We start from the raw sequence: 57,671 nt of genomic DNA on the forward strand, positions 1-57,671 counted from the left end.
AACCGTAGTTTGGCTGCTCTTCCTGGTAAAACGCGCACACCTGCCTCTCTAGCAGGTCGAGTAGGCAGGCGAAATTGATATGGTCGGTATGCCAGACGGCAAGTGGGTTGGTCATGGCGACCTCCAGGGAGACTGGTCGAGTGGACCGTTGAGTCCGGATCCTATCGGACTTGCGAGATCCTATTGACACCATAGTCTCCCTTCACCATGTGGGGCTGATACAGATCAATAAGACTCCAGATGGAATGACGACGCGCAGCGAACTGTCGAGCTTGTCATTTGAACCTTCACGCATTAGGCGTGGCATTTTTCACGAAGCAGGTGCCTGTAGACCCTGCCCACGCTGGTCCACTCGATCGCATCGACCAAAGCATTCGTTTAGGTACTGCCTACCCTCGAGATTGCTCCGCAGCAGACGACGCCACGCAAGTTCTCCTGGATCTCGGCGGGTCCGGCCGACTGTCCCGGCGGCTGCCGATCGAGGCGACCGCGCCAAAGCGGGGGGCGGGTGGATGAGGCTATAATTTCACGATCATGAAGTTATGTCTTACTAAGGCGCCTTTGGAAGGTGCAAAGCATGGGCCGCAAAGTCAGTTCATGCTTCAATATCGGCTGGGCCGATGCGACAGGCATTTCATTGGAACTGGTGTACTTGCAGCGCCGTAGCGCCTCGGTCGGCACCCACAGTCGCCCGCGCTGTTCTGCCAAAATCAGGTCATCGCGATTCTGCTGGCAGGTTAAATGATGACCAACGGACAACGCGGAGGCGGTGCAAAGCGCTTCGGAACCGGGCGGATCGTGTTGTGGCGCGGCGGCAGTGTCTGGCTCGGCCATGCGGAGGAGAAAACCGGGTCCCATGCGCATCACGCCATCCAGGTGACGCTCGCGCTATCCGGTGGGGCGATGCGTATCCAGACTCCCGGGAAAGACTGGGCTGCCTATACGGCGGCGATCATTTGCGCCCACCAACCGCACGCCTTCGAGGCTCGGTGCGAACTTGTTGCGCTCATTTTCATCCCGCACTTTCAAGCGTATGTTCGGCGTGCTGGCCGGCGGGATCAGCGTCCAGCGCGTCTAGGCGAACTTAGCCGTTTCGTTCAAGCCGCCCGTCTTCAGTGGTCGCACACTGGCGTCTCGTTTCCAACAGAAAGGAGCATTGCCATGAATACCACGACCCAATCCCCCTGCGATTGCGCTGCTTGCCCCGGCGCCGGCTGCGACTGCGGTTGCCAGACAACCGCTGAGCAAAATCCGTGCGCCTGCGGAACTGGATGCACCTGCGGGCCGCATTGCCAGTGCGGAACTGGATGCGCCTGCGCTCCCGCGAAGGCCGAATAGTGCTCGAAGCGCCTCTGTAAAGTCCTCATTCCCAAACCGACGCCATGAGACGGGCCCATGCGGGGCATGGGCCGCCCTGCGGCATCTTCAGCATTCCCGATTGGGCGAACGAAAATCTGCTATCAAGGATCGACACGCCTCGAAAGCCTGCTCTCATACTCTCATTCATTGGCATTCTTTCCCTGGTTGCGTGCATGCCGCCGGCGTCGCGAGCGCGATCGCATGCACGCGATTCACATACCGTCACCTGAGGACGAGGCATCGCGCCAGTTGATGCGCGAGCGAGGGCAACTGCAGGAGGAAGTCCTGCAGCACCCCGACCGGATGCGCAAGTTCCTGGCCACGCTCGGCTGCTGGGATGCGGTTGATCACCGGGCCTTCGCCGACCGGCTCGAGCGCGAGGAGGTGCGCTGTCACGACGGTGCGCCGTTACCGCGCGAGTTGCGTGAGCGGTTACTGCGCGAGTGCGAACGGCTGGCACTCGTCGAACAGCAACTTGCCGCGCTGGAGAAGACGCGACAGACAAACGTACCAGCACCCGCGCGCCAGCGTTGCGATGCGCTGGCGCGCCTGAAGGGGATTGGCGAAGTGGGCGCTTCGCGCCTTGCCCTCGAGCTGTTCTGGCGGGAGTTCAACAACCGCCGCGAAATCGGTGCGTGCGTCGGCCTGGTGCCCCAGCCGTACGACAGCGGCGAGAGTCGGGTATCAGCAAACAAGGCAACCGATGGGTACGCACGCAGCTTATCGAGACCGCCTGGCAGTGGCTGCGCTATCAGCCCGGAAGTGTGCTGACGTAGTGGTTCAACCAGCGCTCCCAAGGTACGGGCCCCAATCGTCGGGCACGGCGGATCGCCATCGTCGCGGTGGCGCGGCGACTGGTAATTGCGCTATGGCGCTACCTGAAGGATGGCGTAATTCCTGATGGTGCACAGATGAAACCGGCTTGAGCCCATATTGCAGGCGATAGTAGATAGTGAAGGCGCGACAATCGGATCACTTACTGTTGCCGTGGTTGAAGTGGACATGCCCGTCCGCCCCCATGCGTCGCTACTACCCGACCAGGTGCACTGGGTCGACCAGGAGTCCGGCGAGATCATGAGCAAACGTCTTAAGCGAGCAGTCTTTCTGGAGCATTTTGCCAATCGCGAACCTTGCCTAATCGGCATGGAAGCCTGCGGCGGCTCGCAGCACTGGGCGCGGCGCCTTGTCGCAATGGGGCACCAAGTGAAGCTGATGCCCGCCAAATTCGTCAAGGCCTTCAACATTGGCAACAAGAACGACCCGGCCGATGCGCGTGCAATCTGGCTAGCGGTGCAGCAGCCCGGAAAGTCGGTGGCAGTGAAAACTGAAGGGCAGCAGGCCGTGCTGGCACTGCACAGGATGCGGCAACAACTGGTCAAGTTCCGCACGATGCAGATCAACAATCTGCGCGGTCTGCTGACTGAGTATGGCGAAGTGATGGGCCTGGGCCGCACTGCGCTGGACAAGGCGATGCCGGTTGTGCTGGCACGGGTCGCCGAACGCCTGCCGGCCGTGCTGATCGACACGCTGCGAGAGCGGTGGAACGGTCTGGGGAAGCTCGACGAGCAGATCGCCGGGATCGAGCGACGGCTGCGACAATGGATGCGAGAGGATAAGGCTGTCAAGGCGATTATCGACATCCCGGGCATCGGCGTGCTGACAGCGACCGCAGCGGTGGCGACGATGGGAGACCCCAAGTCATTCAGATCGGGGCGCGAGTTTGCAGCCTGGCTCGGTTTGGTACCCAGATAAACGGGTTCCGGCGGCAGGGTGCTCTTGCTGGGGATCAGCAAGAGAGGGGATACGTATCTGCGCACGCTGTAGATTCACGGCGCTCGCGGTGTGTTGTACAACGCGAAGGATCCCGGGCAATGGGTCGAGCGCATCGGAAAACGACGACCACCGAACGTTGTACTCGTAGCCTTGGCTAACAATATGGCTCGTATAATCTGGGCGATCCTTTCCCATGATCGGCACTACGAGAAGGATTTCGTAAGCGTGAAACCCACATGAACGGCGTGCGCCGAGCAGAACACAATAACCGTCTGCATCGCGAGGGACATGTTGAAGCGGTTGCGTTGGCGATTGAGTGTGATGACTAATCAGGTCGGACCGTGACTTGCTAAACCTGTATATGACAAAGAGCTTCGAGCTCTTACGGGAAATGAGGTGCGAGTCAGCGAATTTCATCGGGGCCAGGCGCGTAGGAGCGCCAACGCACAGGCCGTATGTATATAAGCAATCCATCTCCTGCGCGCCGTAGAGCAAGTCATTTGGCAAAGAGGGGGGGCCATGTATAAAGCTGCAACCCAACCTAGTCAGGTCAGAGCGCACAAAGGCCCTCGCAAACGGGAGACAGAGTCATATCAGCTTGGTCTCCGAGTCAAACTTCGGACTAGCGAAACACGAAAACCGGGATCCGGCAATGCGTCAGGACTTTCTGGGTTTCACTGCCGATCAGTAGCCCCTGCAGGCCGGCTCGGCCATGCGACGCCATGACAATGAGGTCACAGTTACGTTCCTCCACGGTCCGGATGATCGCCTCATAGGGGTGATTGTGGGTAACGCTGATCGTCTCGCATGCCACCTCCGCTTCATGTGCCGCTTGTGCGACCACCGCCAGGTATCGCTCCGCATGCATTTCGGCAAGTTGTGCGTAGCGCTCCTGGCTATCCTCCAGCATGTCGATCCGATGTGTGAAGACATGGAATTCCGGGATGACATGCAATCCAGTGATCCTCGCCTCAAATGCCTTGGCGAGTGTCACCGCCATGCGCACAGCAGCGTCGGAGAGTGCCGATCCATCGGTGGGCACCAAGATATGCTGAAACATGTTGACCTCCTCATGGCCGGCCGGGCCATCCGCCTTGCCCCCTGGCACGCGTTACGAACTTAATGGTATGACAAGCGTTCCTGCTCTGACGTGACGCGCTCCTCGATTCTCTGATCAGGGGAACAGGGGGACTCGTGGCGGTGTAGCTCCCTTGTCAGCCTTGGTGCTTCGACAATTTGGTGTCTCCGCCTGGGCGGCAAGATTTCGCCTTCAGCCTAGCACTGCAGCAACCGTCAACAAAGGGCCGGCGGCGACAGCGGTACGCTGAGCGAGAAATTCTACGGCGTTGATCGCAATGGGAGGATTGCTCACCTGCGACAGCGGGATGTTGCAGCGCCGCATGCCATCGGTGTACAGATATTCCGATGACCTCCTGAACCAGGATCTGATCCCAGACCGCATGTACAGCGCGCGGTACGCCAGGAAGACGGGCAAGCGAGCCCTCGTCAGCGACAAGAGGCTTTCGTGGCATAAGCGCGACGATACTTCCGTCGCTTTGATTCCACGGTCCTCTTGCCCCCTTCCGAGCTGCTTCGTCGTGGCTTGCTGTTTGTCATGCCGGGCTGTCAACCCAAGCCTATATTTGACACAGTGCCAATCGTGCTGCGCGACGCACCGCGATGATTTTGCTAACAGGAGCGCAAGATGAACGACATCCGATCCGATTTCTCCATGCGCAAGGACGCATTGGCCCGCGACGTCGATACGCTGATGGCCGACGTGCAGGCGCTCCTTCATGAAGTCAAAGCCGAAACCGGCGTAGGGACCAGCCTTGAGCGCCACGCACTTAAAGCCCGGCAGCGCGCGCTGCAGGACCGCCTCGTTGCACTGCGCGATGAGGGCCGCGCCAAAGTCTCCGAGTGGGCGACAACGACCGATCGCTACGTTCATGAGCATCCGTGGCAAAGCATGGGTACCGTGGCCGCCATCGCGGCAACCACAGGCGCTATCGTCGCGCTGGCTGCCAGCCACCGTTAGGCATTCGTGACTGCGGCGCCGGCATGGCAGTGACACGTGGTAGTCCCGCATGGGACACGTGGTGTTTGCCATGCCGGCAAATGGCTGCAGCCCCTTGCCGGAAGCAATTCAGGGACGGCCGACATTTGGCGGTCTGGCTCGGCCAGGTGCCTCGCCAGTGCTCTTCGGGAGGCAAGCCTCGTCTGCACGGCATTAGCCGGCGCGGCGACACTGTGGTTAAACCAGCATCCTGACGCCTGTTTTTCGTGCCGGCCGCCGTGTCCGGCGAGCCGTGAATTCGATAAGGCCAGGATGCGCGGATCTCATCGAGGCTGCGGGCGTGCTTCGGCAAGCGCCCATTGGGCAAGCCGGATACATGCATGCAGATCGTTTCGACATCACGAGCAAGAAGCCTGCAAAAGGCGTCGGATCCATACATGCCAGGGGCACCGGCGGGGCACTCGCTTCATTGCCGCGGCGGTGAGCGGGGCGGTCTGGTTCATCCGGAAGGCGTGGCGCAACACGACAAGGTAGAGGGCGCCCAGACTCAGGCCGAGATTGACATCATCACACTGCTCTCCAAACAGTGCTCGATGTGCCCACCGTCAACTGGGTTGACCGCCGAGGAGCAGAGCTTCCTGAGTATGCGGACCGCGTCCGCATCGCAGGGCAAGCCTGCAAGCGGGCCTGACTCGGTGACGGTGGAGACCTTACGCGGCACGTCAGCCCTGCCCGGCGGCCGATTCCCACAAGCTGTTCGCTACCCTTTCTATGCATTCCATGGCGCATCGCGCCATTGGCGAAGGTGTGCGCCCCGTCAGCGAGACGATCCCGGGGCGTACGATCAGTTCCGGAGCATCTTTGACCTCAAGTCTGACCAGAGTGCCGGCATCGACGTCCGCCACGACGAGGGCACGGGTACATGCCAGTACCGTTTCCGTGCTGAGCGCCACCGTGCGCAGGATGGCGAAGTTGTCGCATTCCAGCGCCGGCACGGCGGCGCTGGGTGACTGGCCCAAGGCTGCGGCCAGGGCGGCCTGCATCATGGCCGGGGGCGTCGCCGATGCCAGCCCGAATTGCCAGACTTGCGCGAAAGCACAGCGATTGCCAGCCAGCGGATGACCTGCGCGAGCGTAGAACTCGACCTGCTGCGGGGGCAGCAGCCGGATAGTCAGTGCGGCTTCCCTGGGAAGGTCATTGGTGTCTGAAACAAAGAACTCGATGCTTTCCGCGCGCAGCCGTTCCAGCAACTGCTTCCAGTTGCTTTCAACCACCCGCAAGCCGACCTTGGGGTGGCGCTGGCGCAGCTCGGGCAGCACCCGCGGCATCAGCGTGACCGCCGGAAACGGCCCGACCCCGAAGGCCGTGTCGCCGAGCTCGACATCCCGGTAAAGATCGATATCGCGCTGCAGGCAGCGGGCATCGAACAGCAGCTTGCGCGCGCCCTCGATCACAAACTGCCCGGCGGGTGTCGGGCGCACATCCGCATCGCCCCGCTCAAATAAACGCAAGCCCAGTTCCGCCTCAACGGCCTGGATGCTGCGGCTGAACGCAGGCTGGCTGAGATGCACGCGCGCGGCGGCGCGCGCGAAATGCAATTCATCGGCGAGGGCGAGAACGTGGGTGAGACGGCGGAGATCCATACTGGACGCATTGCGTCAGACACATTGATCGGATGCTGATTATGCATTGGACGAATCGGTGCGGCAATCCTAAAGTCAGCGCATCAAATCCCGGCAACGAACGGGACGGCCCGGATGAAGGGAAACGGAGACAACATGAAAGTGCTGGACAAGTTCTACATCAACGGCGCGTGGGTAGCCCCGTGCGCCGGTGCAACCTACGCCGACATCACCGATCCGGCGACCGAGATGGTAATCGGCAAGCTGACCATGGGCAACGCGGAGGACGCCGGGCGTGCCGTGCAGGCCGCCACGGCAGCGCTGCCGGCGTGGTCCGGCACCACGCGCGAGGCCCGTATCGGGCTGCTTGAACGCGTGATGGCGTGCTACCAGGCGCGCCTCGGCGAACTGGCGCAAGCGGTGCGACAGGAGATGGGTGCCCCGTCGACCCTCTGCAACACGCTGCAGGCGCCCATCGGACTCGGCCAGATCCAGGCCACCACCGAAGCTCTGCGTCACTTTGAATTCGAAAGCGAGCGCGGCCGCAGCTGGATCCGGCGCGAGCCGGTCGGCGTGGCGGCGCTGATCACGCCATGGAACTGGCCACTGAACCAGATCGCGGCAAAGGTGGCACCCGCGCTCGCGGCGGGCTGCACGATGGTGCTCAAGCCGTCAGAGATCGCGCCGCTGGATGCCGTGCTGTTCGCTGAAATCCTGCACGAGGCCGGCGTGCCCGCAGGCGTGTTCAACATGGTATTCGGAGACGGCCGGGTGGTCGGGGCCGCGCTGTCGTCGCATCGCGATGTGGACATGATTTCCATCACTGGCTCGACCCGCGCCGGGGTGGAAGTGGCCATCAACGCCGCGCCGACCGTCAAGCGTGTCGCGCAGGAACTGGGCGGCAAATCTGCGCTGGTCATTCTCGATGACGCCGACCTGCACGCCGCCGTCGCGAGCGGCGTGGCACAGGGCATGATGAACGCGGGCCAGACATGCATCGCGCCCACGCGCATCCTGGTTCCGCGCCACTGCTACGAAGACGCGGTGTCCATTGCCGCGGCAGCGGCCAACGCCATCCGCGTGGGCGATCCCGCCGATCCGGAAACCGCCATGGGCCCGATCTCCAACCGCGCTCAGTACGAGAAGGTGCAGCGCATGATCCGCGTCGGCCTGGAGGAGGGCGCGCGGCTGGCTGCGGGCGGACCAGGGCGTCCGGAGGGACTCGAACGCGGATTCTATGCCAGGCCGACCATCTTCGCCGACGTCCGCAACGACATGGCAGTCGCACGCGAAGAGATCTTCGGGCCAGTGCTGGTGATGATCCCCTACGACGGCGAGGAAGCGGCGATCGCCATCGCCAACGATACCGATTACGGCCTGGCCGCCTACGTGGCGGGCACGGACCCGGAGCGCACACGCCGCGTGGCGGCGCGGCTGCGCGCGGGCGCCGTCCTCCTTAACGGCGCCATGCTGGACATCGCCGCGCCATTCGGCGGATGCAAGACCTCCGGCAACGGGCGGGAATGCGGGCCGGAAGGACTGGCTGAGTTCCTCGAGATCAAGACGGTGACGTCGCTCTGATCGGGCACGCAGCCCGCCGTCCGACGCGGCGCGCGTGCCGCGGCTCCCCACGCTGTCCCACTGACGATGTCCCCGGCGGCCGCCCGCGATGGCGACCCGCCGCGGCGACGTGCACCTTGCTGGAGAACGCATGAGCACCTCTTATCAACCGGCCATGGCGTGGCGCACCGCCTTGCTGCTGGTGGTCTACATGGTTATCAATTTCGCCGACAAGATCGCGGTCGGCCTACTGGCCGTGCCGATGATGACGGAGCTGAACCTGTCGCCCGCGCAGTTCGGGCTGGTCGGCAGCAGCTTCTTCTGGCTGTTCGCCATCGCCGGCGTCAGCGGCGGTTTCCTGGCCAACCGGCTGCCCACGACGGGCATCCTGCTGGCGATGGCGCTGGCCTGGTCGGTGCTGCAAATCCCGATGGCCATGTCGTCCAGCCTCTTTGTGCTCGTGGCGGCGCGCGTGCTGCTTGGTGCCGCCGAAGGGCCGGCGTGGCCCGTCGCGGTCCATGCTTGCTACAAGTGGTTTCCCAACGAGAAGCGCGAGCTGCCGGTGGCCTGCCTGGCGCAAGGCGGCGCCATCGGGCTGCTGTTGGCAGGCATGGCCATGCCGCTTGTGACGGCGCACTGGGGATGGCGCGCCAACTTCTACGCGCTGGCCGCGATCGGCTTTGCGTGGGCGTTGCTGTGGGTCGCGCTCGGCAAGGAAGGCAAGGACGCCGGCGCTGGAAAAAGCGAGACGAAGGAGGGCATGTACGTGCCCTATCGCCGGCTGCTTGCCGAACCGACGGTCGCTGCCTGCATGGCCATGAAGTTCTTCTCCTACTGGGGTCTGGCTCTGACGCTCACATGGCTGCCGGCCTATCTGCAGAAGGGCCTGGGGTACGGCGCGGTCGAGTCGGGACGGTTGTACGCGGCACTCATCGCCATGAGCCTGCCGGTCAGCATCGCGGGATCGTGGCTGGTGCGCCAGCTGCTGGCGCGCGGGGTGTCGTCGAGGACGGCGCGCGGACGCGTCGCCGCGGCGGTCGTTGCCCTGGGCGGCGCGGCATTCGTGCTGGTCTGGCTGGGCGGGCTGCCGCCGCTGTGGCGCGCGGCACTGATCGGCCTCACGCTCGGCCTGACCCAGATCATGTATGCGGTGGGGCCGGCCATCCTGGCGGAGGTTGTGCCGGATTCGCAGCGCAGCGCCGTCCTGGCCATCGACAACTCCATTGCCTCGTTTGCCGGCGTACTGGCGCCGCTGGTCACCGGCTTCCTGGTGCAGGGCATGACGGGAAGCGCGGGCTATGAGGCCGGCTTCGCCATCTGCGGCCTGTTGATGGTGGTCGGAGCGCTAGCAGGGGGCGTGGCGATCGATCCGGCCCGGGCCGCCTTGTCCGTGCGCCGGCATGCGACGCCTGGCTACGGCTATCACGGCGAGGCACCGGCATCGAGCCACTGACAGGCCGTGGCGACTGGCAGGAAAATCAAATCAAGACACTGATTGGAGCAGAGACAAATGACCGCATACAACTTCCCATTGCTGATCAAGCAGCTGCTGGTCACGCCGATCGCGCAGCGCTCGCGCAAGGAGATCGTCTACGAAGACCGCGTGCGCTTTGGCTATCCCACGCTGGTCGAACGCATCGGGCGGCTCGGCAGCGCGCTCACCCGGCTTGGGGTGGGCCGGGGCAGCACGGTGGCGGTACTCGACTGGGACAGCCATCGCTACCTGGAAGCCTACTTCGCCGTGCCGATGCTGGGCGCGACACTGATGAAGACGAACATCCGCCTGTCGCCCGAGCAGATCGCCTATACGCTCGATCATGCCGAGGCGGAGACGCTGCTTGTCAACGTCGACTTCCTGCCGCTGGTCCGGGAAATCCGCGCGCAGCTGCCGCGCGTCAAGCGCCTGATCTGCCTGACCGACGGTAACGTGCCGTCGGACCTCGACTGGGCAGGCGAATACGAGGCGCTGCTCGCCGCCGGCGATCCGGCGCATGCGTTCCCGGAGTTCGATGAGAACACGCGCGCGACGCTGTTCTACACCACGGGCACCACCGGCCAGCCAAAGGGCGTCTCGTTCAGTCACCGGGACCTCGTGCTGCACAGCCTGACTGCGCTGGCGACGCTGTCGCAGGCCGGCGGGAACGCGCGTTTCTCGCGCAACGAGGTGTACATGCCATTGACACCGATGTTCCACGCGCATGCGTGGGGCTTTCCGTACATCGCCACGCTGTGTGGCTGGAAGCAGGTCTACCCGGGCCGCTACGAGCCGTCGAAGCTGTTGAACCTGTTCCGCAAGGAAGGCGTCACCTTCTCGCACTGCGTGCCGACCGTCCTGCACATGGTCCTGTCGGCGCCGGCTGCGCAGGACGTTGACTTTGGCGGCTGGAAGGTGGTGATCGGCGGCAGTGCCTTGTCACGCGCCCTGTGCAGGCAGGCGCTGGCGCGCAACATCGACATCTGCTCGGGCTATGGCATGTCGGAGACCTGCCCGCTGCTGAGCCTGGGCCAGATCAAGACCGACATGATCGGAGACATTGCCGACCCGCAGGCGCGACGCGAGCGTGAAGTCGACGTGCGGGTCGGTGCCGGAATCCCGGCGCTGCTGGCGCAGATGAAGGTCGTCGACGCTGACATGCAAGCGGTGTCGGTGGATGGGGTATCCGTCGGCGAAGTGGTGGTGCGCACGCCCTATCTGACCCAGGGCTACCTGAAGAATCCCGATGCCAGCGCCGCGCTGTGGGAGGGTGGCTGGATGCATACCGGCGACATCGGCCGCTTCGACGCGGATGGCTACCTGCATCTGGTGGACCGGGCGAAGGACGTGATCAAGAGCGGGGGCGAGTGGGTGTCGTCGATCGACCTCGAGGATGCCATCGCCCAGGTTGTGGGTGTCTCCGAGGTGGCCGTGATCGGCGTGCCGGATGCCAAGTGGGGAGAGCGGCCCATGGCGCTGGTGGTGCCGCGCGCCGGCGGCGCGCCGCTGGACGCCGACGCCGTGCGCAACCACCTTTGCACACTGGCGGAGGCGGGAACGATCTCGAAGTACGCGATTCCGGAGCGCATCCTGCTGGTCGACCAGATCGACAAGACCAGCGTGGGCAAGCTCGACAAGAAGCGCCTGCGCGAGCGTTACAAGCCGGCCTGACCGGCGCTGCGCGGCGCAGGATGACGGTCAGGCGCTGAAAGGCGCAACTATCAATGGCGCGGTCCGGTAAGCCCCGGATCGGCTGCCTCAAGGGAGATTGGAATGAGCGAACAAGCATATGCGGCCGCGCCGAATAGTCCGGCCATCATCCGCCCGGGTATCCGGAAGGCCTCGTTCACGGTGGAACCCGTCGCGCCGTGCCTCGGGGCGGAGATCGGCAACATCGATCTCCGCATGCCGCTCGAGGACGACCAGTACCTGGCACTGCGCGCGGCGCTGTTGAAGCACAAGGTGCTGTTCTTCAGGGACCAGGACATCAGTGCCGCGCAGCAGGTCGAGCTGGCGCGGCGGTTTGGCGAACTTGAAGTGCATCCCGTGTTTCCCCACCACCCCGACCATCCGGAGCTGGTGATACTGGGAGGCGATAGCACGCAGGCGGCGCGCGAGAATATCTTCCACACCGACGTGAGCTGGCGCAAGCGTCCGTCAATGGGTTCGCTCCTGCGCTGCCTCGAATGTCCGACGGTCGGGGGCGATACGCTGTGGGTGAACATGGCTGCGGCACATTCCGGCCTGCCCGCGGCGGTGCGTGAGCGGATTGCCGGCCTGCATGCCGTGCATGACATCCTGCCGGCCTTCGGTTCGCGCATGACTACCGAGCAGCGCGAGGCCCGCCGCCAGGAATTTCCGCCGGCGACGCATCCCGTCGTGCGCACGCACCCCGAGACCGGCGAACAGATACTGTATGTGAACGAGGCGTTCACCACGCACCTTTCGAACTACCTGGAACAACACGAAGGCCAGTATCGATTCGGGTTTGATTTCAGGATCGAGGAAATGGACCTGCTGCATTACCTGTTCCGCCAGGCGAGCGCGCCGGAATACCAGGTGCGCCTGCGCTGGCGCGCCAACACCATCGCCTTCTGGGACAACCGTTCTACGCAGCACTACGCCGTCCAGGACTACTTCCCCGCGCGCCGTCGCATGCTGCGCGCGACCATCATCGGCGACGTGCCGTTCTGAGGCACTACGACGCCACCACCAACAGGGTTTGCCTGATTACCAGGGAAGGAGATTCACATGTCAAAAGTCGTAGTCGCCGGGGTCGGCATGGTTCCGTTCACGAAGCCGGGCGCCAGCGGCACGTACATCGAGATGGGTTCGGAAGCCGCGCGCATGGCGCTGGGCGACGCCGGCATCCCGTATGACCTGGTGCAGCAGGCTTACGTCGGCTACGTGTACGGCGACTCCTGTGCCGGCCAGGCTGCGCTGTACCCGGTGGGGCTCTCGCAGGTTCCCATCGTCAACGTCAACAACAACTGCTCGACCGGGTCGACCGCGTTGTTCCTGGCCCGCCAGGCGGTCGAGAGCGGTGCGGTGGAGTGCGCGATCGCGCTGGGTTTCGAGCAGATGCAGCCGGGAGCGCTGAAGTCGCAGTGGGATGACCGGCCGGCCCCGCTGGGCACGTTGCTCGATATCACCCGGGACCTCAACCAGGAAGCATCGGCTGCGGGCATACCCATCGCCCTGCTGCAGTTCGGCGGGGCGGGGAAGGAGCACATGGAGAAGTACGGCACCAGGCTGGAAACCTTCGCCGCAATTCGCGTCAAAGCGAGCCGCCACGCCGCCAGCAATCCGCTGGCGATCTTCCGCAAGGTGGTCAGCGTCGAGGACGTGATGGCCGACCCGGTGGTCTGGCCGGGCGTGATGACGCGGCTGATGGCCTGCCCGCCGACCTGCGGCGCCGCTGCGGCCATCCTCTGCTCGGAGGCGTTCGCCAGGAAGCACAACCTGCGCGCTGACGTACGCATCCTGGCCCAGTCGATGACAACCGACAGCCCTAAGACCTTCGAGACCCGCTCGATGATCGAGGTCGTGGGCTTCAGCATGGCGCAGGAAGCCGCGCGACAGGTATATGAGAGCGCCGGCGTCGGCCCGTCGGACATCCAGGTTGCCGAGCTGCACGACTGCTTCGCGCACAACGAGTTGCTGACCTACGAATCGCTCGGCTTCGCGCCGGTAGGCGGCGCCGAGAAGTTCGTGCTGGACGGCGACAACACCTATGGCGGCAAGGTCGTGACCAACCCGTCGGGCGGCCTGCTGTCGAAAGGCCACCCGCTGGGCGCGACCGGCCTGGCGCAGTGCTATGAGCTGACCCGTCAGATCCGCGGCATGGCTGGCCCGACGCAGGTCGAGGGCGTGAATCTGGCGCTGCAACACAACCTCGGGCTGGGCGGCGCCTGCGTGGTGACGCTCTATGGTCGCGGCTAGGACAAGGTGGCGCCGGGTGGCGGCGCCACCGGACATGAACTGGGAGACCCACACATGGCAGACAAAAGCCTCATAGGCAGCAAGATGTCGGCGGGCACCGTCGACGTGGAGAAGGGCCGCCTGCGCTTCTTCGCCAAGGCGATCGGCGAAGCCGACCCGATCTACACCGACGAATCCGCCGCGCGCGACGCCGGCCATCCGGCTTTGCCGGTGCCGCCGACCTTCCTCTTCTGCCTGAACAGCGAGGTGGGCGAGCTGCGCAAGACGTTGGAAGTCCTGCAGATGGACCTCGGCCGAATCCTGCACGCCGAGCAGGCCTTCGACTACCACCGCATGGCCTATGCCGGGGACGTACTGCACTTCGAGACCAGGGTCGCGGACGTCTACGACAAGAAGGGCGGGGCGCTGCACTTCGTCGTGCAGGAAACCAGCGTCACCAACCAGAAGGGAGACCGCGTTGCGGAGCTGCGCAGCACGCTGGTCGAGCGCCGTGGCTGAGGAGACGTTCCAGATGCAAGCACCGCGCTACAACGACGTGAAGGTGGGCGACAAACTGCCCGCCCTAGCCTTGCCGGCCACCAACCGCACCACGCTGGCGCTGTACGCTGGCGCCTCGGGCGACCACAACCCGATCCATATCGACATCGACTTCGCCCGCCAGTCGCGCATGCCGGACGTGTTCGCGCACGGGATGCTGTCGGCCGCCTACCTCGGCCGCCTGCTGACCGGCTGGGCGCCACAGGCGGCACTGCGCAACGTCGCGATCCGCTTCACCGGCATCACCCACCTGGGCAACCAGCCGACCTGCACGGGTGAGGTGGTCGAGAAATTCGAGGCCAACGGCGAGAAGCGCGTGAAGGTGGCGATCAGGTCGACCAACCAGTATGGCGAGGACAAGCTGGTTGGCGAGGCCATCGTCGCGCTGGACTAACCCATTGTTGTCTCCCCGTCCCCAGGCAGGAGAGGGGAGCAGAACCGAACAGAGCATCCAAAGGAAAACCCAAATGACCAAACTCGCAGGCAAGTCCGCCATCGTTACCGGCTCGGGCCGCGGCATCGGCCGTGAAGTGGCCCTGAAGCTGGCGTCCGAAGGCGCGCGCGTAGTGGTGAACGACCTTGACGCCGAACCGGCGCACGAAGTCGTCGAACAGATCCAGTCGCAGGGCGGCGAGGCGGTGGCCTGCATCGGCAGCGTGACCGCTACCGACTTCGCCGACCGTCTGGTGGGCACGGCAGTCAGTCACTTCCAGAGCATCGACATCATCGTCAACAACGCCGGCTACACCTGGGACAACGTGATCCAGAAGATGAGCGACGAGCAGTGGTACGCCATCCTGGATTGCCACCTGACGGCACCGTTCCGCATCCTGCGCGCGGCCTATCCGGTCATCAGCGCTGCCGCCAAGGCCGAGGCTGCGGAGGGCCGCGAAGTGTTCCGCAAGATCGTCAATATCTCGTCGGTGGCCGCCGGCGGCAATCCAGGCCAGGCCAACTATTCGTCGGCCAAGGCCGGCATCCTTGGCATGACCCGGGCGCTGGCCAAGGAATGGGGCCGCCTGAAGGTCAATGTGAACGCCGTCGCCTTTGGCCACATCGAGACCCGCCTGACCGTGCCGTTCGCCGGCAAGGAAAGCGCCACCGTCAATATCGAAGGCCGCGAGATCAAGGTCGGCATCAGCGAGGCGCTGGCCGAGCAGTCGAAGAAGTTGATCCCGCTCGGCCGTCCGGGCACCGCCGTTGAAGCCGCCGGTTCGGTCTACATGTTCTGCCAGCCCGAGTCGAACTATGTTACCGGCCAGGTGCTGGTCTGCGGCGGCGGCATCGGCAGCGTCTGAGACGAAGCAAGGGGAACCAGCATGCTCGAAAACTACCGTTCGCCGTGGATGGATGAGGACCTGGACGCGTTCGCCGGTGCGGTGCGGCGCTTCTGCAAGGACATCATCGAGCCCAGCGAGATGAAATGGCGTGCACAGCACCACGTCGACCGCGCGGTCTGGCTCAAGGCCGGTGAACTCGGCCTGATCCTGCCCGACGTGCCCGAGGCGTACGGCGGCGCAGGCGGCACGGTGGCGCACGCGGCGGTGGTGATGCGCGAGATGGGCTACGCCGGCAGCACCGGCTTCGGCTATGGCATCAATTACCTGGTGGGCCACTACCTGGGCAGCTATGGCACCGAGGCCCAGAAGCAGCGCTGGCTCCCAGGCATCGCGACCGGCCAGATCATCACGGCCGTCGCCATGACCGAGCCGGGCACCGGCTCAGACCTGCAGGGCGTGCGCACCACGGCGAGGAAGCGTGCCGACGGCAAGTACGTCGTCAACGGCGCCAAGACCTTCATCACCAACGGACAGATGTGCGACATGGTGGTCGTGGTCGCCAGGACCGGCGACCAGCAGGGCGCCAAAGGCATTTCGCTGCTGATCGTCGATGCCAGCAACCCGGGCTTCCGCCGTGGCCAGTGCCTCGACAAGGTGGGCCAGGACTCCGGCGACACCTCCGAGCTGTTCTTCGATGACTGCGTGGTGGAGGCTGACGCGCTCCTCGGCGGCGCGGAAGGCCAGGGTTTCTTCCAGCTCATGGGCCAGCTTCCGTACGAACGCGCCATGATCGCAGTGGGAGCCGCCGCGCAGATGGAGCGGGCCCTCGAGTTGACGGTGGCGTACGTGAAGGAGCGCAAGGCCTTCGGCAAGGCGTTGATCGAGCAGCAGAACACCCGCTTCGTGCTGGCCGATGTCAAGGCCACGGTGACGGCCTCGCGCGCCTTCGCCGATCACATCATCCGCCACTGGATCGACGGCACGCTCGACTCTTCGCTGGCCTCGATGGGCAAGTTCTGGCTGACCGAGCGCCAGGGCGAGGTGATCGACAAGTGCGTGCAGTTCTTCGGCGGCTACGGGTACATGCTGGAGTACCCGATCGCGCGCATGTACGTCGACGCGCGCGTGCAGCGCATCTACGGCGGCGCCAACGAGATCCAGCGCGAGCTGGTGGCGCGTTCGCTGTAACGCCCGGCACGACTGAACGATCGTCAGCGGGCTGCCGCGCTCCAACCTGGTGACTATGCGCGCCTTCGCCGAGGCGTGGCCGGATGCCGCAAATTCACCTCGAAGCGAGCGGCGACGACTCTTATCTCGATCTGCAGTTCTATCAGCTGATAGCTGCGCTGCAATATCGTCATTGAACTGAAGACTGGCGCCTTTGAGCCAGAGTATGCAGGTCAGATCAGTTTCTATCTGTCGGCGGTTGATGCCCTGATGAAAACTGAAGCCGACCATCCTACCATCGGGCTACTGTTATGCCAGGGAGCACAACCGGCTGGTGGTCGAATACGTGCTGCGCGGCATGGGCCAGCTGATTGACGTGGCCCAGTACCAGTTCGTTGCGGAACTCCCGGCTGAGCTGCAGGAAAGCCTGCCGAGCGTCGCGGCTGGTGGCGTCGTCGACAAAGACCAGCAGCGTGCAGGCCGGCGCCCGGTCCTCGAACCAGGCGTGGTCGCTGCCGTCGATCTGCACCAGCTCACCGAGGCAGGCGCGGCGATTGCGCAACTGGTGCACCCTGGGCGGGCGCAGCTTCCTCGGCACCCAGAAGCCGGCGTCGATCATGATTCGGCGCACGCATGCCGGCGAGATCTCGATGCCATGGCGCTCGCGCAGCTTCTCGGCGGCCAGGGTCGGGCCGAAGTCGGCGTAACGGTCGCGGAACAGGCCCCGCACGCGGGATTCCAGACCCGGAGGCAACTGATTGTGGCCAGGCTGACCCCATTTACGGGAGACGAGGCCCTGGGGGCCGTCCTGCCGGTACCGCTGCACCAGCCGCTCGACCTGGCGCTTGGAAAGGCCGAGCTTCTCGGCGGCGCGCCAGACCATCAGACCGTCTTCGACGACGGCCTGGATGACCTTGCAGCGGTCCAGCTCCCGCATACTCATGGTGATCGGGTCGGCCCATGGTCGCGCTCCAGGCTAGACGGCAAAGCCGCCAGCTTGGCACGCTCCGGGACGGGGTACGACATTTGAACTTAACCCAAGTACGACATTAGAAAAAACGGCATAATAAGTGTTATTTTAAATTGGTACGCAACATAACAAAATTGGCTCTGCGGTGCGATCCGTGTTCTGTAAAGCAGCTTGGAGTAAACAAGCCGACCGGTGGCGCTCCGTTGCCTAGACGGGATGCAAATCGACGCGTAGCGGCATTCAGAGGCCGAACCAGTTCGCCAGCCGCAAACCAGCCAATTCCGCAAAATCCTTTGTGTTACGCGTCACCAGGGTTAGCCCGTGCGCTATCGCAACCGATGCAATCTGCCCATCCACGAATGGCAATGTGAATCCAGCCCGCTCGCGCGACTGGCGCAGCTCTGCGTGGATCCGCGCTCCGGCAGCGTCATAAGGCAAGACTGGCAAAGTGCCCACGACATCTTGTACAAAACGGCCAACAGCGTCCTTCCGTTGGCCATCCGGCATGCGCAACCAACCAAAGCGGAGTTCGTGCCAGACCGGGGCTGGAATGGCTAGCTCCCCCTCGTAGCGGGCCAAATTTTCCATTACCGCGACCTCAGGTCTCGGCCGCATGGCCTCTGAAACAATGTTGGTGTCCAGCAACCAACTCACGGCGCTCACCATGAGAATTCTCTTCCCCCATCGGGTTGACGTAATTGCGCAAAGGGATCGCTCTCATCCTCCCCTGTCACATGCCTTTGGCGCCACTCGGTCAAACGCGCAGAAAAGCCAGAGGAAGACCCAACCAGCTGTCGATATTGTGACCACGACATCAAGACGCCGGCAGCCTGCCCGCGCCGGGAGATCATTAGGGGCTCTTGTGCCACTTCTACACCCCGGAGCGCATCAGCGAGATGCGCTCTTGCCTCAGAGAACGGGATAGTTCGCATGGAAAGTGCTCCTGGCTTGATGTGTACATTTAAATTGTACATCATGGGGGGTCAAGCAGAGTTCCAAGTCAACGGCCGCTCCCTGTCAGCGTTGCACGCTCCGAGGGGGCGACGATTCAATGGCCGGCGTGTATTGGGTAACGCCGGCGCGTACTGCACGTATGGCCGCTTCCTGAACCAGAGGCGGCGCCGTGAAGTCCGGCTCGCCGATGCTCAGATGGATCACCGGTTTGGCTCGGGCGGCCTCGGTAGCGGCCAATTGTGTAGCCGCCTTGGCTACCTCCATCACGTAGAACGGCTCGATGTGAGCAGCACGCTTCGAAATCTTCATCGAATATCTCCATCCGGGAATGCGCCGCTCTTATGTGGCTCACTGGGGATCATTGTGTGCCAGGCGACGTAAGGGCCACGGAACGGTGGGGCGCTCGCGCCGGCAGGCGTGGGTCGAAACGAGAATTCTCGTGACCTCGTGCGGACTGGACAATATGGCTTACAGAGAATGTGTTTTGCATCCTGCGTAAGAATTGAAGCGCTTTCCATCCGGTTGCGCCGCAAGACGGAACCGCTGCCATTGAATGCGTCTTTCAGGGTATCTCAGGCGAGATAGTGACCTTGGACGGCGAATCGAATCTCACATAGCCTTCGGGAAAGGAGGGGCGAGGTCCCGCTCAATCCCCCACGTGCGCAAATCTCCGCAGCGCGCCAAGGTCCATAATCTGGATCGCCCCGTATTCCACCGCGATCAATTTGGCGTCAGCCAAATCGCGAAGTGCACGATTTGTGTTCTGCCGCGATAGTCCAGACAGGCGTCCTATTTCCTCTTGGGATAGACCCAAGATCCTGTCAGTAGCTGGATAGAGCTGCTGATTGAACATCTCGGCCAAGCAGAATGCCACTCGCGCTGAGGCTTCGTGCAACCGTAAGTTGTGTACCAAACCGACGTAGTAGCCACAGCGCGCATTGAGCTGGTCTATGACATATCGGCTGAACTGGCTGCTGTGATCGAGCAGCCAGAGAAATGTCGATCTTGGGACGAATGCCTGCCGACTGTCCCGAACTGCCACTACCGAATAGGGTCGGGGCTCTTCCTTTAGGACCGCTCCCTCCCCAAACCAAGAGCCAGCAGGGACGCCCGCGAATGTGACAGTGCGCCCTGCGCTTGAGGCGGTATCGACCTTAATGATCCCGTCCACAACTGCCAACCAGTGGTCAGCGGGATCGCCCCGGTGGCAAACGGTCGAGCCGGCATGATATGAGCGATCAAAGCAGTCGCTCCTTACACGAGCCTTTTGTTCGCCGGAAAGATTCGGATACCACGGCGACCGGGAAAGGAAATCCACCAGGCTCGAAATCCCTGCATCCTCCGTTTCTGTTGAATCACGGAACAGGATCGGTCTTCCCAGCCTGTCTGTGCTTGCAGGCCCTTCGGGCGCAATGCCAAGCCGCTCCACTCGCTCGGCACAGAAGACTCTTAGAGAGTTCATGATGGTAGCGCTACGTCGTCTTGGACGGCCGCAACCAGTGGCGTGCGGCAATCACCATAGATTCCTCGCTCAGCCGTCATCCGGGCGCGCGGCAGCAGAACCGCTCTGATTTCGCATGTCAACACGGGTGGTCTCTTAAGTGAAATTTAAATTCACTTAAGGCTATGCGGCAACCTGGACCCTGTCAAGCTCGTCGCATTAGGTGTTTCCACGGCCCGCTCCCAAGTTTTCGGTCGTCCTGGGGCCAGTCGCATGCCATAATTGGATCCTCTCGCAACAGGGCTGAGTAGGTTCAGATGCGTTAATCGACACCCGAGATCCTATGTCTACTGAAACCGAGCTTCTACTTAGCACTCCGCGCGCACGGATTCGCCGCCGCGGAGCGGACAAACATCCCCTGATTCTGAAGGCGGCGCGTGCCTTGGTCGCTGACGTGGGATTCCGGGAAACACAGATGTTGTCGGTTGCCGAAGCCGCAGGGATTGCCATTGGCACGTTGTACCGATACTTCCCGTCGAAGACAGAATTGATGATCGAGGTCGTCAAAGTAACGGCGCAGCGCGAAGTGGATGTGGTTGCCGGCATTGCAATGCGCGATGGATCGGCCCACGAACGACTGGGTGCGGCGGCATGGACCTTCGCCAATCGTGCCCTGCGAGGTCGCCGCCTTGCTCACGCGCTAGTTGCGGAGCCAGTCGAGCCCGATGTTGAGGCAGCGCGCCTGGTCTATCATCGCGCGCTGTCGAGAGTCTTCAAGACCATAATCGAGCAGGGAATCACCAGCGGTGAATTCCCTGCCCAGGACGCGGCCGCTTCTGCAGACTGCATTGTTGGCTGCCTGTTCGAAGGGCTAGTAACGCCACTGTCCAATGATGTTAGTGCTGATGCGGCGCAGATAAATATCCATGCATCAGCCATTATCACTTTCTGCTTGAGAGGAGTTTCCGGCTCCCAAGCTCCCTACAGCGTACCGACTCAGTAGTTGTCCATCGGGCGCGCCCGACCCCGAGGCATGAAACGGCGGGGACCAAGAGGCACTTCGTGACGGCGTTTCCTAGTAGCCTCCGAGCAGCAGCTCCCCGGTAGCTAAAAAACGTCCATCAGCATTGCTGATGGACGTTGCCAGTACAACTATTACTCGATGGGGTCGTCCAGAAAGAATCTAGTGATCCTCCTCATCCCAAACTATTGAGACGGGTCCGTACAGGTAAAGCTGCTTTCGACGTTCGGGTCGCCGGTACCGTTGTACTTCGGATACTGCGGATACCTGCACAGCGGACGTGTGATCCGAGCAGTGCCGGCGGGGGCGTAAAACGTTTGCGCAATTATCCTTTTCGCCGAAGGCGGAGTTCCTTTCTCGAGCCACTCAAACATCGGACCAACGAGGTCCACGTTGTCAGCCCCATTGCCCATTGCGCAGTGATTGACACCGGCGGCCGTGTAGAACTCCATGAACTGGTCAGCGGCAGCTTGCCCGCCCGCCGCAGCCACGACCGCGTTGTAGTAGCTGATAGTGTTGTTCGGCGTGATCAACCAATCTGCCATCCCATGCCACAGCAGTAGCTTCCCTCCCTTGGCCCTGAACTGGCTCAGATCGGGATTGACAGCGTTGATCAGGGAGGACAATTCATCGAGACGCGTCGTGTACTGTGCCGGATCAAGTTGCAGAGGATCAACCGTTGCATCTTGAGCCACCATGTACTTGATGAAGCCATCCATCAAGCCCTTGGCTACGGAATCTCCCCAGATTGGCTTACCAAAGCTCCCATCCTCGCCTCCTCCAAATGGGAAGCCGGGCCATGTATAGCGTCCGGATGCAATGTTCGTGGGCTCATAGAGTGACTTGGCCGAGGCGACCTGCGTGTCGGTCAGGCATGCATCGGTCTCGGCTCCCGTGCAGCGGAGTTCAGCGATATCAAACTGGCAGGAATCTGGCTTCCCAATGATGTTGTCCTTGAGGCCATCAAGGCTGTCACATTTGTTTAAGACCGCCTTGGCAATGGTCTTGATCTTGGCGGTGCTAAGCGCAGCGCCCGGTTGCGCAAGTTGCTTAAAGCTCTTCTGGTAGTACAGAAATTGGGGAATGTAGGCGTTGGCGGGCGCTCTCGCGATGATCCCGTCAAAGAGTGTCGGATTGCGCTGCGCCTGGAGCAGTGCCTGTCTGCCGCCGCCCGAACAGCCTTCGTAGATCGATTTCGAGGTGGCGACCTTTTGTTCACCATAGACGTAGGTCATGACAGCACGTGCTGGTCCAATGACGCGCGGTACGGAAAGGGAGGCGTAGTCGTTCAACATGTCCCGATCCATCGCGAACTCAGCATCGATTCCCCCGATCGACGTGGCGTTCCCCGCGGAGGTGTGTCCATGGTTACTCGCGATTGTCACGTAGCCACGCTCCTTAAGATTGGGACTGATATCAACGCGTGGGTCGGGTGGGATCAGTCCATCAAAGCCGCCGCCTCCGGAGAAGACTTGGCGCTCGTTCCAAACCGTCGGGAGATTCATCTCAAAACTCAGATCCTTGGGCATGTGTCCAACGACGACACATCGCTCCGGTAGGGCTCCGGAAGCCTGGACAAAGGTTGACTTAGTAATCGTCGCCTCGCCGAACTGCATGTTCAGTAGCGCCTGGCATTTGCTTTCTGCGCTGGCGGTCGGGGTCGTACTCTGAGGAGGCGTCGAACTGGAGGCCGAGTCTGAGGAATCGCTGCCACCGCATGCTGCCAGGGAGCTGGCAATCGCAAGTGCCGACATCGTGCCGAAAAATATGGCCGCACGGCGCCGACCTCTGTACTGAGGTACCTGTTGTCTCTGCATTTTGTGTCTCCTTCGTTGGCTCTGCTGGAGTGTTGTGAAGCTATTCATGGATGGCAGTGATGAGCTGTTGTACCGTTCAGCTATCCAGCTACGCACAACTCTATGAGTCTGAGCGGGCGGGGAATGTCCTGTGCAAGACATTCCTGCGACTAAGAAATCTCAGCGCAAGGCGAAGCGATTTTCTCCAGAAGGATTTCAGCCCTTGCGCAGGAGAAGAGGAGGCGAGACTAGAATAACTGCGCATGCCGCGCAGTGCCACGCGTCTCAGAATAGAGACGGTTGAGGATCGCCCGAGCAGTTGGCGCGGCGGCCACACGCGAGCCTAAGGAAGTGCCCACCGCTTACACCTAGCGGCGGGCAAAGCAAGAGGCTGGAGACCCGGGACGAAGAACTGTGGCCGGGTTACGAGCCGGAAAGCTCCGTAATTGCTTCACGGCTCCCGGCGAGCTCTCGCAGCCGGAACTTCTGGATCTTCCCAGTGCCCGTCTTCGGAAGCGCCCCGTAAATGACGCGGACAGGGCATTTGTAGTGAGCAAGCCGCTCGCGACAGAATGCAATCATCTCGGCTTCCGGCGGGGCGATGACATCGGGCTTCAGCTCAATGAACGCGCAGGGTGATTCGCCCCACTTCGCGTCGGGCTGGGCTACTACGGCCGCGATCAAGACCGCAGGATGACGATGGAGTACGTCCTCAACCTCCACGGACGAGATGTTTTCACCACCAGAGATAATGACGTCCTTCGATCGGTCTGTGATCTGGATGTAGCCATCGGGATGCATCACAGCCACATCACCGGTGTGAAACCAGCCGCCGGCAAACGCATTCGCGGTCGCGTCTGGATTCTTCAGGTACCCCTTCATCACAATGTTGCCCTTTAGCAGAAGCTCGCCTTGTGTCTTTCCGTCGCAGGGAACGGGCTCGCATGTTGCTGGGTCCGCCACGCGTAACCCCTCCAAAACTGCGGATCGATTGCCTTGGCGAGCCATCAGCCGTGCTCTTTCGTCCATAGGCTTGTCGTGTCAGACCGGATTCACGAAGGAACTGACGGGGGTACCCGAAGCCTCAGTAATGCCGTAGACGTGTTCGACTTCAAATCCCATCTCAAGAACAGACTTCAAGACGGTCGCGGGCGGCGGCGAACCTGCAGTTCGCACACGGACCGTATGAGAGAAGGCTCTACGCTCAGCAGCCGTGGATGTCGCGAGCGAAGCAAGTACGATGGGCGCAGCGCAGAAATGATCGACACCGTGCTGGTCGATTGCGGCAAAGATATTTGTGGCCGTCACCTTTCGTAGGCACACATGCGTGCCTGCGGCTGCCGTGATCGCCCAAGCAAAGCACCAGCCATTGGCATGAAACAAAGGCAGCGTCCACAGATATACCGGCCTGCGCGGCATACCCCAGTCCGTCAGTTGCAACAAGCTCATCAGGTAGGCGCCTCTGTGGCTGGGCACAACCCCTTTAGGATCCGATGTGGTGCCAGAAGTGTAGTTGAGGGCGATGGCATCCCATTCGTCGGTGGGCCAGACACCGGCGAAATCCGGGTCGCCTTCCGCCAGGAATGCTTCGTATTCCATTGTTCCAATCAACTCACCGCCGATCGCCTCAATGTCGGCGATGTCGATTATGAGTGGCTTGCTGTCAAGCTGCTCCAGCGCTTTCGCCGCCAGGGCGGAGAACTCCCGATCAACAAAGAGAACCTTCGATTCTCCGTGACGCAGGATAAAGCGAACGCCTTCGGCGTCCAGGCGGCAATTGATGGCATTGAGCACCGCGCCGCTCAACGGGACACCATGATGTGCCTCGACCATGGCCGGCGTGTTCGGGGCGAGGATAGACACCGTGTCCCCCTTCTTAATCCCCCGCTTTACTAGCGCGCTGGCCAAGCGTCGGCAACGTTCCCTCGTTCGGCTCCAGGACTGCCGCAGCGCGCCATGGACGATGGCGGTGTGATCGGGATACTGGTCCGCACACCGGTCGAGAAACTGCAAAGGGGTCAGTGGAAGGTAGTTTGCAGGGGTCCGGTCAAGGCCGTGTTCGTAAATATTTCCGCTCATCATCTGTCTCCGTGTCGGGTCATAGGGGCTCGGTCCTGATGGGTGACCCTTCCTCAAGCCGTTCAGCAAATTAACTGTAGCTGGGCCCGACGATTGTCATTCGCAAGACATTTCAGAATCCCACGGAAGCGGCTTGCCGATGGATTGCAGTGATTGTCGGCTACATGACATTGACCTCGCTTGATGATCGCTACTCTGCAATCCAGCGGGCGCCAGGCCCGCATGATGAGACAGCGAGGTAGGAGATGGAACGAGCAGGACCGCCACCGGACGAGTTGGCATCGCTTCGATCGGCCGTTGAATGGGCGATCGCAACAAGACGTAGCGTCAGAGCTTATCTTCCGCGTCCCGTACCCGACGCAATCGTCCAAGCCATTCTTGATGTGGCTCGCTACGCGGCCACCGGCGTGAACATCCAGCCGTGGAAGGTGCATGTGGTAACCGGTCCCGCCAAGGACCGTGTGTGCGCCGCCATCAGGAAAGTCGATAACGATCCGACGTTATCCAAAATGCACTCTGATGAGTGGAGCTACTACCCGGATGAGTGGGTGTCTCCATACATCGACCGGCGTCGCGCGCTTGGCTGGAAGCTCTACGGCCTCCTTGGCATCGAGAAAGAAGATAAGCAGAGAATGCACGAACAGCACGGACGGAACTATCAGTTCTTCGACGCGCCGGTCGGGCTGTTCTTCACCATGGATCGCGTCATGGAGCGCGGCAGCCTGCTGGACTACGGCATGTTCCTCCAGAACATCATGGTCATGGCCCGCACTTACGGGCTCAGTACCTGCCCTCAGGCGGCATTCATGAAGTACCACAAGATCATAGAACGCGAGCTGCATCTGAAGCCTGAGGAGATGTTCGTCGTAGGCATGAGTCTTGGCTTCGCAGACGAATCGCGCATCGAGAACTCTCTCGTCTCAGAACGAGAGCCGTCGTCATCTTTCGCCGTCTTTCACAGCACCTGAACTACACAACAGACGGGCGATAGCAACATAGATCCATCATGAAACGGAGGAGACCATGAACAACCAAGTTGACGTACAAGAGATAGCGCAAAGCGCCAGATTTTCACGATTCCACGCAGTCATCCTGTTCTGGTGCGTGCTGATTCTTGTTCTTGACGGCTACGACCTGGCCGTCGTGGGTGCTGCTTTGCCCTCGATCATGAAACAGATGGGGGTCGACGCAGCGAAGGCTGGCTTCATGGCCAGTTCTGCGCTGTTTGGCATGATGTTCGGGGCGATCTACCTGGGTACGCTCGCTGACAAGATCGGTCGCCCTGTGTCGATCTGCGTATGCGTGGCGCTATTCAGCGTATTCACTGCCGCAGCAGGTCTCGCGCATGATCCTGTGACCTTCAGCGTCACCCGCTTCCTTGCAGGACTCGGCATTGGTGGTGTCTTGCCCATCGTGACGGCACAAATGGGTGAGTTTGCTCCGAGAAGCATCCGCGCCCGGCTTGTGACCATCGTCTTTGCCGGGTATTCGATCGGCGGGATTCTCGTCGCTCTCACTGGTAAGCAGCTGATCGAAGCCTACGGCTGGCAATCGGTGTTCTTCGTCGCCGGAACGCCCATTTTGCTTATCCCCTTCATCCTATGGACCATGCCGGATTCACTCGCGTTCCTGGTCCAGAAGAAGCGCGCCGACAAGCTCGTCAAGGTACTGAAAAAGATCGCCCCCGAGGTGCAGGTGAGCATCCGGGACAATTTTGTGATGCCGAAGGATGCGCTGATTACCAGCGCTCCTGTAGCCCGGCTGTTCCAGGAAGGTCGCGGGGCCAGTACCTTCATGATCTGGATTGCGTTCTTTATGGGCCTTTTCATGGTGTACTCCCTCAGCTCGTGGCTCACGAAGCTGATGGCGATGGCGGGCTACAGCCTGGGTTCTGCTCTCACCTTCGTGTTGGTATTCAACATCGGCGCAGTCGTGGGAGCAATTGGCGGCGGATGGCTGGGCGACAAGTTCAACATTAAGCACGTCCTCGTCGCCTTCTACGCGGTCGGTGCAGTGTCACTGGCGCTCATGGGCTATACGAAATCGACGGAGCTTCTCTTCATTGTCGTCTTCGTCGTTGGTGCCTCTACCCTTGGCACTCAACTTCTTGCCTACGCCTACGCCAGTGAATTCTACCCAGCTGCCATCCGCTCTACGGGGGTGGGCTTTGCTTCTGGCATCGGACGTCTCGGGGCGATTGCCGCGCCGGTTCTGATCGGGACGCTGGTTGCAATGCAATTGCCGCTTGAACAGAACTTCCTTGCGATCGCCTTCGCAGGTGTACTCGGAACCATCGCAGTCATGATGGTCGACCATCGTCTTTGCGCAGCCAATCATCAGGAAGCGCGCGCACATGCTGCGGTTCCTGCCCGCACAGAATTGAACTAGTAACCATTGGACATCAACCGATGCAGATTGAAAACAACGTATTCGTAGTCACCGGCGGAGGATCAGGTCTCGGTGCGGCCACGGCCAGGATGCTCGCTCATCAAGGTGGGAAGGTCGTGATCGTTGACCGCGATGCAGCCGCAGGCACTGCCGTTGCCTCCGAGACGGGTTGGATCTTTGTCCGAGCTGACGTCACGAGCGAAGAAGACGCAAAAGAGGTATTTGCTGCAGCCACAGCGTTAGGTATGCTTCGCGGCCTGATCAATTGCGCCGGTGTGGCACCCGCCGGTAAAGTCGTTGGTAATCAGGGTGCGCATTCCATGGAATCCTTTCTGCGCACGGTGCACATCAACCTGGGCGGAACTTTCAACATGGTTCGTCTTGCCGCCGAGATCATGCAGCAACAGGACCCTGATTGCACCGGTGAACGCGGCGTGATTGTGAACACTGCATCGGTCGCGGCCTTTGATGGCCAAGTCGGGCAGGCAGCATATGCGGCATCGAAGGGAGCGGTTGCGTCCATGACGCTACCCTTGTCTCGCGAGTTGGCGAGGTCAGGTATCCGCGTGATGACGATCGCTCCCGGAATTATGGAAACCCCGATGCTGCTAACCATGCCATTGGAAGTACAGGATGCGCTGGGTCGATCAGTTCCTTTCCCTCCTCGCCTCGGTAGGGCGACCGAGTTTGCCAGTCTCGTCGAGCATGTGATTGGCAACGGGTACCTGAATGGGGAGGTCATTCGGCTCGATGGAGCAATACGAATGGCTGCGAAGTGATTGTCAAGGAGAACACGCATGAGCACTAACGATCCGATCGTCATACTGTCGGCGGCACGCACGCCAATCGGTGGGTTTCAGGGGGAATTGTCGAGCCTCACAGCTCCGGAGCTAGGCGGCTTCGCCATTCGTGCTGCCGTGGAGAGGGCTAACGTAGATGCTGCGGACATTCAGGAGCTACTAATGGGGTGCGTGTTGCCTGCAGGCGTCGGTCAAGCACCCGCGCGACAAGCCTGCTTCCAGGCGGGACTTCCTCAATCGGTCGCCTGCACGACCATCAGCAAGGTCTGCGGGTCAGGCATGAAGTCAGTGATGCTGGCGCACGATCTGTTGTCCGGGCGCGGGCACGATCTAATCGTCGCCGGTGGGATGGAGTCCATGACCAACGCACCTTATCTGCTCCCCAAGGCACGAAAGGGTTATAGGCTTGGTCATGGCTCATTGCTGGACCATATGTTTTTCGACGGCTTGGAAGATCATTACAGTGCGGACACACGTGGTCGCCTGATGGGATCGTTTGCGGAGGATTGCGCTGAGAGCTATCAATTCTCACGTGAGGCGCAAGACGAATGGGCCATCTCGTCGACGCTTCGCGCGCAGGAGGCGATCAAGCGCGGTGACTTCGCTTGGGAAACGACGCCGGTCATCATAGATAGTCGTTCGGGATCGCAAACGGTCCTGCATGACGAACAGCCCCTGAAAGCCGACGTGGACAAGATTCGGACCTTGAAGCCAGCGTTCCGAGGCACAGGGACTGTGACAGCGGCGAACTCGAGCTCTATCTCAGACGGTGCTGCGGCGCTCGTGCTGACGCGGGAATCCGTAGCCCGCAGACTCGGGGCAGAACCTCTCGCGCGCATTGTGGGTCATGCTACCCACGCGCAGACCCCCGCGACCTTCACGAGCGCGCCGGTAGGGGCGATCAGCAAGCTGCTGGACCAACTCGGATGGCGAGCATCAGATGTCGATCTGTGGGAAATCAACGAAGCCTTCGCGGTGGTTGCCATGGTGGCAGTACACGATCTGGCACTGGACCCAGAGAAGGTCAATGTCCATGGCGGCGCATGCGCGCTTGGGCATCCCATCGGAGCATCCGGCGCGCGAATTCTTGTGACGCTCTTGGGCGCCTTACGAAAGACGGGAAAGAGACGCGGTGTCGCGAGCCTCTGCATTGGGGGCGGTGAAGCAACTGCGACGGCGATTGAATTGCTGTGACGCTGGCACCAGCCTCAAAGGCAGGCTGGTCACGATTCAGTTTGCGGGCTACTCCTTCGCGCAAACGTAGCGTCAAGATCCCAACCGATGAGCAGGCGCCCAAAGGAAGCCGATATCAACTGCATCCCAGCGCTAGAGCTGGCCTTTCGCAAGGACGGAACCGTAACGCCCGCGAACGCCCGTTCGATCTAGGGCGGTGCGGCCGCAGTCCTCTTAGTCAGGTTGTCCATCGCGGTGGCTAGGGGGCGTCTGTCGGAGCGCTCCGATACTGCTTGGGGAAAATGGATGTTCGAGGTTGATCTTTGGGAGATCGATGAAGCGTTCGCCGTGGTCGCCAGGGCAGCCTTTCGGGACCTTCGACTTACGCGAGATCGGGTGAACATTCATGGCGCGATGCGCGGGCCCCCGGCGCCGCCGTCGGCATTCGTTAAGGCAGATGACGAATACCCCGGGGCCACCCAAATTGCCCCGGGGTTGCGGGCTCTATAAGTGCGATGATATTGCCGCGCGTTCTAGGAAGTCGTGCAGGTGAAGCTTTCGGCGGCCTTCGGATCTCCGCCGATGTATTTCGGGTACGCCGGGTATCTACAAAGCGGGCGGCGCGCGGGCGTGCCCCCATCAGTCGGCGCCCGTTGTTCCGCAACGATGACGGAGCTCGATGGCTTGGTTCCATTCTCCAGCCACTCGAACATCGGCCCCACCAAGTCGACTTTATCTGCGCCGGTGCCGCCGTTGCAGTGGTCCACCCCTGGCGCGGTGTAGTACTCGACGAACTCGTCCGCTGAAGACTGTCCTCCAATTTTCTGTACGACGCGCTGATAGTAGTCGGTCGCATTGTTGGCAGTGATCAGCCAGTCAGTCTGCCCCGTCCAGAGAAGGAGCTTTCCTTTGCGGGCTTTGAAACGGCTAAGATCCGGAGCGACGGCGTCGAGCATCGCGCTTAGCTGCTCAAGCCGGGAGAGGTACTGTTCGGGCTCCAGCGTCAAGGGATCGATGGACGCGCCTTGCCCAACCATGTACTTGATGAAGTCGAGCCCAAGCTGGCCTCCCGGCTTCCAGTTTGCTGCGGTCTCTCCCCCCGGAAGGAAGCCGGGCCAGGTGAAGCGGCCGTTGCCTATGCTGGTGGGGGCATAGAAAAGCTTTGCAGTCTCCACCTGTGGAGGGGTCAGGCACGAGTCGGATTCAGCACCGGTGCAAGCTAATTCTGCAGGATCGAACGAGCATGATTCTGGTCGACCGATGATTCTGTCTGCCAGGCCATCGAGGCTGTCGCACTTTGCGTATACCGCATCGCCGATGGCCTTGATCTTCGCTTCACTGAGTGCCGCGCCCGGTTTCGCGAGTTGCTTCTGCATTTTTTGATACCAGAGAAACTGCACGGTATAGGCATTGGCTGGCGCACGGGCGATGATGCCATCGAACAGATCGGGATTCCGCTGCGCCTGCATCAATGCTTGTCGACCACCGCCCGAGCAGCCCTCATAGATCAGCTTTGTATCGCGAAATGCGTCGCCATAGCGGCTGCGAAGGATGGCCTTTGCCGGACCCAATACACGCGGCACGGAAGCCTGCGCATAGTCAGCGAGCATGTCTTGATCGAGAGCAAATGACGCGCCAGGTGATGTCAGCATGTCATGACCGTGATTGGTCGCGATGGTGGCATAACCTCGCTTTGGAAGGTCTGGACTTCCCACGGGACTGACAGCAGGGTCACTAATGTAGCCCACGTCGAGGAAGCCGTCGAAGCCGCCGCCGCCCCGGAAGACGGTGCGGTGATTCCACTCCGTAGGCATGCGCACGTCGAAATCCAAGTTCTTCGGCATTTCTGCGCGAACGATGCAATGCTCCGGCACGTCGTTGGTAGCTGCAATCAGCTTGGCCTTCGTAACCGTAGCGCCTTCATAAGTCTGACCCAGGAAGGCTTCGCACAAGCTCTGTGCGCTAGCTTGGGGGACGGAGACTTCGGTTCCTCCCTCGCCGCTTCCGGCACAGCCGGACAGACAGGCGACTGCAAGCACGGTGATACCCGGACTCATCAGACAAAAGGGCAGTACCGGTAGACGCTCGCTAGGTCGCGAGGTCGACGGTCGTGTCGCTTCTTCGGTTGGTGGGAAATTCAAGAGTGAGCGCATTCGATTCTTTCTCCTCATAGGTGTGTGCTTGTTGGCACAAATAGAGGGTATGAAAGCTGCGCAATGCTGATTGTCGGCTGCACGACATTTACAAGTTTCGGGGGGCTCTGATCCGCTCTTGAATTCAATGAATGCAAGGCGTCGGGGCGGTTGAGGTATAGGTGCGCTTCGAGAAGCGCGCGGGTGCCCCGCAGAAAAGTACGTCTACACGCGCCCAGCCCCCGCTGATGAGCGAAGGCGAGGCCGCCGACCCGCTCAAGGGTGGCGGGGGGCCTGCCGACTGTTGACTGCCTGCGGCCGGACTGCGCAGGCGATGTGCCTCGATTTGCCGTCGTCCATTTTTGCGGGTGGCCATTGCAAAATAACCCGGCTTATTTTGTATCCTAAAAACGCCGACGCCGACGCCGACGCCGACGCCGACGCCGACGCCGACGCCAACGCCAACGCCAACGCCAACGCCAACGCCAACGCCAACGCCAACGCCAACGCCAACGGCCGACCGCCCGCACGCTCGCTCCGGTCTTCACTTCATCATACCTGCTGCCCCGCGGCCGCCACTTCTGGTGCGGCCGACCCGCCCGCCGTGCCCAATCGGGATCGGGCGGCGATTGCCGCGTGGTTGGCCGCACGCGGGCGCGGCGTCCCCATCGTCTCCATCGCCGCCGTCGTCCCTGTCGCCCCCGTCGCCGGACGAGCGCGTGCGCCGGGCACGGGCCAAGGCGGGGCCGCGCTTGGTTACCGCATTACAGAGGTCCGCCCAATGAGCCTGCCACTATCTAGAGCCGCAAGTCGGATGAAATCCGTTGCGTAGCTTGGTTGCGGGTTACTCAGATCCCGGGCTACGCCGCCTTCAGGAAACCGGCTCTACCGTAATCAGATAGGTTGATAGCGGGCGCTGGGTTACGCTGCCCGCGCCTCGTTCGGTACGGCAAGCGACATGGCGAGCCGGCTGATATCCCAGATGAACCCGCTCAGTTCGCGGGCCACCGCGACCACCGCAATGTTCGGGTTCTTGCCGCGTGCGGCAAGTCTCCGATAGCGCCGGCACAGTCGAACTTGGGCGTCCCAGGACCGGTCAACGATGGCCTTGGGAATGCCTTCGTGCCGTCGCTGAATCTCGGGGCTCACGCGTGCCGGGTGCCGGTAACTCCAGGCGGCCTCGATCAGCAGCTTCCTTGCATAGCTATTGCCGTTTTTGGTGACGCTGCCTTGGCGTCGTTTTTCCCCCGATGAGTGTTCGGCAGGCGTCACGCCGAGCCAGGCCATCAGCTGGCGCGGATGCACAAAGCGCGAGAGATTGCCCAACTCGGCGAGCATGCCTATCGCCGTGGTGAACTGCACGCCGCGCATGGCCTGCAAGCCCAGTACGGCCGGATAGAAGCGCCAGTTGACCACGGCTTCGCGCAAGGCCGCTTCGAGACGGCTGCATTGCGCGAGCCGATCCTCGATGGCACGTCGATATTCGTCAAAGGCAAGTTGTTGCCACACGGTGTCGAACGCAAAGGCACTGATCCAGCGCCGGTGCGCTGGTCCCCAGTCAGCTCTGCCGCTGTAGTGGACACCGTGCGAGAGCAGAAAGGCCTTCAGGCGTTGCCGGACGGGCTTCAGATCGTCCTTGGCGTTGACCCAGGCGCGTGACAGATCCCGGAATGCTTCGTCTTCGACGCTGGGCACGTACACGGCCGAGAGGTCACCGGCGCGCAGCGATCGCACCAGTTTGACCGCATCGCGCCGATCGGACTTGACGCGTTCGCCGGGTTTCTTCGGGATCAGTGACGGCGCGCACACCATGCACTCGAAGCCCTTCCCTGCAAGCTGCCGGTAAAGGCCATAGCCGCAAGGGCCGGCCTCGTAGACGATGCGGATCCGCCGTGCTTTGGACTGCAGGCGCTTGCACAGGCGATCAATATCCGTCTTCGAGGTACCGATCTTGCCAAGCTGTTCCACCTCGCCCATGCCGAGTGCATAGGCGACCGTGATCGAGTCCAAGCCACGTACAACGTGCTATCGTGTTCCATGCTCCATTGCCAAGGCAGGATTTTGGCAGCCTCCGTCAGCCGCTGGTCCCGAGCCTTCATCAGAGCTTCGCGACCGAGGCATGGCCAAGGGTGTCGCGCACATAACGCAGGTCTACCTGCTGATCCGTCATGGCGAGCCGGCTGTGTGGTGCAGTCAGTGGGCCTAGGCGTTGGCCAGGGCCGTCGCCTGGGCTTCCCCTCGAAGCCGCGCGCACGCAGGCGCTCGGCCGCCATGGCGCACTTTCTCGAGGAACAGGTAGAGCGCATCACGCGACAGGGCCTTCCCGCGGGCCGTCTCGCGACCGATCCAAGGTAGCGCCAGCGGGCGCGTTTCCCCGCGCTGCGGGGTGGGCGCGACGGTAGCGATTCTGGATCGACGCCTCGCGCGGATCACCGCGTCGAATTAGTCGTGGGTCAACACCTCCTCCTCCTCGCCAACCGACAGGGAGAAGGGCGCTGCGCTGGAGCGTATCCGTCACAAACATTGACCCGGGCGATGACCCCGATCACGCGTTTTCGTGGCTCGGGGCCATCGCGCGGCACGGTGTCCTTGTTACTTCAGTAGCGCGAGCACTTTCTCAGGCAAGAATGGGACGGACCGCATGCGGAGGCCTGTCGCGTTGAATACGGCATTGGAGATGGCGCCAGGGATCGTCGCAGGCGCCATTTCGCCCACGCCCCAAGGCACCGCTTCCGGTCTGTCGATCAGGCTGATGGAAATGTTCGGGGCCTCAGGGAATCGCAGGATGGGATAGGTGGCCCAATCAGTGGTCGTGATTTGATCGCGATCGAATCGGACCTCCTCAAGAAGAACCCGGCTGATGGTCTGCACAATCCCCCCCTCAATCTGATTGCAGGCGCCGTCAGGGTTGATCACCCGGCCGCAGTCGTGACTGCACCATACGTCGGTCACTCGGACCTTTCCGCTCTTCAGGTCAACCTCGACGTCCAGAACCGTAGCGACGTACGTTCGATCATTGTCGTAGCGGACAAAGGCAAGGCCGCGACCCCGTGCGCTGCCGCCGCTTAACTGGGCCGGCGTAGGGGCCGGGCGGTACTGCCATGCCGACATACGAGCCACGTCCTCCAGTACCGCGCGGGCGCGAGGATCCGAAAGATACTCAAGACGCCACGCTAGCGGATCGGCGCCAGCTGCAGTCGCCATTTCATCGAAGAACGCCTCATTGGCGAACGCATTTTGCAGCCGGCCAGGAGATCGCAAGTGCGATGTACGAAACGCCCGGTCCTGCAGCCGATGGACGTTTGTGGCGATATTTGGAAAGGCATAGAGGACCTCGGCGTTCTTTTGGATCTGCGCGGTGATATACCCTGTACGCTTTTGACCAGAGAGGGTTGCCGCCAGCAGGGGAAATTCGCTGAGCGTGCCCTGTGCCGCTGCAAGGTAGAAATCGGACTTCCATGCGGTAGGCCGCCCGTTTTCATCGATACCGCCTTCGAGATCCACTACCGTCGGCGGACTCTTCGGATCCCATGCGTGCTCGTCGGCACGCATCCACTGAACGCGCACCGGTTGCGCGATGGCCTGGGAGATGAATGCCGCATCGGCCGCACAGTCTTCGTGGCCGTTCCGGCCGTAGCAGCCGGCACCGTCCAGATAGATCAAGCGAACCTGAGCCTTGTCGACGCCGAGCACGCTCGCGATTTCGCCCTGCAATGAGTGGGTAGCCTGAGACGCCGACCAGATCGTGCAACGCCCCTCCCTGAAATCCGCGACGGCACATGCCGGGCCAATCGAGCCGTGCGTGTGCGGCGCAAACGTGTAGGTGGCCTTCAATCTCTGCCTGGCACGATCGAGCGCGGGCGAGACTTGTCCCTTCGCAGCGGGCCGTTCCACACTCCGAACCGGCAGTGAGCGCCAGTATTCGGTCAGGGCAGACTGATCAGGAAAATTCTCGGCGCCTTGCCACTTGACCTTCAGCATCCGTGCTGCCTTCACAGCGCTCCACTCGGACTTGCAGACAACCGCAAGATAGTTTTCTTTGTGGACGATGCGAACGAGGTCTCTGACGCCCTTGACGGATGCGGCATCAAAGCCAACCAGGCGCGCGGCCGGGCCGCTGGGGCGGATCACTCGGGCATGCAGCATTCCAGGCAGCTTGAAGTCCTGCATGTAAGTGAAACGCCCACTTAGCTTGTCGGGAATATCGACACGACTGACCGATTGCCCCACGAGACGCCGGCTGCCGGGTGGCTTCAGTGGGATGTTGCTGTCCAGTGGTACATCGAAGCTTTGCGCCGCAACGACTTCGGTGTATGGAATCTGCCGTTCCGGACCTGCCGAGATAATGCCGTTGCTCACGGTCAACGTCTCCGGAGGCACGCCCCACCGCGCTGCGGCGTATTGCGTCATCGCCCGCCGGGCGCATGCGGCAGCTCGCCTGAGTGTACTCCCACCGTCCTGGATGGTCAGGCTTCCCGCGGTCTGTCCCTGGTCGACGGTCAGCAGCGTGTCACCCATGACGAGCTCGATCCGGTCAAAGGCAACGTCCAGCTCATCTGCAACCATCTGCGCGAGCGCCGTGCGGGTCCCTGTTCCAAGATCGACCTTGCCGCTGTACACCATGACCCGACCGTCCTTGCCGATGCTGAGCCACGCATCAAGCTGGTTTTTGCCCATGGGCTTGGGCGAAGCAATAGGGCGGCCGGAGTCGGCGTTCTGCGCCAAGGCACGGGTGCTGAAGGAGAACGAGACCACCAGCCCGCCCGTTCCCTTGAGGAAGTCTCGACGGTCCATCTCAGATCTCCTCCTTGGGGAACGCTGCGGCGCGCCGCACCGCCTTGATGATGCGGGTATGGGTGCCACAGCGGCAAAGGTTGCCAGCCAGTGCTTCGCGAATCTCGCTTTCGTCTGGATTAGCGTTGGATCTGAGCAGGCCTGCAGCGCTCATTACCATGCCGTTAATGCAGTAGCCACACTGGACGGCTTGTTCCTTGATGAAGGCACTTTGCAATGGGTGAGGGCGCTCGGGAGTGCCCAAGCCCTCAAGCGTCACAATGCTCGCGCCTCGAAGTGTGGACACAGGAAGCAGGCAGGACCTCGTAGCTGTCCCATTCAGCAGCACCGTGCACGCGCCGCACTGGCCAAGTCCGCATCCAAACTTTGGGCCATGGAGGCCTAGCTCGTTGCGAAGGACATAGAGCAGCGGCGTATCGCCGTCCGCACTGACGGTGTGGGGCTTGCCATTGACGTTGAGTTTGAAAGTTGTCATCAGCGCTCCATATGCAGAAGAATGGACAACCTCGCTTGGTCGTCCCCACCAAAGAGCTATTCGCACAACGCCCGGCCGCGCTCACTGAGGCGTTGCGTCCCGCAGCAGGTCCAGTGCCACATCGACGATCATGTCTTCCTGGCCGCCTACCATCTTGCGGCGACCCAGTTCGACCAGGATGTCCACAGTCTTGAGGCCGTACTTGTCGGCGGCAATTTCCGCGTGGCGCAGGAAGCTCGAATAAACGCCGGCATAGCCCAACGCAAGCGTTTCGCGGTCCACGCGAACCGGGCGGTCCTGGAGTGGACGTACCAGGTCGTCCGCCACGTCCATCAGGCCGTACAGGTCGCAGCCGTGATTCCATCCCTGGCGTTCCGCCGCAGCGATAAATACCTCCAGCGGGGCGTTGCCCGCACCGGCGCCCATCCCCGCGAGACTAGCGTCAACGCGTGTGCAACCCTCCTCGAGCGCAATCAGGGAGTTCGCAACCCCGAGGCTCAGATTGTGGTGCGCGTGAATGCCCGTTTCGGTCTTCGGATCCAGCACGTCCTTGAACGCCCGGAAGCGGTCGCGGACGTCGCTCATTCCTAGTGCACCGCCCGAATCAACGACATACACGCATGTCGCGCCGTAGCTTTCCATCAGCTTCGCTTGTGTTGCGAGATTCTGCGGAGTTGTCATGTGGCTCATCATCAGGAAGCCGACGGCGTCCATACCGAGCTCACGTGCGTATTCCAGGTGCTGGCGTGAGACGTCCGCCTCGGTGCAATGCGTCGCCACGCGGACCACGCGAGCGCCGGCATCAAACGCATTGCGCAGATCATGAGTGGTCCCGATGCCCGGTAGCAATAGCGTCGCAATTGCCGCATTCCGGACTGACTCCGCTGCAGCCGCAATCCAGGCGACGTCCGTGTGTGCGCCAAAGCCGTAGTTGAAACTGGAGCCTTCCAGGCCGTCGCCATGAGCGACCTCGATGCTGTCGACGCCGGCCCGATCCAGCGCTGCTGAGATCGCCTTCACGTTGTCGATACTGTACTGATGGCGTACGGCGTGGCTGCCGTCGCGCAGCGTGACATCCGAGACGTAGATTCGCTTGCTGTCGTTCATTGCGTTCACTCCTTTGCGCCGCGCGCGATGCCAGCGGCTATCCGGCGATGCGCCATCAGATCTCCACACGCCAACGCCGCGGAGGTCATGATGTCCAGATTTCCCGCATAGGCGGGGAGATAGTGGGCTGCGCCCTCCACCTCGAGGAATACCGATGTTTTGAGCCCGTGGCGCGGGCCGAGCCCTGACACATTGATCGGCTTGTCTGCAGGAATGTCGTCAAACTGGACGGCCTGCTTCAGGCGGTAGCCGGGTACGTAAGACTGAACGGCCTTCACCATGTTGGCGATGCTTTGTTCCACGGCTTCGCGGTCGGCCGGTCCCGAAAGCACGAAGACCGTATCGCGCATGATCAAAGGCGGCTCCGCCGGATTCAGCACGATGATGGCCTTGCCGCGTTCGGCTCCACCAATCTGCTCGATCGCCTTACGAGTCGTCTCGGTGAACTCGTCGATGTTTGCGCGTGTGCCGGGTCCTGCGGACTTGCTCGCGATCGATGCAACGATCTCGGCGTAGTGGACCTTGGCGACGCGCGATACGGCCGCCACCATCGGAATCGTCGCCTGCCCGCCGCACGTGACCATGTTCATGTTTGGCGAATCCTCCTCCTCGAGATTGATTGCCGGAATGACATACGGACCGATCGCCGCGGGCGTAAGGTCGATCACCTGCACGCCTTCACGTTGCAGGACCTCGTTGTGGCGCGCGTGCGCGCTCGCGGATGTAGCATCGAAGACGATATCGATATCGCGGAAGCCCTCGAGTCGAAGCAGTCCTTCGATGCCGTCGGATGTCGTGGCAACTCCGAGTCTGGATGCTCTTGCCAGGCCATCCGACGTCGGATCGACGCCGACCATGGCGCCCATCTCAAGATACTTAGAGTTGCGCATGACCTTGATCATGAGATCGGTGCCAATATTGCCCGGGCCAATGATCGCAACCTTGACCTTATGTTGCATGTCTGTCTCCATAAAACTCAGTGATGTCGTACGGTGCGGTGGCGAATCTGTCTCAGCCCCCGACGTGAAAACCCGCCCGTCCAAACCGCTCCATTTCGACGGAGACATACTGCCCCGGCCTGATCCACTCAGCGGGGGTCGCGCCACCGGCCATCACGATCCATCCAGCTTGCAGAGGCTCATCGGCGAGCTCGGCAAGACGCGCGGCAGCGACCAGCGAACGCAACGGGTGTCCGAGCAATGCGGCCGTGGACCCGACCTGCACCGTCCGCCCGTCGATCGACAGCGTGAGACCAAGGTTCGAGAAGTCCTGGTGCGGGTCCTGCCATGGTCCGATGACAAAGCCGCTTGAGGAGGCGTTGTCTGCAATGACCTCGGGAAGCGAGAACTTAAAGTCCTGATAACGCGAATCGATGACTTCGAGCGCCGGCGCGATGGCTTCCACGGCAGCGAGCGCCTGGGCTGGAGTGACGTGCCCGCAAAGCGGCTCGCGCAGGACGAACGCCAGCTCAGGCTCGACGCGTGGATGGACGAAGCGGGAGACGTTGACTGTCGAACCCTCCTCAATGAGCATGCCCGAGGTTAGCCGTCCCCAAATCACGTCGGACAGGCCCATCTGCAGCATCTTGGCGCGGCTGGTAAAGCCCATCTTTACGCCGACGCGCTTTTCGCCGCGATCCAGTCGGCATCGGATGGATGCACGCTGCACTTCGTAAGCTTCAGGGAGGGGCATTGCTCCCTCAGGATCGAATTGGGCGACGGCCTGCGCGCGCTGCGCGGCTTCGTCGAGAATGCGTGCGAAGTCGGAGTACTGGCTCATGCTGCCTCCTTGCCCGTTTGCCCGAATACGGCTCTGACGGAGCCCAGCCCGCTGATGCGGGCTTCGAATATGTCGCCTGTGTGGACCGCGGCCATGGGGCCTAATGCGCCCGAAAGGACCACCGAACCTGCCTTCAGCGGGGTGCCGAGCGCGGCCATCGTACGGGCAAGCCATACGACGGCGTTGAGGGGGTTGCCCAGGCATGCGGCGCCGGCGCCCGTCGACACGGGGTCACCGGCGCGCTCGAGCACCATTCCGCACAGACGCAGGTCCATCTCGCCGAGTTTTTTCGGCGTGCTGCCGAGCACGAAAGACGAGGAGGAGGCGTTGTCAGCGATGGTATCGGCGATGCCGATGTTCCAGTTTGAAATCCGGCTTCCCACGATTTCAAGCGCCGGCAGTACGTACTCCACGGCGTTGAGGACGTCCAGCTGTCCTGGATTTTTCATCGTAAGATCCCGTCCCAGCACGAACGCGATCTCGGCCTCGATCTTGGGCTGCGTGAGCGTATCGAAAGGGATCGACTCGCTATCGCCATAGCTCATGTCGTCGAACAGCATGCCGAAGTCCGGCTGATCAACGCCGAGCTGCTTCTGCACAGCGAGGGAGGTGAGGCCAATCTTGCAACCCACCACGCGATGACCATCGCCACATTTCTGCATCGTGTTGAGACGCTGGATTGCGTAAGCAGATTCGATGGTGATGTCCGGATAGGTCTCGCGTAACGGGGCGATGTACTTGCGCGTTTGCGCTGCCTGCCGCAGTGCGACTGCGGCGGTTGCGATTTCGGTTGACTTCACTGGGATACCTCCTTTGTGGGGGCGGGCTCGTCCTTGGCGCGATCACCAACGACCCAGTGCGCCGGTGCTACGGGCGTGGCGAAAACGCGGATCGATTCGAGCGGGGCTCCCAACGTCTCATGAACGGTTTGTGCAACTGCCTTAAGACAGCGCTTCACGACGGCCGCATCGCGGCCGCTGACGAGGGAGATGTGTACGATTGGCATAGCAAGCCTCCTGAGAGTGGAGGAAGTATTGCGGCGCGCTGCCATGCCGGTCCAATACTGTTTTCAAGCCGGGTGATACCATTCCGGTATCGTGAATCCCGCTGAAGGACGACCATGGACGTGCGGCAAATGCGTTACTTCTTGGCAGTCGCGGAGGAGCTCAACTTTGGTCGGGCCGCCGAGCGGTTGCACATGGCCCAGCCCCCGTTGACGAGACAGATCCGCGCGTTAGAGGAGCAGATCGGCACGCGACTCTTTGAGCGCGGCAATCGCGGCACAGAGCTCACCGAGGCGGGCAAGCGACTTCTGCAGGACGTCCCCAACATCCTTGCGCTGACCCAGCTGGCGGAAGAACAGGCCAGGCTCGCGGGCGCAGGCCTGCTGGGGCGGCTTGACGTGGGAATCTTCAGCGCGGGCATCCTGAATGTAGTCCCTCGCCTGCTGGCCAGGTTTCATACAGCCCGGCCTGAAGTCCAGATCAGCCTTCACAACATGACGAAGAGTGAGCAAATCACTGCGCTGCGCGAGCGCCGTATCACTGTTGCGTTTAACCGCCTGGTTCCGGAAGAAGAGGACCTTATTGTGGAATCGGTCCTGCGCGAGCCCTATCTGGTCGCGCTTTTCGAGGGGCATGCACTGTGTAGCCGGGCTGCCATTTCAATTGCCGATCTCGACAACGAGCCGATGATCCTTTACCCCAATATTCCGTTGCATGGTCTTGCGCAGGAGGTCGCGGAAGCGTTTCGACTGGCCGGGGCCAGGCTGCGGGTCGAGCAGGAGGTCGAGGACGTGGTGACATGCGTCGCTCTCGTCGCCAGCCGGTTTGGACTTGCCATCACGACGGAGTCTGCAGCGAATCTCCGTTTGCCCGGGGTCGTGTACAAGCCCTTGAGAGATCCCAGATTGCGCGACATCGAGCTGAGCTGCGTCTATCGCCGGGGGGACACGTCTCCCGTGTTGCAGGGATTTCTTGGCATCGTGCGCGACTACCGGAATGATCCTGGCGTGGTCGCGCCATAGCGCAGGCGTGCGTGCCCGGCCTATGCCGTCACGGCGGACGAGAACGTCAAGGCTTCCTGCTCGATCGTTTCGATCAAGGCTTCGGCCGCCGGAGAGAGTGAGCTTGCGCCACGGTGGATAAGGAACACTTCGCGCTCGACGACGGGATTGTCCAGCCGTTTCCAGGTGATCTTGCTCTGATCAGCCAGCACGGTCGCGGAGCCTGGAACGATCGCCACGCCGAGGCCGGCCTTGACCAGGCCGATCAGCGTGCCGACGTAGGTCGCCTCGAAGACAGGTTCGCCTTCCAGGCCGGCAGCGATGAGTCCGCTGTCGGCGAGTTCTCTCAGCACGCTGCCACGGGGCAACGCCAGCAATGGCATGTCCCGCAGATCGGACCAGTTCAGTTGTGGCTTTCCCGCCAACGCATGGCCGATGGGAAAGACCGCGGCGAGCGGTTCACGGAACAATACGGTGGCGTGCAGACCGTCGGGAGTCGAGCCGAATGTCCCGATGCCAACGTCCGCCGCGGAATTAGCCACCTGGGGAAGTACCTGATCGGGTAGCGAGTCCTTGAGCAGCAGCTCGATTCCGGGGTAGCGCGATCGGAACGCGGCAATCACTCTCGGGACAAACGTGCTGGACAGAACCAGAGGCGCGGTCAGGACCACGCGGCCACGCCGCTTCGCCACCAGCTCGCCCACATTCGTGACCACGTGGTTGAGGTCTCCGAGAATACGTTCCGCCCCGGCAAAGAGATCTTGTCCGACCTCTGTGAGTGCCACCGAGCGTGTGGAGCGGTCCAGCAATTTGGCATTGAGGGCTTCCTCGAGATCCCGGACCAGCAGGCTCACGCTTGACTGGGTCAGATGCATGGACTCCGCCGCCTTGGTAAAGCTGGCATAGCGCGCGACCAGCACGAGCGCCTGCAGCTGCTTTAGCGTCACATTCATTGAAAAACCCAATATATTGATAGGTATAAGTCGTTTGAATTATAGGTGGCGCGGGTATTAAATGCTGGCAACGGGTGCCATGACACACAAGGCATCCTGCACAGGAGACAGAAATGCTACGCCGTGCCCTTATCTCTGGCCTTTCCACGGCCTTTGCACTGGCTTGTCCGGCCGGTGCAATGGCGGAACAGGCTTTCCCCGATCGACCCATCAAGCTCACCGTCGGCTTCGCCGTAGGCAGCTCAACGGATGTCGTGTCGCGCATCGTGGCGAAACGCGCGGGGGAAATCCTCAAACAGCCGGTGGTAGTCGACAACCGTCCCGGTGCGAGCAGTTCCGCGGCGGCCCGGGCCGTCGCCGCGTCGCCGCCTGACGGCTACACGCTATTCGTCGTGACGGTGGCCAATGCAATCAACGCGAACTCGCGCGGCACCGTGGGCGTGGACCTGCCCAAATCGTTTGTACCCATCACGCTCCTTGGCCGCGTGCCGAACGTGCTGGTCGTCCATCCCTCCCTCAATGCCAAGTCTTTGCAGGACTTCATCTCGCTGGCGAAATCGAAGCCCGGTCAACTGAGCTACGCGTCGTCTGGCATTGGTACCTCGCCGCACCTGGCAGCGCTGCTGTTCGACAAGGTTGCCGGGGTGGAAATGCTCCACGTTCCCTACAAGGGAAGCTCCGAAGCCATGACGGACCTGCTTGCCGGACGGGTCAATGTCATGTTCGCACCGGCATCGACCGTGATGCGCTACGTCAGCGATGGCAAGTTGACAGCGTTGGCCACGGCCGGTGCGCATCGCTCGCCAGCAGCACCGAAGCTCGCAACGCTGGCTGAGCTTGGACTTCGCAACTTTGAATCGTCGGTATGGTTCGGCGTCGTCGCGCCCGCAGGCACACCGGCAGCCGTGCAAACGAAACTTGCTGCGGCATTCCACGAAGCGCTTAAGTCAGAGGACGTGAAGGCGCAGTTGGGGACGCAAGGGTTCGAAGTGGAGGGCATGGCGCCGCAAGCCTTTGCGAGATACATGCTGGAAGAGACGGACAAATGGGGACGCGTCATGAAGGACGCCGGTATCACGCTTAACTAAGGAAGAGAGAGTAGCAATGGAAAAGCTCACAGCACTGGAGTGCCGGGAATTCATCAAGGTCGTGGTCGAAAAGGCCACCGAGATGCGGGTTCCCATCACAGTGGCGGTGGTTGGTCCGGAGGGCCACCTGATCGCGCTTGAACGAATGGACGATGCCGGCTTTATCACGCCGGACACCGCCAAGGCGAAGGCGTACACGGCCGCGGCTTTCCGATCGATGAGCCCGCGCTTCCCGGATGGCCTGGTCATCCAGCAGTGGTTCAAGGAGCGCAATCCCCAGATGCTGGCAAACGCATCGGTGTTTACCAACGGCCAGGTCGTGGCCTCCGGTGGCTGCGCTCCCGTCTTCAAGAACAACGTGATGGTTGGCGCCTACGGCATCAGCGGTGGCACGTCGGACCAGGACGAAGTCATCGCACGCTATGCCCGCGCAAAGGTGGGCTGGTCGCACCTGCCGGCTGACGATGACACGCCGGATGACGTCAAAGAGCACATCAACACCATCTATGCGAAGGTCGGCCTGGGGGAGCGTCATCTGTAACACGCCCCCATGGGTGCATGATTGAGGTGGGCTCCAGGGCCCGCCTCAATCGATCATTCAGTCTGCTTTTTGGCCAGGCGTAGCCACATATCAGCCGGCCGATACTTTTCGCGCAATGCGGAAAGATGCTCGCCAAACAGCGAGTCCAGGGTAGGTCCAATCTTTGAGTACATCTCAGCGAGATAGACCTCGTGCGTGATCATCGTTTCTACGACGTAGACCAGGGACGGGTTGCTCGCAAACGACGCGGAAGCGTCGGCGGTATAGGAGGCAATGATGAAGCTCTCGCTGTCCACCGTCATCGTGAAAACGACATCGCTAGCCCCGCGATGGGCTCCACGCCCCTCATGCAGAAACACGGTGAAGCGCGGGTCTGCGCGCAGCGCGCTTTCGTCTTCTCCAAACACGATCAGAATGATCTGCACGCCCCGGTTGGCCGTCTCTGTGAGCATGGGAAACCTGGGCACAATCATTTCCGCTGGCGCCTTGATCCACACATGGCGTTGCGCCCCGGTGATCATCTCATCGATTTTCGAATCGATCTGCGCGGTGCCTCCTTCAGTGAGTTCATTCTCGCGTGGGAGTGCGGGAATGATTGTGCGACGCTCAAACGGTTTCTGGAGCTGGTTCCAAACGACGCGCAATGATGCGTTAGCTCGACTCGCACTCGCTCCCGAAGGGGGCCCCCCGATGGGGTGTGTCTGCAGCAGCTTGAGCAGGGGCCAAGCTGTTGCGGACAGGAGCCGCGCTTCGCCGACATGCCGCCGGCGTGCATCGTGCCCCTGCTGGCCGATAACGGCGTGTCCCTGACCGGTGAGTCGAGTTCGCCTTCCATGATACGTCCAGTATTCCCTTCGTCGCATTCCTTGCGCTCGACACTTCCGGCGGGCAGCGAAAGCCTGCTATTGGCGTGAACAGGCCTGGCGTAGCTGCTCGTCACAGCCGCTCAAGCAGCACCTTGGCTTGCCACAAGTCAGCGGTGTCGAAGCCTTCCGTGAACGAGCCGCGAATTTCGGCAAGCATCTGCCGCGCTGCTGCCGTCTTGCCCTGTCGTTGCCAAAGCCGAGCCAAGCTCAGCGCCGCTCGCAGCTCCAGCGACTTGGCACGTTGGTCGCGCGCCACTGCGATGGCTTTGTGAAAACACACTTCCGCTCTCTCGTCGCCCGCGGACCCGTCGGCCCGGGCGCCTGACTCATGAACCAGCAGTTCACCCTTGAGTCGATGCAGCTCAGCTTCGTAGTAGCGTTCCCCGGTCCTGTCTAGCATGGCCATTGCCTCGACCAGCGTATTCTGACCTGCCTCGGCTTGCCCCGCGTTGCCATAAGTTTCCGCCAGCAGGGCCAGAAAGTATGACCCTCCGAGTTGTGCCCCCGTGGCCTGATAGGCGGTCAGGCCTCGAAGTATTCGGGAAATTCCTTCCGCGCTATGTCCCAGCTCGGCCAGCGCCCAGCCCTGAAGGATAGTTCCCCACGCCAAGTGAAGCGGAAACCCCTGCTCGGTCGAAAGCGTGACGGTCGCCTCGGCGCAGTCTATGGCCAGTTGCGCCTCATGCCGCAACTGATGTAGCTCGGTGCTAACGGCCAAGGTATGGGCGAGGCCAAGGGGGTGAGACGCACGAGCCAGAATGAGCGCCTCCTGGCTTCGCTTGATGGCCTGATCCGGATAGCCCAAATACCACAGAATCAAAGCCAAGATCCTCCGGCCCTGCATCCCCGGGTGGTCCCGTCCGTGAAGAAAGGTCGCTCCGTCCAGCGGTTCTGCGTCATGGAGGGTAACCGACTGCTGCACATGAGTATGAGCCATGGCGAGCTCGCCTAAACGAAACAAAGTCACTCCGCGCAGAAAATGAGCGTGCATCAGCATCCCCGGGTTCTGGGTGTTCTCAGCTAAGCGGAGGAGCCGCTCCGCTAGCTCTTTTGCGGTCTGGTACTCGGCACGCAATTGATAATAGGTCCGCAGCCCCATCTGCACCGAGAAGAGCTGCGAAGGTTCCCCAACCTGTTCGCACAATGCGAGCGCGCGAGCATAGGTCGCCACTACCTCCGACGCCCCATAACCTTTCGCGGCCATCCAGGCCGGACCGATGGCCAGCTGTAGCTCGAGTTCTTGCTGGACCCGCTCGGGCGTGTCGGGCAGACGCTCGAGCAGCGCCAGGGCCGCGCTGAGCTGTCGGATCGCTTCGAGACTGGCGGAACGCTGGAAGGCCTGTTGCCCGGCGCACTGCAGGTACTGCACGGCTTTCGGAATGTTGCCGCTCAGGCTGTAGTGGTGCGCGAGCTCGCTCCAATAGTCCTTGAGCCGACTATGGAAAAGCGTCTCGATGGCCTGTGCCGTGCGTTCGTGCAAAACGCTACGCCGCTCTATGAGCATCGAGTTACCAGCGACTTCCTGAGTGAGCGCATGTTTGAACACATACTCCACCTCCGGAAATGCGGGCCGCTCGTAAATGAATTCTCCGGTCTCCAAGCGGGACAGAAGACGGCGTAGAGTGTCTTCCGGCTGCCCGACGACCTGCCGGATCAGATTCAATGGAAACTCCTTGCCGATCACGGCAAGGATCTGCAGCAGCTCCTTCTCTGCAGTGGGCAGCCGGTCCATACGGGCTGCGAGCACGCCCTGCACAGTAGTCGGGATATGCAGCGCGGTCGGGGTCTTCTCGATCCGATAACGCCCAGGATCGCCGAGCAGTGCACCTTCCTCGGCCAAGGTCTGGACCACCTCTTCGATGAAAAAAGGATTGCCCTCCGTCTTCTCGAGGACAAGCAGTTTGAGAGCCGTGAGCCCGGCATCATCTCCGACCAGCTCGGTCAGCAGGCGGTGAGCGTCGACAGGCCCCAAGGGATCCAGTCGCAGTTGGGTGTGGTCGCTTTTGAGGACCCAGCCGTGCTGATACTCGGGCCGATAGTTCACGAGCAGCAGAATCCGGGCATTTGGCACACGCTCGATAAAGAACCCGAGGAAAGCCTCGGTTTCGCTGTCTAGCCATTGCAGGTCCTCGAACACGATCTCAAGGGGCTCATTGAGGCTTTCGCGCACCAACAGTCGAGTAATCGCATCGAAAGTGCGTTGGCGCCGAATCTGCGGATCCATGTGCGCCAACACCGAACTCTGCTCGGCGATTCCCAGCAGATAGAGCAGGTAGGGCACGACGTCTTCGAGACTACGGTCGAGGGTCAGCACGCGGCCGGTGACTTTCTCCCGGCACCTTCGCTCATCATCGTGGGCGGTGATCTGGAAGTAGTTCTTCAAAAGCTCGATCAACGGCAAGTAGGCGAAGGATCTGCCATGCGAGACCGAAAAAGCCTCCACCACCAGACAACCTCGGGGCGAGAGTTGTTTGAACTCATGGAACAGCCGAGACTTCCCGACCCCGGAGTCTCCCACGACGCAGACGATTTGCCCGTGTCCGGCCTTGACCTCATTCAACGCCTTATGCAATTGCTCCAGCTCCGACTGGCGGCCTACGAATCGGGCCAGCCCGCGTCGCGTAGCGACTTGCAGTCGTGTGCGCAACAAGCCGGGGCCGAGTACTTCATAGACGGCAAGCGGCTCGGGAACGCCTTTGATCTGAGTCGCGCCCAGGGCTTTGAACTCGAAATATCCCTCGGTTAGCTTATGGGTGGCCTCGCTCACGAGGATCGACGAGGGCGTCGCCATTGCCTCCATTCGTGCAGCAATATGGATCGTGTGCCCTACCGGATCGTAGTCCGTGTGAAGGTCGTCCTTGCGGATCGAGCGCACCATGACCTCGCCCGTATGGACACCGACGCGGATTCGCAGCGGGATGCCTCGGTCCAGGCGGATCCGGTCACTATGGCGGCGCATCGCTTCCTGCATGCGCAGCGCCGCATAGAGTGCCCGCTGCGGATGGTCCTCGTGGGCAATCGGGGCGCCGAAGAGGGCCAGGATTCCGTCGCCGAGCGATTTCACCACGAAGCCCTCGTAGTAATGCACGGCGTCCATCATAAGTTCGACGACGGGGGCGATCAGCCGGTGCGCTTCTTCGGGGTCCAGGTCGTGGATAAGTGCTGTGGAGCTAGCCATATCGGCGAAAAGCGCCGTGATGGTCTTGCGCTCACCGGCGGTTTCGCCGCGGGATTCCACGGCCGCCTGCTCAGCCAGGACGCGCTCGGCTAGGTGGGGAGGTGTGTAATGAATGGGCGCAGAAGCCGCTGGCTGAACAATTGCGGGCGCCGCTTGCAACGACGCGCTCACGGGCGCGCCGCATTCGCTGCAGAACTTGGCGTTAGGACTCAGTTCGTGGCTGCACTGCAGACAGGTGTGTACAAGCCGTGCCCCGCATTGCTCGCAGAACTTGGTTCCTGCCGGATTCTCGAACCGGCAATTTGTGCAGTGCATATAGCCTCTCGACGGCTTAGGACTCCTTCCGAATAATTAGAGGCTCAATCGACTCGCGCATCAAGAGCGGTGGCCGACATTCGTGCAGAAGGCGAGTTTCTGACAAGGCGCACACTCGGGCCAGACTGTGGCCCCCGCTGCGGAGTGTGGCGCCTGGAGCCTAGGTCGTTGTGACTTGCACCCGGCCCGGGCGGGGTTCGCCGATTCTTCGGCGCCTACAACTCGCTGCCCATGGATGCCTAGATCCACGCGGCTTGCTGCTGAGGCTGGAACCGAAGCCGTGCTGGAGCACGTGCGGCAGAGCGGGTACGCCCCGACCGGCTTCGAACCCCATATCGGGCACTTGCTGGGCGAGGCGCCCATTGGCCTTGTGGTCATGGCGGTGGCGCAGGCCGCCCTGCGCCGCGGCATGTCGGTTTTGCCGAGGTCGGGCACCATCTTGCTCAACTCGCGCGCCAATACAAGCAAGCGTGCGCGCCGGACCGCCGCGGCCATGGCCCTAGGCCACCGCGCTGGCAGGCGGCAAGCGGAGTGCTATCGAGGAAACTTTAGAGTCGTATAGACAACCGGCAAAAAGGTGAACCGCCCATCGCCATCGGTTCGCACATGCCCGATGCCCGGAAAGGGAACGTGCGCGCCGCCGATTAGGTAGCCCTGCTGTGCGGCGTCGGCCAGCATCCGCCGCCGCTCGCCGCGCGCGGAGCCGGCGTCCACGTCGTATGCGATGGTGACTGACGGGTCCTCGAACTGTACGGCGGCGACGTGAATGATGTCACCCCAAAGGAGAAGCCTCTCGCCGTTGCTCTCTATGGAAAATCCTGTGTGCCCCGGAGTATGACCATAGAGACTCTGCGAGGTGATGCCGGGAATCAACGGCACACTGCCATCAAAGGGCTTCACCTTCTGAGCCGCCACGTACGGCCTGAGAGAGACCATGGCGCCTTCAAAGAATCGCTTCATGGACTCTGGGGCTGCGCGCATTCTTGCTTCACTGAGCCAGAAGTCCATCTCGCGCTTATCCAGACGCACCATCGCGTGCGTAAACGTCCGCTTTCCGTCAGTGACTAGGCCGCCGACGTGGTCGGGGTGCAAATGGGTGAGGTAGACTTCATCAACTTGCTCGGGCCGGTAACCGGCCGCGCAAAGATTGTGCAGCAAATCGCCTGTTTGTGGGCTGAGAAGAGCCCCGGCGCCAGCATCGATCAGAACAAGTTCCTTGCCGGTGTTGATTAGGTAGGAGTTATGTGAAGTCTCCACACGCTCACCGAGGAAATTCTCCCTAAGCAGGGTGGCGACCTTGCCAGGGTCTCCGTTCAACAACGTTGTGGCCGGCATCGGATTGGTGCCGTCCGACAAAGCCGTCACTTCGAACTCGCCCACCATGATGCGGTAGAAGCCCGGCGCCTGACCGCCCACGACGGGCGCTTCCGCGTGTACGCTCGGCACGAGTGCGACAGCGCAACAAAGAAGTAGACCGCGAAGATGGCGCAATGGAACCATGGTCAAGTTTCCTCTTGTGAATTCATTGATGGAACCTATCGCTACGGACCCGCCTCTATCGACTCGCTTCCGACACACGCGTACTCAGCCAGTCCAGGATGAAATCCGCGACCTGCAAGTTGTTCTTATCTTGCATAATCATGTGGGAGTTGCCCCGAATGCCGACACTCGGAAGTGTCATGATTTCGGCGCGCCCGCCCGCGACGCGATTGATGCGCTCGACCACAGCCTTACGGGCATTGAAACGTGGACGCCCGGTGAACGAAGCTGAATCGAGGTTGTCGCCGAACAGTTCAAGGTTGGGGATGCCAGCATAGGCGGAAATCTGCGCGTCGCTGGGTACAATCGATTGTGAGCCTTCGATATTAATGACCGCCCGCACCAGCTTTGGCCGTATCCCAACGAGGGCGTCTGCGAAAGGGCCCGACAGTGAATGGACGACTACCACGGAGGGCCCAATTTTTTCGAGCAAGGCTGCCAGGCTGTTGGGCACAGTATCCATGGGGCCGTTCGTGAGCAATGATTCCGCAAAAGGTACGACCTGTGCCCCAAAGGCCGGCATGGCTTCCGCTGGATATTGCGTGTCTGGGTAGGGCGTGCCGTATGCTGGCCCAAAGCGGAACAATGTCCATGCCAGTTCTGCCGTCACCATGAGGACGTTTGAGGGCAGCGCTCCCGTGCTGTCATCCTTCTTTGCCTGATTTATCGGTGTAGCGTCGAAGCCCGATCGCCCTCGGCCTGGCGTGTCGACGACGTACACCGGGTGGCCTTGACGCACGAAATAAGTCGCCCACCCTTCGCGCCCGTCCGGGGTGGTCTCAAAGCTCGCTCCTGTGAGCCCGCCGCCGTGAACCAAAACGATGGGTGTGCGACGTGGCGCCTGTGCGGGAATGCGATAGTGGACGTACATCTGGTCGACCACGATGGTGCCCGCTGGGACAGGACCCGCAGGAGAGATTCCTGGCGCGGGGGATTGGATCTGTCGTCCCCCGATGAAGAACACTCCCTCGTCTGCCAATTGCAGTGGGGCCGCGGCTGCCGCGGAGGAGCAGGCCACGCTCAGTAAGAGATTGCCCGCCAGTAGGCAGTACCTCATTTGCTTCGCTAAATATGTCATACGATGCATGTCTCCGTTGGGGCCTTTTATATGACGCAAGCGGGGACGGTGCTTTTTCTGGCCATCGAAAGGCGCCTAGCGACTTATCCGGGCTGGGCAGTGGTCCCCACTCACTTCGACTTCTGCTGTGGATAGTGACTCTTGCCATTCGGAGCAGTCCAATACTGAATTTGCGTGAGTTGATACCGTACGGGTATGTTGTTCGAAGCGCCGGCGAGCAACCGTATGGAAGGAAATGGTGTGCCATTCTTCCCCAGATCGTGGGACTGCCCGGCGCCCCTGACTGACCGCCAGCGATTCACGGTTGAGGAAGGGAACGCTTACTACGTACCTAATTCTCGATGGCGGATCCGGCAGGCCCCCCAAGGAGGCCGCCGCCGAACTGGCCGCCCTGCGGGCCGAGGCGCGGCACTTCACTACTGCCTTCAGTCTTCAGGGCTCTATGTCGGCTGCCGCGATGACGTTGTTGGAAAGAACGCCAATTCCTTCGATTTCCACGTCGATAGCGTCACCCACCTTGATGGGCCCGACGCCCGCCGGCGTGCCGGTCATGATGAGGTCGCCAGGGAGCAGCGTCATGTATTTGCTCAGGTAGGCGATGATCTGCGCCACGCTGAAGACTAGGTCTGCGGTGTTTCCGTCCTGCCGCACTTCACCGTTCACCCTGGTAATGATGTTCAGGTTCGACGGGTCAAGGTTAGTGGCAATGACGGGTCCAATTGGTGCAAAGGTGTCGTAACCCTTGCCAGCCAGGAGGCATCCAAACTCGCTTTCACGGCGCTGCAGGACGCGGTCGCTGACATCGTTACCGCAGGTGTAGCCCAGCACGCAGCTAAGAGCGTCCTGCTCCGACACATGGCGCGCTTGCTTGCCGATCACGACGGTGAGTTCGCCTTCAAAATGAATATTCTGGCCGTCCGACGGGTAGACGATCGAATCACCGGGGCCAATGACCGTGGTGCTGGGCTTCATGAAAAGCACCGGGATTGCGGGGCTGGCCTTGCCCACCTCCTGCGAATGCGCCCGATAGTTGTAGCCCAGACCGAAGACTCGCGGGCGCTCGATTGGCGTGAGCAGCCTGACGGTGCTGAGATCGTCAATGTGACCGGATGGCTGCAGGGTTTCCCAGGGGGCCGCTGCCAGCCGCTCAATTCTCCCCTCAGGCTTGCCAAGGCCGTAGTGAACAAGGCCGTCGGCCAGGTAACGGATGATCTTCATGATGCACACCATGTCAAAATTAGTGTGCTAACGTTAGCGTGCGACGGTCGTGATGTCAATTCGAGCTGCTGGTTGGTTCGACTTGACATCGCAATTTTGCCGACACATACTTATGCCAACGTTAGCATTGAATAGCACAGGCCGAGGACGGTTCGCCAATACGTTGGCGGGCACGTACCTGCAGTCGAAAACGGAGACAACGATGCAAAGCGAATCGCAAGAAATAGCGGGACTACCAGTCGAACTTCGGCGTGTTGTCACCGGTAACGGGGCGCATGGTGCTGCGGCTGTGGTCATGGACGCCGCTGCGCCGCGTTCCGAAGCATTCCGGCATATCCCCGGGATGGTGTCGCGTCTGGTGTGGGCGACATCGCGGTCTTCAACAGTGCCCTTCGATGGCACGGATCCGACAGTTGCGGTACGGAGCATTGTTCCCGCCGCTGGTGAGACACGTTTCCTCGTGGTCACTTTTCCGCCGGACAGCGTCTTCTCGTCGCCAGAATTTGATCCGGCGTTGGCGGCAGAAGAGAACGCAAGGATCAGCCCGGGCCTGGCAGAGCTCTTCGAGGCCGACGGCATGCACACGACGCCCACCATTGACTACGGCATTGTCCTTGACGGTGAAATCTGGCTTGAACTTGACAACGGCGACGTGACACACCTTCGCGAACATGACCTGATCGTACAGAACGGCACCCGCCACGCCTGGAGGAACAGAGGCCAGGTAGCGGCGAGTGTGGCCTTTGTGCTGGTCGGTGCGCAAAACGTCACCAACATCTAGCGTAACTGTGTTGCAAAGCGTGCCTTTGGGAAATGGCTGGTCCGCGTCAAATGCAATATTCAAACATTCGGTTCAATAACAGGAGTCTGCATATGACCGATACAACCATCACACGCGTCCATGGCCGTCGTGTTTGGGATTCCCGCGGCCGTCCGACTGTGGAAGCGGAGATAACGCTGGCATGCGGAGTGATCGGTCGCGCCATCGCGCCGGCTGGCGCGTCAACCGGCAGCGGGGAAGCGATGGACCTGCGTGACGGCGGTGTTTCCTTTGGCGGCCTCGACGTCGCCAACGCCGTTGCTTCCGTCAACGGCGACATTGCGAACCTGCTGACAGGCCGGGACGCTTCAAACCAGGCCGCGATCGACAAAGGCATGGTGGAACTTGACGGTACCCCGAACCGGGGACGGTTGGGTGGCAACGCGCTGGTCGCAACTTCGATGGCCGTGCTGCACGCAGCTGCGGCGGCTGCGGGGAAACCCATCTGGCACTACCTTGCTGGCGACCGGACGGTGCGCATTCCGCTGCCCGAAATCCAGATTTTTGGCGGTGGCGCCCATGCGGCGCGACGCGTTGACGTTCAGGACTTCATGGTGATGTGTCCGGGCGCGAGCAGTTTCAGCGAGGCCCTGGACTGGACCGCCGAAATCTATCGCGCGGCGGGGGCACTGATGAAGAAGGCCGGCAAGTTGCAGGGCGTCGCCGACGAAGGAGGCTACTGGCCCACGTTTGATTGCAACGAAGAGGCGCTTGACGCGTTGCTCGCTGCAATCAGCGACACGGGCTTGCACCTTGGCACGCAGGTCGGCATTTCGCTGGATATCGCGGCCTCGGAGTTCGGCCGCAATGGCAGCTACAGGCTTGCGCTGGACGGGCGCACCCTCGACACGGAGGGGATGGTCAGGATGCTTGGCGGCTGGCTGGCGAACTATCCGATCCTCTCGATCGAGGATCCATTGGCGGAAGACGATCCGGCTGGCTTCGGCATTTTCACGAAGGAGTATGGCCACCGGTGCCAGATTATCGGCGATGACTACCTTGTCACCAATGCACAGCGCGTCGCAAGCGCGGCGGTGGCCGGCCATACCAACGCAGTGCTGATCAAGCCTAACCAGGCCGGCACCATCACCGAAGCACATGATGCGCTGGTTGCGGGCAAGGAGGCCGGATTCGGCACGATTGTGTCCGCGCGCTCCGGCGAAACCGAGGATGTGACCATTGCTCACCTGAGTGTCGGCTGGGACGCTGGCCAGCTCAAGGTGGGTTCGTTCTCACGCTCCGAGCGCACGGCGAAATGGAACGAGGTACTGAGAATCGAGGAGTGGCTTGGCAAGCAGGCGGTCTTCAGTGGCTGGGGCGCGCTGCCGTTTCAGCTCTGACACGGGACTGCGTCGTCGGCACAGGAACCCCTAACCAGTCCCCATTGTTTCGCTGTTCAAGAGAGGTGGTCTTCAATGCCAGATCTTATGCTGTTGGGTATATCAGGAAGCATGCGTCGGGAGTCAAACAATACCGCCCTGCTTAGAACGCTGCAGATGTCGATGCCAGCCGGCATCGGATTGTCTGTCATCACACTGGACGATATTCCGCTCTATAACCAGGACGTGGAGCTTTGCGGCGTGCCGCCAGGCGTTCAGCAATTAAAGTCTGCGATCGAGGCGAGCGATGGAATCATATTGTGCTCGCCGGAGTACAACTGCGGAATGCCTGGTGTGCTGAAAAACGCCCTTGACTGGGTGTCGCGCCCCGCACTGACTTCGCCGCTGAAGGGCAAACCAGTGCTAATCGTGACCAGCTCCCCGGCCTTTACCGGTGGCGTACGGGCACAGGCCCAACTGAGAGAGACGCTCTCCGGCATGCTCGCGCGCGTCATTGCCTGGCCACAGGTGGTCATCGCCGGCGTTCAAAGCAAGGTCCAGGAGGGCAGGCTTGTCGATGAGGCAAGCGTGAAATTCCTGCTGGATGCTGTTGGTGGCCTGGCTGCGGAAATCGCGTTGTTGCCACGCAACCCATCCGCGACCGCGCCGACTTAAACATCCCCTGCAGCTCCTATTGATCTTTGCCTACTTCTGTCCTAATTTATGCGAACGTTAGCGCGCACTGTTGAATATTCCCCCAAGACGAGGTTCATATGCTGCCACCCGTAAATCTTCGCCCGCCATTCAACATCACCCGGACCAGCCATGTCGTCCTGCATGTCGCGGACCTGGCGAAGAGCCGCCAGTTTTACGTCGATATCGTGGGTCTCGTTGTTTCTGACGAGGACGACCAGGTCTGCTATCTGCGCGGATTGGCAGAGGCCTGTCATCACAGCCTGGTCCTTGTACAGACCCAGGGCGAGGCGACCTGCAAGCGATTGGGCTTTCGGGTGTTCTTCGAGGAAGACCTGGATCTTGCCTATCAGTTCTTCCAGGACGAGGGGTTGCCAGCGGAGTGGGCCGAAGTTGCGTATCAGGGCCGCACGCTCCATGTCACGGACCCGATCGGCACGAAGATTGAACTCTGCGCAACGATGGAAACGCGCGAGCGCCAATACCTGAACCGTGAAATCTTCAAAGGGGCGCACGCCCAGCGACTCGATCACTTCCAGATATTCGCGCCCGACACCTATGCTCTGTGTGCGTTCTACAGCCGGCTCGGTTTCCGGAACTCGGAATACCTCGCGCATGGTGACAAGTTGCTTGGCGCGTTCATGTACCGCAAGGGCACGTGCCTTGACCTGGCAATTGTGCAGAACGAAGGGCCGAAGTTGCATCACTTCGCCTATACCGTCTCCGAGTCGCACAACATCTTCGACGCGTGTGATTTTGCCGGAATTTACGGGTACGGCACTGAGGTCGAACGCGGCCCAGGTCGTCACGGCCCGGGCGGAATGCTCTTTGTCTATCTACGCGATCCCGATGGGCACCGCGTAGAGCTGTTCAACAGTCACTACCAGACGATCGACACCGAGATTGAACCGGTGCGGTGGGATGCGGCCACGCTTAGTACGAACGTGCGCTGGGGCCTTCCGGCACCGGAACGGTGGTACTTCGAGGCCACCAGCTTCGAGGAGACATCGCTGATTCCTCCGGTAGAAAAACCAAAACCCGAGACGCTCGAAAGCTACGTGCAGAAGCAGCTATCGGCAAAAAATCAGGCATAGAAAGAGGATTTCCAACCATGTCACGAGTCAAATACCTTGATCGTTCGGACTGCACTGATGCCGCCATCTTTGACAGGCTCGAACGTGAGCGAAAAGTCCCTACCGCCAACATCTTCAGAGCACTGGCGAATGTGCCTGAAATCCTGGGTCAGTTCCTGTCTTATGCAAACGCGCTGCGCGCCTCGGAGATGAGCCCCAAACTTCGCGAGCTTGCAATTCTCACGGTCGGGCATTGCACCGGCTCGGAGTATGAGATCGCACACCATCAGTCGCACGGGCTGAAAGCGGGGATCAGCGAAGCGCAGCTGAAGGCAATCCCAGAATTCAAGACGTCCCCGCTCTTTGACGAATGCGAGCGTGCCGTGATGAAGTTCGCCGAAGAGTCCACGCAAAAGGTGAACGTCAGCGCGCAGACCTGGGGCGCGGCAGCCGAGTTCCTTCCGGAACGCCAGCTGGTCGAACTGGTGCTCACCATTGCCTGGTACAACTCGGGCGTCCGCATCATGGGTGCGCTGGACATCGAACTGGAAGAGGGCTATCGCTAATACGCCCTGCGAAACCCGGTCTAGTTCGAATTGATTTAACTGCAAAAGGTACTGTATGGAAAAGACAATGGTTGCAGCCAGGCTGCATGCCCTTGGTACGCCGATGACGCTTGACACGATTCCTGTGCCGAAGCCCCGCCCGACCGATGTGCTGGTGCGCGTGAAAGCGTGCGGCATCGTGCCGAATATGGCGAATGTGATCAATAACTGGATGACATGGTTTCCGCACCAGCCGTTGCCGAAATTTCCGGCCATTTTTGGGCTGGATCCGGCGGGCGTGATCGAAGAAGTCGGTGAAGCCGTGATCAATGCGAAGCCGGGCGACCGGGTCTATGTCAGCCCGTTGCGCTCGTGCGGTTCGTGCTCGGCCTGCAAGGCAGGGCACCGCAGTCTTTGCCGGTATTACACGCTCAACGGCTATTTCAGCACCAGCCGTGATGGCCAGAAGATCTTCGACTTGTACCCGTACGGTGGCTTCTCGGAGTATATGACCGCACCTGAGTACGCGATCGTCAATATTCCCGACAATCTGCCTTTCGAGCGGGCCGGCAGGTTCGGCTACCTGGGAACATCCTACGGGGCATTGAAGAACGCGGGCGCGGGGCCGGGCCAGGTCGCGCTGATCGACGGCATTACCGGAACGCTTGGGGTAGCGGCGACGGTTCTTGGCCTCGCGATGGGTCTTTCCCGGATTATTGGAACTGGCCGGGATGAGCGGCTCCTGCAGCGCGTGAAGGCGCTTGCCCCGGACCGGATCGAGGTCATCCGTCTCGGCGAAA

The 57,671-nt window shown here is 61.4% G+C and carries 47 protein-coding genes and 7 pseudogenes (2 of these 54 only partly in view); 29 read left to right on the forward strand and 25 right to left on the reverse strand.

The features are described 5' to 3' along the window. Positions 1–115: the 5' end (the start) of a hemerythrin domain-containing protein gene (locus tag ABNX08_RS35925; protein ID WP_349605393.1), read on the reverse strand. The gene continues 470 nt to the left of window position 1, outside the view; the window shows 115 of its 585 coding nt (coding positions 1–115); it begins with the start codon at positions 113–115; the stop codon falls past the left edge of the window. A gap of 1,433 nt (positions 116–1,548) precedes the next feature. Between ABNX08_RS35925 and ABNX08_RS35930 the strand changes: the two are divergent. Both ABNX08_RS35930 and ABNX08_RS35935 read left to right on the forward strand, forming a co-directional pair. Next, positions 1,549–2,285, forward strand: a pseudogene (locus tag ABNX08_RS35930) (transposase); the annotation flags it as partial. 76 nt (positions 2,286–2,361) lie between these two features. After that, positions 2,362–3,372, forward strand: a pseudogene (locus tag ABNX08_RS35935) (IS110 family transposase). 382 nt (positions 3,373–3,754) lie between these two features. On the opposite strand, the gene ABNX08_RS35940 reads toward ABNX08_RS35935, so the two are convergent. Continuing rightward, on the reverse strand, positions 3,755–4,192 hold the full coding sequence (locus ABNX08_RS35940) for a universal stress protein (RefSeq protein ID WP_349605391.1): 438 nt from the start codon (positions 4,190–4,192) through the stop codon (positions 3,755–3,757). A gap of 645 nt (positions 4,193–4,837) precedes the next feature. Between ABNX08_RS35940 and ABNX08_RS35945 the strand changes: the two genes are divergently transcribed. Both ABNX08_RS35945 and ABNX08_RS35950 read left to right on the forward strand, forming a co-directional pair. Beyond that, entirely contained in the window at positions 4,838–5,170 is a 333-nt protein-coding gene (locus ABNX08_RS35945) for a DUF883 domain-containing protein (protein ID WP_349605390.1), read from the forward strand. A gap of 101 nt (positions 5,171–5,271) precedes the next feature. After that, a pseudogene (locus ABNX08_RS35950) lies at positions 5,272–5,391 on the forward strand (transposase); the annotation flags it as partial. Between the two features lie 480 nt (positions 5,392–5,871). Here the strand turns inward: ABNX08_RS35950 and ABNX08_RS35955 are convergent. After that, a complete protein-coding gene (locus tag ABNX08_RS35955; RefSeq protein ID WP_349605389.1) occupies positions 5,872–6,792 on the reverse strand; it encodes a LysR family transcriptional regulator in 921 nt (306 codons plus the stop codon). A 135-nt stretch (positions 6,793–6,927) separates the two neighbouring features. Here ABNX08_RS35955 and ABNX08_RS35960 point away from each other — a divergent pair, with 135 nt between their 5' ends. From ABNX08_RS35960 to ABNX08_RS36005, 10 genes are all read left to right on the forward strand, one after another. Next, positions 6,928–8,352 carry an aldehyde dehydrogenase family protein gene (locus tag ABNX08_RS35960; RefSeq protein WP_349605387.1) on the forward strand — a complete coding sequence of 475 codons (1,425 nt, stop codon included), beginning with the start codon at positions 6,928–6,930 and terminating at the stop codon, positions 8,350–8,352. Between the two features lie 130 nt (positions 8,353–8,482). Then, the gene (locus ABNX08_RS35965) at positions 8,483–9,784 is read left to right on the forward strand and encodes an MFS transporter (RefSeq protein WP_349605385.1); all 1,302 of its coding nucleotides are present in this window, start codon (positions 8,483–8,485) and stop codon (positions 9,782–9,784) included. A gap of 57 nt (positions 9,785–9,841) precedes the next feature. After that, positions 9,842–11,476, forward strand: a complete 1,635-nt coding sequence (locus tag ABNX08_RS35970) for a fatty acid--CoA ligase (RefSeq protein WP_349605383.1) — start codon at positions 9,842–9,844, stop codon at positions 11,474–11,476. Positions 11,477–11,578: 102 nt separating this feature from the next. Beyond that, complete coding sequence (locus ABNX08_RS35975) at positions 11,579–12,499, forward strand: TauD/TfdA family dioxygenase (RefSeq protein ID WP_349605381.1); 921 nt, start codon at positions 11,579–11,581, stop codon at positions 12,497–12,499. A gap of 57 nt (positions 12,500–12,556) precedes the next feature. Continuing rightward, entirely contained in the window at positions 12,557–13,747 is a 1,191-nt protein-coding gene (locus ABNX08_RS35980; RefSeq protein ID WP_349605380.1) for a lipid-transfer protein, read from the forward strand. Between the two features lie 54 nt (positions 13,748–13,801). Then, entirely contained in the window at positions 13,802–14,245 is a 444-nt protein-coding gene (locus ABNX08_RS35985) for a MaoC family dehydratase N-terminal domain-containing protein (RefSeq protein WP_349605378.1), read from the forward strand. 13 nt (positions 14,246–14,258) lie between these two features. Beyond that, positions 14,259–14,678, forward strand: coding sequence for a MaoC family dehydratase (locus ABNX08_RS35990; RefSeq protein WP_349605375.1), 420 nt, complete (start codon positions 14,259–14,261; stop codon positions 14,676–14,678). Positions 14,679–14,751: 73 nt separating this feature from the next. Continuing rightward, positions 14,752–15,582, forward strand: a complete 831-nt coding sequence (locus tag ABNX08_RS35995) for an SDR family NAD(P)-dependent oxidoreductase (RefSeq protein WP_349605373.1) — start codon at positions 14,752–14,754, stop codon at positions 15,580–15,582. Positions 15,583–15,603: 21 nt separating this feature from the next. After that, complete coding sequence (locus ABNX08_RS36000) at positions 15,604–16,752, forward strand: acyl-CoA dehydrogenase family protein (RefSeq protein ID WP_349605371.1); 1,149 nt, start codon at positions 15,604–15,606, stop codon at positions 16,750–16,752. Positions 16,753–16,929: 177 nt separating this feature from the next. Beyond that, on the forward strand, positions 16,930–17,106 hold the full coding sequence (locus ABNX08_RS36005; protein WP_374063817.1) for a PDDEXK nuclease domain-containing protein: 177 nt from the start codon (positions 16,930–16,932) through the stop codon (positions 17,104–17,106). A 64-nt stretch (positions 17,107–17,170) separates the two neighbouring features. Here ABNX08_RS36005 and ABNX08_RS36010 read toward each other — a convergent pair. From ABNX08_RS36010 to ABNX08_RS36030, 5 genes and pseudogenes are all read right to left on the reverse strand, one after another. Further along, positions 17,171–17,674: pseudogene (locus ABNX08_RS36010) on the reverse strand (helix-turn-helix domain-containing protein); the annotation flags it as partial. Positions 17,675–17,941: 267 nt separating this feature from the next. Beyond that, positions 17,942–18,367, reverse strand: a complete 426-nt coding sequence (locus tag ABNX08_RS36015) for a type II toxin-antitoxin system VapC family toxin (protein WP_349605369.1) — start codon at positions 18,365–18,367, stop codon at positions 17,942–17,944. Beyond that, positions 18,361–18,678 carry a type II toxin-antitoxin system Phd/YefM family antitoxin gene (locus tag ABNX08_RS36020; protein WP_374063789.1) on the reverse strand — a complete coding sequence of 106 codons (318 nt, stop codon included), beginning with the start codon at positions 18,676–18,678 and terminating at the stop codon, positions 18,361–18,363. Before ABNX08_RS36020 ends, ABNX08_RS36015 begins: the two co-directional genes overlap by 7 nt. Before the next feature lie 55 nt (positions 18,679–18,733). Further along, positions 18,734–18,964 (reverse strand): annotated as a pseudogene (locus ABNX08_RS36025) (aminotransferase); the annotation flags it as partial. 337 nt (positions 18,965–19,301) lie between these two features. Next, positions 19,302–20,117, reverse strand: coding sequence for a Crp/Fnr family transcriptional regulator (locus ABNX08_RS36030; protein ID WP_349605367.1), 816 nt, complete (start codon positions 20,115–20,117; stop codon positions 19,302–19,304). 322 nt (positions 20,118–20,439) lie between these two features. On the opposite strand from ABNX08_RS36030, the gene ABNX08_RS36035 reads away from it, so the two are divergent. Further along, positions 20,440–21,099: a TetR/AcrR family transcriptional regulator gene (locus tag ABNX08_RS36035; RefSeq protein WP_349605365.1), complete on the forward strand. Its 660-nt coding sequence runs from the start codon at positions 20,440–20,442 to the stop codon at positions 21,097–21,099. Between the two features lie 203 nt (positions 21,100–21,302). Here ABNX08_RS36035 and ABNX08_RS36040 read toward each other — a convergent pair whose 3' ends face one another. Next, a complete protein-coding gene (locus ABNX08_RS36040; protein WP_349605363.1) occupies positions 21,303–22,934 on the reverse strand; it encodes a tannase/feruloyl esterase family alpha/beta hydrolase in 1,632 nt (543 codons plus the stop codon). A gap of 402 nt (positions 22,935–23,336) precedes the next feature. Beyond that, positions 23,337–24,992: pseudogene (locus ABNX08_RS36045) on the reverse strand (AMP-binding protein). A 245-nt stretch (positions 24,993–25,237) separates the two neighbouring features. On the opposite strand from ABNX08_RS36045, the gene ABNX08_RS36050 reads away from it, so the two are divergent. From ABNX08_RS36050 to ABNX08_RS36065, 4 genes are read left to right on the forward strand one after another with little or no spacing between them, the layout of a single operon-like run. Further along, complete coding sequence (locus ABNX08_RS36050) at positions 25,238–25,960, forward strand: nitroreductase (protein ID WP_349605361.1); 723 nt, start codon at positions 25,238–25,240, stop codon at positions 25,958–25,960. A 55-nt stretch (positions 25,961–26,015) separates the two neighbouring features. Further along, positions 26,016–27,380: an MFS transporter gene (locus ABNX08_RS36055; protein WP_349605359.1), complete on the forward strand. Its 1,365-nt coding sequence runs from the start codon at positions 26,016–26,018 to the stop codon at positions 27,378–27,380. Positions 27,381–27,400: 20 nt separating this feature from the next. Beyond that, a complete protein-coding gene (locus tag ABNX08_RS36060; protein WP_349605357.1) occupies positions 27,401–28,159 on the forward strand; it encodes an SDR family NAD(P)-dependent oxidoreductase in 759 nt (252 codons plus the stop codon). A gap of 18 nt (positions 28,160–28,177) precedes the next feature. Beyond that, positions 28,178–29,374 carry an acetyl-CoA C-acyltransferase gene (locus tag ABNX08_RS36065; RefSeq protein ID WP_349605356.1) on the forward strand — a complete coding sequence of 399 codons (1,197 nt, stop codon included), beginning with the start codon at positions 28,178–28,180 and terminating at the stop codon, positions 29,372–29,374. A 512-nt stretch (positions 29,375–29,886) separates the two neighbouring features. Here the strand turns inward: ABNX08_RS36065 and ABNX08_RS36070 are convergent. Next, entirely contained in the window at positions 29,887–31,305 is a 1,419-nt protein-coding gene (locus tag ABNX08_RS36070) for a tannase/feruloyl esterase family alpha/beta hydrolase (RefSeq protein WP_349605354.1), read from the reverse strand. 514 nt (positions 31,306–31,819) lie between these two features. On the opposite strand from ABNX08_RS36070, the gene ABNX08_RS36075 reads away from it, so the two are divergent. Continuing rightward, positions 31,820–32,317, forward strand: a complete 498-nt coding sequence (locus ABNX08_RS36075) for a hypothetical protein (protein ID WP_349605352.1) — start codon at positions 31,820–31,822, stop codon at positions 32,315–32,317. A gap of 89 nt (positions 32,318–32,406) precedes the next feature. Here the strand turns inward: ABNX08_RS36075 and ABNX08_RS36080 are convergent. The 8 genes and pseudogenes from ABNX08_RS36080 to ABNX08_RS36115 all read right to left on the reverse strand — a co-directional run bounded on the left by ABNX08_RS36080 (position 32,407) and on the right by ABNX08_RS36115 (position 40,691). Continuing rightward, positions 32,407–33,524, reverse strand: a pseudogene (locus tag ABNX08_RS36080) (IS110 family transposase). A 553-nt stretch (positions 33,525–34,077) separates the two neighbouring features. Next, positions 34,078–36,279, reverse strand: a complete 2,202-nt coding sequence (locus tag ABNX08_RS36085) for a molybdopterin cofactor-binding domain-containing protein (protein ID WP_349605349.1) — start codon at positions 36,277–36,279, stop codon at positions 34,078–34,080. Between the two features lies 1 nt (position 36,280). Continuing rightward, on the reverse strand, positions 36,281–36,754 hold the full coding sequence (locus tag ABNX08_RS36090) for a (2Fe-2S)-binding protein (protein ID WP_349605348.1): 474 nt from the start codon (positions 36,752–36,754) through the stop codon (positions 36,281–36,283). Positions 36,755–36,835: 81 nt separating this feature from the next. Then, positions 36,836–37,861 carry a 4-hydroxy-2-oxovalerate aldolase gene (gene dmpG / locus ABNX08_RS36095; protein WP_349605347.1) on the reverse strand — a complete coding sequence of 342 codons (1,026 nt, stop codon included), beginning with the start codon at positions 37,859–37,861 and terminating at the stop codon, positions 36,836–36,838. Positions 37,862–37,866: 5 nt separating this feature from the next. Further along, a complete protein-coding gene (locus tag ABNX08_RS36100) occupies positions 37,867–38,820 on the reverse strand; it encodes an acetaldehyde dehydrogenase (acetylating) (protein WP_349605345.1) in 954 nt (317 codons plus the stop codon). Positions 38,821–38,872: 52 nt separating this feature from the next. Further along, positions 38,873–39,640 (reverse strand): fumarylacetoacetate hydrolase family protein, encoded by a 768-nt coding sequence (locus ABNX08_RS36105; protein ID WP_349605343.1) that lies wholly within the window; start codon positions 39,638–39,640, stop codon positions 38,873–38,875. Next, on the reverse strand, positions 39,637–40,446 hold the full coding sequence (locus ABNX08_RS36110; RefSeq protein WP_374063818.1) for a 2-keto-4-pentenoate hydratase: 810 nt from the start codon (positions 40,444–40,446) through the stop codon (positions 39,637–39,639). Before ABNX08_RS36110 ends, ABNX08_RS36105 begins: the two co-directional genes overlap by 4 nt. Beyond that, the gene (locus ABNX08_RS36115; protein ID WP_374063790.1) at positions 40,437–40,691 is read right to left on the reverse strand and encodes a 4-oxalocrotonate tautomerase family protein; all 255 of its coding nucleotides are present in this window, start codon (positions 40,689–40,691) and stop codon (positions 40,437–40,439) included. The genes ABNX08_RS36110 and ABNX08_RS36115 overlap by 10 nt, the downstream gene beginning before the upstream one ends. Positions 40,692–40,760: 69 nt before the next feature. Between ABNX08_RS36115 and ABNX08_RS36120 the strand changes: the two genes are divergently transcribed. Then, positions 40,761–41,666: a LysR family transcriptional regulator gene (locus ABNX08_RS36120; RefSeq protein WP_349605339.1), complete on the forward strand. Its 906-nt coding sequence runs from the start codon at positions 40,761–40,763 to the stop codon at positions 41,664–41,666. A gap of 20 nt (positions 41,667–41,686) precedes the next feature. Here ABNX08_RS36120 and ABNX08_RS36125 read toward each other — a convergent pair whose 3' ends face one another. After that, positions 41,687–42,598 (reverse strand): LysR family transcriptional regulator, encoded by a 912-nt coding sequence (locus tag ABNX08_RS36125; RefSeq protein WP_349605337.1) that lies wholly within the window; start codon positions 42,596–42,598, stop codon positions 41,687–41,689. 113 nt (positions 42,599–42,711) lie between these two features. Here ABNX08_RS36125 and ABNX08_RS36130 point away from each other — a divergent pair, with 113 nt between their 5' ends. Together ABNX08_RS36130 and ABNX08_RS36135 are read left to right on the forward strand one after the other, a co-directional pair. Next, positions 42,712–43,686 carry a tripartite tricarboxylate transporter substrate binding protein gene (locus tag ABNX08_RS36130; protein ID WP_349605336.1) on the forward strand — a complete coding sequence of 325 codons (975 nt, stop codon included), beginning with the start codon at positions 42,712–42,714 and terminating at the stop codon, positions 43,684–43,686. 16 nt (positions 43,687–43,702) lie between these two features. After that, the gene (locus ABNX08_RS36135; RefSeq protein WP_349605334.1) at positions 43,703–44,227 is read left to right on the forward strand and encodes a heme-binding protein; all 525 of its coding nucleotides are present in this window, start codon (positions 43,703–43,705) and stop codon (positions 44,225–44,227) included. 53 nt (positions 44,228–44,280) lie between these two features. On the opposite strand, the gene ABNX08_RS36140 is transcribed toward ABNX08_RS36135, so the two are convergent. From ABNX08_RS36140 to ABNX08_RS36160, 5 genes are all read right to left on the reverse strand, one after another. Then, positions 44,281–44,871 (reverse strand): TrmB family transcriptional regulator sugar-binding domain-containing protein, encoded by a 591-nt coding sequence (locus ABNX08_RS36140; protein ID WP_349605333.1) that lies wholly within the window; start codon positions 44,869–44,871, stop codon positions 44,281–44,283. A 292-nt stretch (positions 44,872–45,163) separates the two neighbouring features. Next, on the reverse strand, positions 45,164–48,586 hold the full coding sequence (locus ABNX08_RS36145) for an AAA family ATPase (protein WP_349605331.1): 3,423 nt from the start codon (positions 48,584–48,586) through the stop codon (positions 45,164–45,166). Positions 48,587–49,120: 534 nt separating this feature from the next. Beyond that, on the reverse strand, positions 49,121–50,086 hold the full coding sequence (locus ABNX08_RS36150) for an MBL fold metallo-hydrolase (protein WP_349605329.1): 966 nt from the start codon (positions 50,084–50,086) through the stop codon (positions 49,121–49,123). 55 nt (positions 50,087–50,141) lie between these two features. Next, positions 50,142–51,008, reverse strand: coding sequence for a lysophospholipase (locus tag ABNX08_RS36155; protein ID WP_349605327.1), 867 nt, complete (start codon positions 51,006–51,008; stop codon positions 50,142–50,144). Positions 51,009–51,635: 627 nt separating this feature from the next. Then, positions 51,636–52,421, reverse strand: coding sequence for a fumarylacetoacetate hydrolase family protein (locus tag ABNX08_RS36160; protein ID WP_349605325.1), 786 nt, complete (start codon positions 52,419–52,421; stop codon positions 51,636–51,638). 202 nt (positions 52,422–52,623) lie between these two features. On the opposite strand from ABNX08_RS36160, the gene ABNX08_RS36165 reads away from it, so the two are divergent. From ABNX08_RS36165 to ABNX08_RS36190, 6 genes are all read left to right on the forward strand, one after another. Next, positions 52,624–53,202, forward strand: a complete 579-nt coding sequence (locus ABNX08_RS36165; RefSeq protein WP_349605324.1) for a cupin domain-containing protein — start codon at positions 52,624–52,626, stop codon at positions 53,200–53,202. Positions 53,203–53,294: 92 nt separating this feature from the next. Further along, positions 53,295–54,581: a phosphopyruvate hydratase gene (eno, locus tag ABNX08_RS36170; protein ID WP_349605322.1), complete on the forward strand. Its 1,287-nt coding sequence runs from the start codon at positions 53,295–53,297 to the stop codon at positions 54,579–54,581. An 87-nt stretch (positions 54,582–54,668) separates the two neighbouring features. Further along, on the forward strand, positions 54,669–55,235 hold the full coding sequence (locus ABNX08_RS36175; RefSeq protein WP_374063819.1) for an NADPH-dependent FMN reductase: 567 nt from the start codon (positions 54,669–54,671) through the stop codon (positions 55,233–55,235). A gap of 98 nt (positions 55,236–55,333) precedes the next feature. Next, positions 55,334–56,347 (forward strand): VOC family protein, encoded by a 1,014-nt coding sequence (locus ABNX08_RS36180; protein WP_349605318.1) that lies wholly within the window; start codon positions 55,334–55,336, stop codon positions 56,345–56,347. A 17-nt stretch (positions 56,348–56,364) separates the two neighbouring features. Then, on the forward strand, positions 56,365–56,892 hold the full coding sequence (locus tag ABNX08_RS36185; RefSeq protein ID WP_349605316.1) for a carboxymuconolactone decarboxylase family protein: 528 nt from the start codon (positions 56,365–56,367) through the stop codon (positions 56,890–56,892). Between the two features lie 55 nt (positions 56,893–56,947). Beyond that, positions 56,948–57,671, forward strand: the 5' portion of a protein-coding gene (locus tag ABNX08_RS36190; RefSeq protein ID WP_114131462.1) for an alcohol dehydrogenase catalytic domain-containing protein. Its footprint extends 386 nt past the window's final position; 724 of the gene's 1,110 nt are visible here — the first part of the coding sequence; it begins with the start codon at positions 56,948–56,950; its stop codon lies beyond the right edge, outside the window.

The organism is Cupriavidus sp. DF5525, from assembly GCF_040149425.2.
Taxonomy (GTDB): domain Bacteria; phylum Pseudomonadota; class Gammaproteobacteria; order Burkholderiales; family Burkholderiaceae; genus Cupriavidus; species Cupriavidus pickettii_A.

Coding starts and splice junctions, on each gene's coding strand:
- ABNX08_RS35940 (WP_349605391.1), bottom strand. CDS start 4,192: ATGTTTCAGCATATCTTGGTGCCCACCGATGGATCGGCACTCTCCGAC.
- ABNX08_RS36020 (WP_374063789.1), bottom strand. CDS start 18,678: ATGATGTACAATTTAAATGTACACATCAAGCCAGGAGCACTTTCCATG.
- dmpG (WP_349605347.1), bottom strand. CDS start 37,861: ATGAACGACAGCAAGCGAATCTACGTCTCGGATGTCACGCTGCGCGAC.
- ABNX08_RS36180 (WP_349605318.1), top strand. CDS start 55,334: ATGCTGCCACCCGTAAATCTTCGCCCGCCATTCAACATCACCCGGACC.
- ABNX08_RS36185 (WP_349605316.1), top strand. CDS start 56,365: ATGTCACGAGTCAAATACCTTGATCGTTCGGACTGCACTGATGCCGCC.
- ABNX08_RS36150 (WP_349605329.1), bottom strand. CDS start 50,086: ATGGTTCCATTGCGCCATCTTCGCGGTCTACTTCTTTGTTGCGCTGTC.
- ABNX08_RS36115 (WP_374063790.1), bottom strand. CDS start 40,691: ATGGCAGCGCGCCGCAATACTTCCTCCACTCTCAGGAGGCTTGCTATG.
- ABNX08_RS36050 (WP_349605361.1), top strand. CDS start 25,238: ATGGAACGAGCAGGACCGCCACCGGACGAGTTGGCATCGCTTCGATCG.
- eno (WP_349605322.1), top strand. CDS start 53,295: ATGACCGATACAACCATCACACGCGTCCATGGCCGTCGTGTTTGGGAT.
- ABNX08_RS36165 (WP_349605324.1), top strand. CDS start 52,624: ATGCAAAGCGAATCGCAAGAAATAGCGGGACTACCAGTCGAACTTCGG.
- ABNX08_RS36120 (WP_349605339.1), top strand. CDS start 40,761: ATGGACGTGCGGCAAATGCGTTACTTCTTGGCAGTCGCGGAGGAGCTC.
- ABNX08_RS35970 (WP_349605383.1), top strand. CDS start 9,842: ATGACCGCATACAACTTCCCATTGCTGATCAAGCAGCTGCTGGTCACG.
- ABNX08_RS36000 (WP_349605371.1), top strand. CDS start 15,604: ATGCTCGAAAACTACCGTTCGCCGTGGATGGATGAGGACCTGGACGCG.
- ABNX08_RS35985 (WP_349605378.1), top strand. CDS start 13,802: ATGGCAGACAAAAGCCTCATAGGCAGCAAGATGTCGGCGGGCACCGTC.
- ABNX08_RS36075 (WP_349605352.1), top strand. CDS start 31,820: ATGTGCCTCGATTTGCCGTCGTCCATTTTTGCGGGTGGCCATTGCAAA.
- ABNX08_RS36135 (WP_349605334.1), top strand. CDS start 43,703: ATGGAAAAGCTCACAGCACTGGAGTGCCGGGAATTCATCAAGGTCGTG.
- ABNX08_RS36090 (WP_349605348.1), bottom strand. CDS start 36,754: ATGACAACTTTCAAACTCAACGTCAATGGCAAGCCCCACACCGTCAGT.
- ABNX08_RS36100 (WP_349605345.1), bottom strand. CDS start 38,820: ATGCAACATAAGGTCAAGGTTGCGATCATTGGCCCGGGCAATATTGGC.
- ABNX08_RS36145 (WP_349605331.1), bottom strand. CDS start 48,586: ATGCACTGCACAAATTGCCGGTTCGAGAATCCGGCAGGAACCAAGTTC.
- ABNX08_RS35945 (WP_349605390.1), top strand. CDS start 4,838: ATGAACGACATCCGATCCGATTTCTCCATGCGCAAGGACGCATTGGCC.
- ABNX08_RS36065 (WP_349605356.1), top strand. CDS start 28,178: ATGAGCACTAACGATCCGATCGTCATACTGTCGGCGGCACGCACGCCA.
- ABNX08_RS36055 (WP_349605359.1), top strand. CDS start 26,016: ATGAACAACCAAGTTGACGTACAAGAGATAGCGCAAAGCGCCAGATTT.
- ABNX08_RS35995 (WP_349605373.1), top strand. CDS start 14,752: ATGACCAAACTCGCAGGCAAGTCCGCCATCGTTACCGGCTCGGGCCGC.
- ABNX08_RS36130 (WP_349605336.1), top strand. CDS start 42,712: ATGCTACGCCGTGCCCTTATCTCTGGCCTTTCCACGGCCTTTGCACTG.
- ABNX08_RS36040 (WP_349605363.1), bottom strand. CDS start 22,934: ATGCAGAGACAACAGGTACCTCAGTACAGAGGTCGGCGCCGTGCGGCC.
- ABNX08_RS36030 (WP_349605367.1), bottom strand. CDS start 20,117: ATGAACTCTCTAAGAGTCTTCTGTGCCGAGCGAGTGGAGCGGCTTGGC.
- ABNX08_RS36125 (WP_349605337.1), bottom strand. CDS start 42,598: ATGAATGTGACGCTAAAGCAGCTGCAGGCGCTCGTGCTGGTCGCGCGC.
- ABNX08_RS35990 (WP_349605375.1), top strand. CDS start 14,259: ATGCAAGCACCGCGCTACAACGACGTGAAGGTGGGCGACAAACTGCCC.
- ABNX08_RS35960 (WP_349605387.1), top strand. CDS start 6,928: ATGAAAGTGCTGGACAAGTTCTACATCAACGGCGCGTGGGTAGCCCCG.
- ABNX08_RS35955 (WP_349605389.1), bottom strand. CDS start 6,792: ATGGATCTCCGCCGTCTCACCCACGTTCTCGCCCTCGCCGATGAATTG.
- ABNX08_RS36035 (WP_349605365.1), top strand. CDS start 20,440: ATGTCTACTGAAACCGAGCTTCTACTTAGCACTCCGCGCGCACGGATT.
- ABNX08_RS36175 (WP_374063819.1), top strand. CDS start 54,669: ATGCTGTTGGGTATATCAGGAAGCATGCGTCGGGAGTCAAACAATACC.
- ABNX08_RS36160 (WP_349605325.1), bottom strand. CDS start 52,421: ATGAAGATCATCCGTTACCTGGCCGACGGCCTTGTTCACTACGGCCTT.
- ABNX08_RS35980 (WP_349605380.1), top strand. CDS start 12,557: ATGTCAAAAGTCGTAGTCGCCGGGGTCGGCATGGTTCCGTTCACGAAG.
- ABNX08_RS36060 (WP_349605357.1), top strand. CDS start 27,401: ATGCAGATTGAAAACAACGTATTCGTAGTCACCGGCGGAGGATCAGGT.
- ABNX08_RS35965 (WP_349605385.1), top strand. CDS start 8,483: ATGAGCACCTCTTATCAACCGGCCATGGCGTGGCGCACCGCCTTGCTG.
- ABNX08_RS35975 (WP_349605381.1), top strand. CDS start 11,579: ATGAGCGAACAAGCATATGCGGCCGCGCCGAATAGTCCGGCCATCATC.
- ABNX08_RS36105 (WP_349605343.1), bottom strand. CDS start 39,640: ATGAGCCAGTACTCCGACTTCGCACGCATTCTCGACGAAGCCGCGCAG.
- ABNX08_RS36015 (WP_349605369.1), bottom strand. CDS start 18,367: ATGGTGAGCGCCGTGAGTTGGTTGCTGGACACCAACATTGTTTCAGAG.
- ABNX08_RS36085 (WP_349605349.1), bottom strand. CDS start 36,279: ATGGACCGTCGAGACTTCCTCAAGGGAACGGGCGGGCTGGTGGTCTCG.